Origin of the sequence: Streptomyces phaeochromogenes, assembly GCF_001418655.1 — a bacterium.
In the GTDB taxonomy this organism is placed as follows: Bacteria; Actinomycetota; Actinomycetes; order Streptomycetales; family Streptomycetaceae; genus Streptomyces; species Streptomyces phaeochromogenes.
Genome location: NZ_LIQZ01000162.1, coordinates 1 through 47,463, shown reverse-complemented (window position 1 = coordinate 47,463; position 47,463 = coordinate 1). Strand labels below are relative to the sequence as shown.

Sequence of the window (47,463 nt, the reverse complement as noted above, 5' to 3'; positions counted from 1 at the left end):
CCTCGCGATCAACCGGCCCCGCAGTCCCCGCCGGAGCGGGACGTACGGGGCCGGTTGATCGCGAGGGTCGGTCGAACGCGAAGGTCGGTTACTCGGTGTCTCCGCGCTGCGGCTTGACGGTATCGACGGCCACGGCCTCCTCGCCGCGTCCGAGACGGCTGTGGGAGCGGCCGTACAGGAAGTACACGAGGAAGCCGATCGCCATCCAGATGCCGAACCGCAGCCAGGTCTCGGCGGGCAGGTTGAGCATCAGCCACAGCGAGGCGAGGACGGAGACGATCGGCAGGAACGGCACCAGCGGGGTGCGGAAGGAGCGGGGCAGTTCGGGGCGGGTGCGGCGGAGGATGATCACGCCGATCGCGACGACGACGAACGCGAACAGCGTGCCGATGTTGACCAGTTCGGCGAGCTCGCTGAGGCTGGTGAAGCCCGCGAGGACGGCGATGATCACGCCGAGCAGGATGGTCGGCCGGTGCGGGGTCTTGAAGCGCGGGTGGACGTGCGAGAAGAAGCGCGGCAGCAGTCCGTCGCGGCTCATCGCGAAGAAGACCCGGGTCTGGCCGAGGAGCAGGATCATGCAGACCGTCGTGAGGCCGACGGCGGCGCCGAAGCTGATGAAGCCCGCGAACCAGGGGTGCCCGGTGGCCTTGAACGCGTCGGCCAGCGGGGCGTCCACGGAGAGCTCGGTGTAGTGCTGCATACCGGTCACGACGATCGCCACCGCGACGTACAGCGTGGTGCAGATGATCAGTGAGCCGAGGATGCCGCGCGGCATGTCCCGCTGTGGGTTACGGGTCTCCTCGGCGGCCGTGGCCACGACGTCGAAGCCGATGAAGGCGAAGAAGACGACGGAGGCGGCGGTGAAGATGCCCATCACGCCGAAGTTGGAGGGGGCCCAGCCGAACATCAGCTGGATGAGCGGAGACTGGAGATCGCCGCCCGCCGGCACCTCCTGCGCCTTCGGGATGAACGGGTCGTAGTTGTCGCCGACGATGAAGAAGGCACCGGCGATGATCACGACCATGACGACGGTGACCTTGATGGCGACGACGACCGCGGTGATCCGGGCGGAGAGCTTCATGCCGATCACGAGGATGCCGGTGAGGACCAGCACGAGGGCGGCGGCGAGGATGTCGAAGCCGAAGCCGTCGGCCCCCTCTCTCCCGCTGAGGGAAGCCGGCAGGTGCCAGCCCGCGTTGTCCAGCAGCGAGGCGATGTAGCCCGACCAGCCGACGGCCACCACCGCCGTGCCGAGCGCGAACTCCAGCACGAGGTCCCAGCCGATGATCCAGGCGGGCAGTTCTCCGAGCGAGGCGTACGAGAACGTGTAGGCCGAGCCGGCCACCGGGACGGTGGAGGCGAACTCGGCGTAGCAGAGCGCGGCGAGCGCGCAGACGACCCCGGCGACGACGAAGGCCAGGGCTACGGCGGGACCGGCGTTGTTCTTGGCGACCGTGCCGGTCAGGACGAAGATGCCGGTGCCGATGATGACACCGACGCCGAAGACGGTCAGATCCAGCGCGGACAAGGATTTCTTGAGCGCGTGCTCTGGCTCCTCGGTATCGAGGATGGACTGTTCGACCTTCTTCGTCCTGAAGAGGGTGCTGCTCACGGCGTACCTCCCACGCTTGTCGTCCTCGACATGATCGAGAGGGGGCGTGGTCCGTATGCCCCGGCGCGGCAGGTTTCACGCTAATGGGCCGGTTTCACCACCGTAAAGGGTGTGGAAACCGGCCCACTCGGCCGTGTCGGTCGCGGGCGACCGGGCGTGTCAGTCGCGGGCGGACTCCACCGTGGCGTGGGGCTGCTCGAACCGGCCGTCGAGCTTGGAGACGAGGCCGGTGACCTGCCGGGCGATGTCCGGTGCGGTCAGTCCGATCTCGGCCAGCACCTCCTTGCGGGTGGCGTGGTCGAGGAACCGCGGCGGAATGCCGAAGTCACGCAGCGGTACGTCCACGCCCGCGTCGCGCAGGGCCTGGGCGACGGCCGAACCGACGCCGCCGACACGGGAGTTGTCCTCGACGGTGACGACCACACGGTGCTGCTCGGCGAGCGGGGCCATGGCCTCGTCGACGGGCTTGACCCAGCGCGGGTCGACGACGGTCGTGGAGATGCCCTGCTTGTCGAGGAGTCCGGCGATCTCCAGGCACATCGGAGCGAGGGCGCCGACCGAGACGAGGAGGACGTCCGGGGCGTCGGTGCCCGGCTCGCGCAGGACGTCCATGCCGCCGATCCGGCCCACGGCGGGTACGGCGGGACCGACCGCGCCCTTGGAGAAGCGGACCACGGTCGGCGCGTCGGTGACCTCGACGGCCTCGCGGAGCTGGGCGCGGACCTGGTCGGCGTCGCGCGGGGCGGCCAGCCGCAGGCCGGGGACGACCTGGAGGATCGACATGTCCCACATGCCGTTGTGGGAGGCGCCGTCGGTACCGGTGATGCCGGCCCGGTCGAGGACGAAGGTGACCCCGCACTTGTGCAGCGCCACGTCCATCAGGACCTGGTCGAAGGCGCGGTTGAGGAAGGTCGCGTAGACCGCGAAGACGGGGTGCAGGCCGCCGGTGGCGAGGCCGGCCGCCGAGACGGCCGCGTGCTGCTCGGCGATGCCGACGTCGTACACCCGGTCCGGGAAGGCCTTGGCGAACTTGTCGAGGCCGACCGGCTGGAGCATGGCGGCCGTGATGGCGACGACGTCCTCGCGCTCCTTGCCGAGCTTGACCATCTCCTCGCCGAAGACGGACGTCCAGTCGGCGCCGGAGGAGGCGATCGGCAGGCCCGTGTCGGGGTGGATCTTGCCGACGGCGTGGAAACGGTCCGCCTCGTCCTGGAGGGCGGGCTGGTAGCCGCGGCCCTTCTCGGTGAGGCAGTGCACGATGACGGGGCCGCCGAAGCGCTTGGCGCGCACGAGCGCGGACTCCAGGGCCTCGATGTCGTGGCCGTCGATGGGGCCGACGTACTTCAGGCCCAGGTCCTCGAACATGCCCTGCGGGGCGATGAAGTCCTTGAGGCCCTTCTTGGCGCCGTGCAGGGTCTCGTAGAGCGGCTTCCCGACGACGGGCGTGCGCTCCAGGATGTCCTTGCCGCGGGCCAGGAACCGCTCGTAGCCGTCGGTGGTGCGCAGGGTCGCCAGGTGGTTGGCGAGGCCGCCGATCGTCGGGGCGTACGACCGCTCGTTGTCGTTGACGACGATGACGAGGGGGCGGTCCTTGGCGTCGGCGATGTTGTTGAGCGCCTCCCAGGCCATGCCGCCGGTGAGGGCTCCGTCGCCGATGACGGCGACGACGTGGTCCTCTTTTCGGAGGACCTCGTTGGCTTTCGCGAGGCCGTCGGCCCAGCCGAGGACCGTGGAGGCGTGCGAGTTCTCGATGACGTCGTGCTCGGACTCCGCCTGCGAGGGGTAGCCGGACAGGCCGCCCTTCATCTTCAGCTTCGAGAAGTCCTGGCGGCCCGTGAGCAGCTTGTGCACATAGGACTGGTGCCCGGTGTCCCAGAGGATTCTGTCCTTCGGGGACTCGAAGACGCGGTGCAGCGCGATGGTGAGCTCCACGACACCGAGGTTCGGGCCGAGGTGGCCGCCGGTCTTGGAGACCTCTTCGACGAGGAAGGTCCGGATCTCGCCTGCCAGCTGGTCCAGCTGCTCCAGGCTGAGCCGGTCCAGATCGCGCGGTCCCCTGATGCGGGTCAGCAGCGGCACCCGTGCCTCCTTGCAGTAGAGCTGATCGAGCTTTGCCGGGTCTGTCGAGTCTAATGTTCCGCCTTTCACGGCGGCGGCCGGGCTGTGCGTCGTACGTCACGCGTTCGGCCGTAAAACATCTCGCCCACGGCTCCCGCCACCAAACGCACACGGACAGACGAAAGTGCCCGACACCGCCATTGGTGTCGGGCACTTGTCCGAAGGGGGCTTCGCCCCACAACCGTCAGACCATGAACCGCTACGCGCGGCCCGCCGTCTTCTGGGTCTTCCGGGTGATCGAGTCGATGACGACCGTGGCCAGAAGCACACCACCGGTGATCATGTACTGAACCGGCGTGGCGATGCCCTCGAGGGCCAGCCCGTACTGGATCGACGTGATCACCATGACACCGAGCAGCGCGTTCCACGTACGACCGCGCCCGCCGAAGAGGCTGGTGCCACCGATGACCGCCGCCGCGATGACGTTCATCAGAAGGTCACCCGCACCGGCGCTCTGGTTGGCCGCCGCGATCTTCGAGGACCAGAACAGACCGCCCACCGCGGCGAAGAAGCCCGCGATGGCGAAGACCGAGACCCGTACCGCCGTGACGTTGATACCGGCACGACGGGACGCCTCGACGCTGCCGCCGAGCGCGAAGATCTTGCGGCCGTAGGTCGTGCGGCGCAGCACGAAGTCCGTGATCACCAGGACCAGGACGAACAGCAGCAGCGCCAGGGGCAGACCCTTGTACTGGTTGAACATGATCGCCGCGGCGAAGGCGACGACCGCGAGGATCGCCGTGCGCACCACGATGTCGATGAGCGGGCGGGCCGGGATGCCCGCCGCCTCGCGACGGCGGCTGTCCAGGAACGAGGTGACGAAGAAGAGCGCCACCGCGACCACCGCGAGCCCGTAGGCGGCGGCGACGTCCGAGAAGTAGTACGTGGTCAGCTTGCCGACCACGCCGTCGCCGTCGAGGTTGATCGTGCCGTTCTCGCCCAGGATCTGGAGCATGAAGCCGAGCCAGAACAGCAGGCCGGCCAGCGTGACCGCGAACGCGGGCGCGCCGATCCTGGCGAAGAAGAAGCCGTGGATCGCGCCGATGGCCGCACCGCTGGCGAGGGCGATGATGACCGACAGCCACTCGTTGACGCCGTTCGTGACGCTGAGCACGGCGGTGATGGCACCCGCGACACCGCTGACCGAGCCGACCGACAGGTCGATCTCGCCGAGCAGCAGCACGAAGATGATGCCGACGGACATCATGCCGGTGGCGACCATCGCGACGGCGATGTTGTTGAGGTTCTCGGCCGAGAGGAAGGCCGAGTTGAGGCTCTGGAAGATGACGCAGATGACGATCAGACCGACGACGACCGGGATCGAGCCCAGGTCACCGGCACGCATCTTGCGCTTGAACTCGTCGAGGTAGCCCGCGAAGCCCCGCTCGCGCACCAGCAGCCGGGGGTCGACGGCGACATCGGCGCCCGCGGCGGCCTCGGGGTTCTCGACGACGTGGTCGTCGGGCGTGGCGGAGGTCTTGTCGATGCTCACTTCTGAGCCTCCCCGTTGCTGCGCGCCGCACGACGGGTCACGGCGTTGTCCGTGGCACCGGTGATGGCGGAGATGATCTCTTCCTGCGAGGTGGTCTTGACCTCGAACACGCCGTTGTTGCGGCCGAGCCGGAGCACGGCCACCTTGTCGGCGACGGCCTTGACGTCGGCCATGTTGTGGCTGATGAGCAGGACCGCGTGGCCGCGCTCGCGCAGCCGCTCGACCAGGTCGAGGACCTGGGCGGTCTGCTCGACACCGAGGGCCGCGGTGGGCTCGTCGAGGATGACCAGCTTGGGCGCGCCGAGCATGGAGCGGGCGATGGCCACCGTCTGGCGCTGACCGCCGGAGAGCGAGGCGATCGGGATGCGCACGCTGGGGATGCGGATCGACAGCGTCTGGAGCAGCTCGCGGGAGCGGCGCTCCATCTCGACCTCGTCCAGGATGCCGCGCTTCTGCAGCTCACGGCCCAGATAGAGGTTTCCGACGACGTCGATGTTGTCGCACAGCGCGAGGTCCTGGTAGACGGTCGCGATGCCCAGGTTCTGGGCGTCGTGCGGCTTGTTGATCTGGACGGTCCTGCCGTCCCATTCGATGACACCCTCATCGATGGGGTGCACGCCGGCGATCGTCTTCACCAGCGTGGATTTTCCGGCGCCGTTGTCGCCGACCAGGGCGACCACCTCGCCGGCGTGGACCTCGAGCTCTACGTCGGTGAGCGCCTGAACGGCACCGAACCGCTTCGAGATCCCGCGCAACGCCAGGACAGGCGTAGCGGACACGTTAACCATCTCCTTCGCCGCCTGACCCGGCGGGAGGTTGTGCAGAAGAATTGGAGGAGGGAGGAAGGATTCCGTCCGGCGCCCCGCCCTAGCTTGCGGGGCTGGTGGTTGCGGGGCGCCGGAGGAGCTTCTGGTGTGCGAGTCCCGGATTCGATTCCCTGCGGGAATCAAGCCTCGTACGGGAATCCGATGGCGAATTCCCGTACGTGGTAAGGGACTTGCGTTCCGGCTAGTTGAGGCCGACCTTGCCACAGGCGGTCTTGAACTTCGCCGTGCAGATCTCGTCGACCGTGTAGATGCCGTCCTTGATGACGGTGTCGTTGATGTTGTCCTTGGTCAGCGACACGACGGGGACGAGCACCGACGGGACGCCCTTGGTGGTCGGGCTGTCGACCGAGTCCTTGGCGATGGAGTCGAGCTTCTCGCCCTTGGCGAGGGCGACGGCCATCTCCGCGGCGACGTCCGCCTCCTGCGGGTAGGGCTTGTAGACGCTCATGTACTGCTCACCGGAGACGATGCGCTGCACACCCGCGAGCTCGGCGTCCTGGCCGGTGACCGGCGGGAGCGGGGAGACGTTCGCGGCCTTCAGGGCCGTGATGATGCCGCCCGCCATGCCGTCGTTGGCGGAGTAGACGCCGACGATGTTGTTCTTGCCGACCGCGGAGATCGCCGCGTCCATGTTGGCGTTGGCGTTCTCCGGCTTCCACTCCTTGGTGTCGTACGACTTCGCGATGTCGACCTTGCCCTCGAGCTCGGACAGCGCGCCCTTCTTGAAGAGGGCGGCGTTCGGGTCGGTGACCGCGCCGTTCATCATGACGATCTTCGCGGAGGGCTTCGCCTTGTCGCCCAGGGCCGTCAGAAGCGCCTTGCCCTGGACGCGGCCGACCTCTTCGTTGTCGAAGGAGGTGTAGGCGTCGATCGGGCCCTCGGCCAGACGGTCGTACGCGACGACGGGGATGCCGGCTTCCTTGGCCTTCTTCACGCCGTTGGCGATGGCCTTGGAGTCCACCGCGTCCACGATCAGCACGTCCACCTTGTTGGTGATCATGGTGTCGACCTGCTGGGACTGCGTGGTGGCGTCCTGCTTGGCGTTGGCGTAGACGATCTCGCCCTTGTTGTTCGTGAGCTCCTTGACCTTCTTCTCGATCAGGGGCTTGTCGAACTTCTCGTACCGAGCGGTCTGGTTCTCCGGAAGGAGGAGGCCGACCTTGATGGCGTCGCCCTTGGCCGCGGACTTCGTGCTGTCACTGTCGCCGGCCTCGTCGGCACTGCCACAGGCAGCCAGCGAGACAGCCATCGCACCTGCGGCAACAGCAAAGGCGGCGCGACGCATACGCGTATTCACTTCAGAAACCTCCCTGACGAGGCCGCGACGTTGCGGCCGAGGTGGCTGGAAGTCAACTCGGCCACAAGTGCGACGTCAAGAAGTAAATCCTTAACGAGATGGCAACGGTGCCATCCGTTCTCTAAGTGAAGGCAGGCGTGGCGGTGGTGAGCGAACCGTCCAAAAGGGTTGAATCGCCCATCTCGCTGAGTGCGAGAGCGAGTGCCCCGAGGACTTCCGCCCGGCCGCCAAGTGCCCCTGGCAGAACGGATAGTTGACGTGCCGCACTGGGGATCGCATAGCGGCCGACGGACTCCCTTATGGGTCCGAGCACGAGCTCTCCGGCCTCGGCGAGATCACCGCCGAGAACCACCCGGCTCGGGTTGAGCAAGTTGCAGAGATTGGCGACTCCACTGCCGATGTGTCGGCCGACGTCGGCGATCACCCGACGGCAGCCAGGGTCTCCGTCCCTCGCCAGTCGTACGACACCTTCCATGGTCAGGTCCGTGCCGTGGCTGGACTGGAGGAGCGGCAGCACATAGCGCGCCGCCGCAAAGGTCTCCAGGCAGCCTCGGTTGCCGCAGCGACAGACCGGGCCGGACTCGTCAAGAGTAATATGCCCGATTTCTCCCGCTGTGCCACCCGGGCCGCGGTAGATCTTGCCGCTGATCACCAGTCCGGCGCCGACACCGCTCGCGACCTTGATGTACGCCAGGTCCCGTACGCCCCTGCCGCTGCCCCAGACGAGTTCGCCGAGGGCTCCCAGGTTGGCGTCGTTGTCGACGTGCACGGGCACGCCCAGGCGTCCGCCCAGCTCCTCGGCGGGTTTGGTGCCGGTCCAGCCCGGCAGGATCGCGGTGGAGCCGAGCGTCCCGGACTCCACGTCGATCGGCCCCGGCACGCCGAGCCCGACGCCCGCGATCTTCGTACGGTCCACGCCGGTGGCCGCGATCAGGCGGTTGACCAGCTGTTCCGCCCGATCGAAGCCCTGTGCGGCGGAGGCGTCCACATCGAGTGGCTCGGACTCCTCGGCGAGGACCTGATGGGCGAGGTTGCCGACCGCGACGCGCAGATGCGTGTGCCCGAAGTCGACGCCGATCACGATGCCGGCATCGCCGCTGAGACTGACGCTGCGGGCCCTTCGGCCGCCCGCCGAGGTCGGGGTGACCTCGACCGTCCCGCCGTCCTTCAGCTCCCGAACAATATTGGAGACCGTGGCCGCGGACAGGCCCGTCGTCCTCGCGATCTCGGCCTGCGTGAGCGACCCGGCCAGGCGCACCGCACGTACGACCCGTTCGAGATTGGCTCGGTGCAGCGACGACTGCGACCCCGGAGTCTCCACGACGACCTCCTGCGTACGGGGTCGCCTCAGTGAGACCCCGTCTATGTCCAACTAGTGAACTCTAAGCTGAGCCGTTGGGGTCACCTCCCGTCAAGAGGTTGAGCAAGAGAGGGGCGCGCCCGCGCCCGCACACACCAGGGTGGCCCCGGCTCCATTCCGGGACCACCCTCACAAACCGAACCGACGGCCGAACCGTTACTTGAGCGCGCCCGCGGTGAGTCCTTGGACGACCTGGCGCTGGAAGACGATGTACGCGGCGAGCACCGGCAGCATCGCCATCACGAGACCGGCGAAGAGGCCGGACCAGTCACCCTTGTAGCCCTGGCTGACGGCCAGCTGGACGAGGCCCTGGGTGAGCACCTTCCGGTCCGGTTCGGTGTTGAGCACCGTCGGCAGCATGTACTGGTTCCACTGCCCCAGGAAGTTGAAGATGCCGACGCTGATCAGACCGGGCTTGGCCATCGGCAGCATCACCTGGAAGAACGTCCTGGTGTGCGAGGCACCGTCCACGAAGGCCGCCTCGGCCACCGAGCTCGGCAGCGTACGGAAGAAGGCCGTCATGAAGAACACGGTGAACGGCAGCGAGTACGCGATGTAGACCAGGATCAGTCCGGGCAGCGTGTTCAGCAGCGACAGGTTCTGCATGACGTAGAACAGCGGGACGAGCGCCAGGATGATCGGGAAGCTCATTCCTCCGATGAAGAGGAAGTAGATGAAGCGGTTCCCGGGGAAGTCGAAGCGCGCGAGGACGTAGGCCGCCATGGAGCCCAGCAGCATGGTGCCGAGGAGCGAGAAGCCCACCACGATCACGGTGTTGAGGAAGTAGTCGCTCATGTTCGCCGACGTCCAGGCGCGCGACCAGTTCTCGAAGTGCAGCCGGTCGGGCAGCGCCCAGGGCGAGCTGAAGATGTCCCGGTCCGTCTTGAACGAGGTCATCACCGCCCACAGCAGCGGCATGACGACCATGAACGCCCAGAGAACGAGCATGCCGTGCGAGAAGAAGTTGAGGACCCTGCCCTCGGTGGCCTTCGCCGGCGGCGTACGTGCGACCGTCACCTCGGTGACGGGCGGTCGCTCCTCGGCGGTGTCGACGGGAGGCGTCTCGGTCGTCTTCACTCGTGTCCTCCTCGCGGCTCGGTCAGCTCGGTCCGCATCAGTACTCCAGCCGCTCACGTCGGCCGAGCCTCATCACGACGGCCACGAAGAGCAGCGTCAGGACGAGCAGGGCGACACCGATCGTCGTCGCGTAGGCGGCCTGGCCGTCACGGAACGCCTTCTGGTAGACGTACAGCGGCAGGACGGTCGTCGAATAGTCGGGGCCTCCGCCGTTCGGCCCCACGGTCATGATCTGCACGACCGCGAAGGACTCGGCGCCGAGCGCCAGAATGCCCATATAGGCCCAGCCGGACTGCACGGTGTCCCAGAGCAGCGGCAGGGTGATCTTGAAGAATGTCGTGATGCGGTTCGCGCCGTCCAGCAGTGCGGCTTCGTAGTAGTCCTTGGGAATTGAGGCCATTCCGGCGGAGAACAGCACCACGAAGAAGCCGACGGTGGACCAGACGAGAACGGCGAAAACGCACCACAGGGCGAGGTCCGGATCGCCGAGCCAGTCGGGCTGGACGCTGTCCAGGCCCACCGCCTTCAAAGCGGAATTGAGTGCGCCGCTGTTGGGGTTGTAGGCGAACTGGAACAGCAGGGCGACGATCGCGATCGACAGCACCTGCGGAAAGAAATAGACGATCTTGTAGAACGAGGACCCACGGACGCCCGCGATCGCCGCGTTCTTCCGGCGCCGTCCGCCGACATTGAGCATGAAGGCGAAGAACAACGCCAGGGTGAGCGTCACCAACGGCAGCAGCAGGACGAACGTCACGCTGTGCTGGAAGGACTTCCAGAAGACCTCGTCGTCGAGAATTCTGCTGTAGTTCTTGAAGCCCACCATCTTGAATTCCGGACTCAGACCGCTCCAGTCCGTGAACGAATAGTAGATGGACTGGATGAAGGGCCAGATCACGAACAGGGCGTAGATGCCCAGGGGGGTCGCCAAGAACCCCACGATGAAACGGTATTTACCGTGTTGCATTTCCTACCGACCCGATCTTCCCGCGGGAACCGCCGCCGATGCCGCGCATCGAGAGCCGGGGACCCCGGTCACCGCCCGGGGTCCCCGGCTGAGCTCACTGGTGCTTGTAGTGCTGGATGGAGTCGTCCTTGGCCGCTTCGTCGGCATAGCCCTGGATCTTCTTGATGGCCTCGGCCGGGGTGAGCCGTCCCGCCATCATCTCGCCGAGGCCGCCGACACCGATCTTCTCCTTCTGCAGCGCCACGTACCAGTCCTGGATGCGCGGGTTGACCACGTTGTCGCCGGCCTTCTCCAGGGCCGCGACACCGGACTTGAGGCCCGGGGTCAGGTCGATGCCGTCGGTGCCGCCGTTGAACGCGGTCAGCGACTTGACGGACTCGGTGAAGTTCTTCGACGAGGCCTCGCTGAGCATGATGCGCAGCTGCTCCATGCCGCCGTCGGTGTTCTTGGCCTTGGCGGGGACGATGAAGGGCTCGCCGCCGGACGCCCAGATGGTGCCGAAGGGCATCTTGTCCGAGCTGTCGATGCCGGTGGGCGCGGACACCGCGAGGTTGAAGTCCTTCGGCATCGTCTTCGCCGCCTCGTTCTCCACCCAGGAGCCGTTCGGGATGAAGAGCGCCTTGCCCTCGGTCCAGGCGGTCTGGGACTGGATGTGGTCCAGGCCCGGCGTGCCCTTGAGGATGTAGCCCTTCTTGTACAGCTCGTAGTACGCCTCGAAACAGGTCTTGACCGCCGGGTTCTTCCAGGCGTTCGGCTCGAGGTTGTCGATGGCGTCGAGGACCTCGGTGCCGCCGACCTTGGCGATCATCGGGTAGAGCGAGAAGGGGAGGTAGTACGGGTGCTTGCCCGCGTACGTCCAGCCCGCAATGTCCTTCTTCTTCGCCTTCTCGCAGACCGCGAGCATCTCGTCCCAGGTCTCCGGGTACGTGGCGTCGAGGGAGTCCAGCGCCTTCTGGGAGTACCACACGCCGTAGACGGTGTACGCGTAGTACATGATCCAGACCGGGTCGCCGTCGAACTGGCCCATCTCGACGATGCCGGGGCGCAGCGTGTCGCGGACCTTCTTGCTCGGGTCGTCGACGGAGGGCGCGTCCAGCAGGGGCGTGAGGTCCGCGAGCTGCTTCTTGCCCACGAGGACGCCCATGTCCATCTGCTCGGCGCCCGAGTTGTCGATCAGGTCCGGCGGGGTTCCCTGGTTGAAGCGCGGCTGCAGGACCGACTGGATCTTCTGGGTCGAGGAGAACTTGACCTTCGCCTTCGGGAAGTTCTTCTCGTAGACCGCCTTGGCGTCCTCGGCGTATTTCGTGCCGAAACCGCCGTCGAAGATGACGATCTCCAACGGTGCGGTCTCATTGACGGCGAGCGGATTCTCCTTGGTCTTCTTGCCCTTGTCGACCTTTTCGTCGCTACCACTGTCACTGCTGGCACACGCCGACAGGAAACTCATCGTGGGTACGGAAATCAGGCCGAGTGCAGCGGACCGCTTGATCAGATCGCGGCGGCCGATACCCTCACGGTTGTTGGCGGAAGTGGATCCCATGCTCAAGTCCTCGCCTTCATCAGGACTCAGGCGGTGAACCGGACCCTCCCCGGCACCGCGGGTTGTTGAAGCTGGGGTCGTGCGCTTGTCAAGCACCGGGATCAGCGGGAATACACGACGCCCGGCATGCGCCGCGCCCCCTCTTCCCCGTGGCCATTCATCTGTCCGCGGCCCGTCGAACGACTGGGCGGACGCCGACAGGTATAGTCCACTTCCCGCCAGCTGAGCAAGATCGAATGCACGGTTGGCCGACACTCTTTCCCGAAGTGAGACCTCGCGGAAATATCAGCTGCCCGCAGGTCCGCCGCCACAGCGAGCGATCAGGGGACGATCAGCCGCCGAACAGGAAGCCGACAGGTGAGCCCCCCGGCGGACCATTGGGTCAGGCATGACCAATACCCCCATACGCCACGCCCAACACCCTTGACATCCCTGACCACTTGACTCCCTACTGGACCTGCGCAGCAAATATGACAACGTTGTCCAGGCGCACGTGACAGGGAGGGTGCTGGCGCATGCACCACAGATCTCGGCAAGGATCTCCGCACAGATCTCGGATCAGGGCACGGCAGGGATGGGGTTCCACGGCGGTCCTCGGAGCGACCGCCTTCGCGCTGGTGGTGGCCTCACAGGGCGCCGCCGTCGCCCGTCCGGCCGAAGCCGCCGCCGCGGACCGCGAGTTCGGTTCCTCCTTCGAGGCGGGTGAACCCGCACCCGACTGGCTGAATACGGTCGACACCGCCGCCGATGGTTCGAAGCGTTCGTCGGGTGTCGACGGCGGCTTCAGCACCGGCATTCCCGGCAATGTGACCGAGCACGTCACGGACGTCGCCGCGAGCGGCGAGAACTCGGGCTCGGGCGAGGTGAAGGAGAACCTCGTCGACGTCGAGCCCGGCACCAAATGGCTGACCTTCGCGCCCACCGGCTGGGTGGAGTTCGAGCTGGACGCCCCGGTCAAGCTGGTGACGTACGCCCTCACGTCGGCCAACGACCACGACGAGCGCGACCCGGTCGACTGGACCTTCCAGGGGTCCACGGACGGCAAGGACTGGAAGACCCTCGACACCCGCACGGGCGAGTCCTTCGGCGAGCGCTTCCAGACGAAGTCGTACGACCTCGCGGAGCCCGCGGAGTACCAGCACTTCCGGCTCGACATCACCAAGAACAAGGGTGCTTCGGACGCCCTGCAACTCGCCGACGTGCAGTTCTCCACGGGCGGCGGCGAGGAGCCGACGCCCAAGGACATGCTCTCGCTGGTGGACCGCGGCCCGAGCGGCTCCCCGACCGCGAAGTCCGGCGCGGGCTTCACGGGCAAGAAGGCCCTCCGGTACGCGGGCACCCACAAGGCGGACGGCCGCGCCTACTCGTACAACAAGGTCTTCGACGTGAACGTGGCCGTGGGCCGCGACACCGAGCTGGCGTACCGGGTCTTCCCGTCGATGGCGGACGGTGACCGGGACTACGACGCCACGAACGTCTCGGTGGACCTGGCGTTCACGGACGGCACCTATCTGAGCGACCTGCGCGCCCAGGACCAGCACGGGTTCCCGCTGACTCCGCAGGGCCAGGGCGCGTCGAAGGTGCTGTACGTCAACCAGTGGAACAACGTCGTCTCGCGGATCGGCTCGGTCGCGGCCGGCCGGACGGTCGACCGGATCCTGGTCGCGTACGACTCCCCGAAGGGGCCCGCGAAGTTCCGCGGCTGGCTGGACGACGTGAAGCTGAGCGTGCAGAAGCCCGAGAAGCCGAAGGCGCATCTGTCGGACTACGCGTCCACCACGCGGGGCACCAACTCCAGCGGCGGCTTCTCGCGCGGCAACAACTTCCCGGCGACGGCCGTGCCGCACGGCTTCAACTTCTGGACGCCGGTGACGAACGCGGGTTCGCTCAGCTGGCTCTACGACTACGCCCGCGCGAACAACGCTGACAATCTGCCGACCATACAGGCGTTCAGCGCGAGTCATGAGCCGAGCCCGTGGATGGGTGACCGGCAGACCTTCCAGGTGATGCCGTCGGCCGCGTCCGGCACCCCGGAGACGGGCCGCACCGCCCGCGCGCTGCCCTTCAAGCACGAGAACGAGACGGCACGCCCCTACTACTACGGGGTGCGGTTCGAGAACGGGCTGAAGACGGAGATGGCGCCGACGGACCACGCGGCGGCCATGCGCTTCACCTACCCCGGCGACGACGCCAGCGTCGTCTTCGACAACGTCACCGACCAGGCGGGCCTCACCCTCGACAAGGAGAACGGGACCTTCACGGGCTACTCGGACGTGAAGTCCGGCCTGTCGACGGGCGCGACCCGCCTCTTCGTGTACGGGGTCTTCGACTCGGAGGTCGCCGAGGGCAGCTCGGCCGGTGTGAAGGGCTATCTGAAGTTCAAGGCGGGCGAGGACCGCACGGTCACGCTCCGCCTGGCCACCTCCCTGATCAGCATCGACCAGGCCAAGGACAACCTCCGTCAGGAGATTCCGGACGGCACGTCCTTCGACGCGGTCAAGTCGCGCGCCCAGAAGCAGTGGGACAAGATCCTCGGCAAGGTCGAGGTCGAGGGCGCGACACCGGACCAGCTGACGACCCTGTACTCCAGCCTCTACCGGCTGTACCTGTACCCCAACTCCGGCTTCGAGAAGGTCGGTGGGAAGTACCAGTACGCCTCGCCGTTCTCGCCGATGCCAGGACCGGACACCCCGACGCACACCGGCGCGAAGATCGTCGACGGCAAGGTGTACGTCAACAACGGCTTCTGGGACACGTATCGGACGACCTGGCCGGCCTACTCGCTCCTGACGCCCGGTCAGGCGGGTGAGATGGTCGACGGGTTCGTGCAGCAGTACAAGGACGGCGGCTGGACCTCGCGCTGGTCCTCGCCCGGCTACGCGGACCTGATGACCGGCACCTCCTCGGACGTGGCGTTCGCGGACGCGTACGTGAAGGGGGTCGACTTCGACGCGAAGTCGGCGTACGACGCGGCGGTCAAGAACGCCACCGTCGTGCCGCCCTCCTCGGGCGTGGGCCGCAAGGGCATGGCGACCTCGCCGTTCCTCGGCTACACGAGCACCGACACGCACGAGGGCCTCTCGTGGGCGCTTGAGGGCTACCTCAACGACTACGGCATCTCGAAGATGGGCCGGGCCCTCTACGAGAAGACGGGCGAGAAGCGCTACAAGGAGGAGGCCGAGTACTTCCTCAACCGCGCCCAGGACTACGTCAACCTCTTCGACGACAAGGCCGGCTTCTTCCAGGGCCGTGACGACAAGGGCGACTGGCGGGTCGAGTCGTCCAAGTTCGACCCGAGGGTGTGGGGTTACGACTACACCGAGACGAACGGCTGGGGCTACGCCTTCACCGCGCCCCAGGACTCCCGCGGCCTCGCCAACCTGTACGGCGGCCGTTCCGGGCTCGCGGAGAAGCTCGACACGTACTTCGCGACCCCCGAAACCGCCTCGCCCGAGTTCGTCGGCTCGTACGGGGGCGTCATCCACGAGATGACCGAGGCGCGTGACGTACGGATGGGCATGTACGGGCACTCCAACCAGGTCGCCCACCATGTCAACTACATGTACAACGCGGCGAGTCAGCCCTGGAAGACGCAGAAGAACGTCCGCGAGGTGCTGTCCCGCCTCTACACCGGCAGCGAGATCGGGCAGGGCTACCACGGCGACGAGGACAACGGCGAGCAGTCGGCCTGGTTCCTCTTCTCCTCGCTCGGCTTCTACCCGCTGGTGATGGGCAGTGGCGAATACGCCGTCGGCTCACCGCTGTTCACCAAGGCGACCGTGCACCTGGAGAACGGCAAGAAGCTGGTCGTGAAGGCCCCGAAGAACAGCGCGAAGAACGTCTACGTGCAGGGCCTGAAGGTCAACGGCAAGGCGTGGACGAAGACTTCGCTCCCCCACTCGATCATCTCCCGTGGTGGCGTGCTGGAGTTCGACATGGGGTCGAAGCCGTCCTCGTGGGGTACCGGGAAGAACGCGGCGCCCGTCTCGATCACCGAGGACGACAAGGTGCCGTCACCCCGGAGCGACGTCATCAAGGGCGAGGGCGAGTTGTTCGACAACACCTCGGCGACGAACGCGACCGTCGAGTCGGTGGATCTGCCGACCGCCGACCGGGCCAAGGCCGTTCAGTACACGCTGACGTCGGCCGAGCGCTCCAAGGCTCCGCAGGGCTGGGTCCTCCAGGGCTCGTCCGACGGGACCACGTGGAAGGACCTCGACAAGCGGTCCGGCCAGTCCTTCACCTGGGACCGGCAGACACGGGCGTTCTCGGTCTCGGCGCCCGGGTCGTACACCAAGTACCGGCTGGTCCTCGACGGTGAGGCCACCCTGTCGGAGGTGGAACTGCTGAGCTGACGCACGGCACGGCCCGACAGCCCGCGCACGGCGTACACGGCACCGGTTACGGCAGGACGGTAACCGGTGCCGTGTCGTTGGCGGGGTCGGGGTCCCGGCGGTCGGAATCGCGGGCGTCCGTCACCCGCACGCTGCCCTCGCCCGGTCCGCCGAGCCGGAGCTCGAAGTCGAAGGTGCGCGTCCTGCCCGCTTCGAGCCCGCTTCCCACGGAGCAGGAGTACGTGCCCTGGTCGAGGTCGCAGTAGGGCTCGTACACGTCCTCGTCGATGGCCTCCATGGGCTGCTTCACCACGGTGGCGCTCTCCGGCGGGGTGAACAGCAGTGTCGTGCTCCCGGGGTTGGCGGGCCCGTTGTTGCGGACCTTCAGCCGCACGGTGTGCTCGCTGCCGCGCTCGCCGCTCACCTCGACGGCGAAGACCTCGAAGTCGGCGTACGTGTCCACCTGCACCTCGCTCCACACGTCGCCGCCGGCGAACGTCCCCTTCAGGTCGGAGCCGTTCGCGTTCGCGGTCGTGAGCCGGGGGCCGTCACCGTGGTCGCCGCCCTCGGGCACGACGCTGTTCTTCGCGGGGCCCATGTCCAGGGCCCACGCCTGCTGGCGGAACGAGGAGTACATCTCCGTCGTGGCGACGTCCAGTGCCAGGGCCGGACGGAGGGTGACCGCCTGGCCGGGCGGTATGCGCACGCCGGGGAACTCGCACACCGCGAGGGAGCCCTTCTGCGCCCCCGGGTAACGGCAGTTGCCGTACTGCTGCTTGAAGCGCAGGCCCGTGCCGACGGAGAGTTGCAGGCCGACGCCGCGCACGGGCACCTCCCCGGTGTTGCGGACCACGACGGGTGTGCTGAGGACTGAGCCGGGCCCGACGTCCTTGAACACCTTCGTCGTCCGCACCTTCACCACGGGCTCGCCGACGATCACCCGGGTGCGGGCGCTGAGCTTCTTCCCCTTCTCGGTGGTGAAGCTGAAGCGGACCGTTCCGCTGTCGCCCGGCTTGCTGCCCGGGGCGGCGTAGGGATAGACGCGGTCGATGTCGGACCAGCTGTTGTAGGCGCCGCTCACCTTGCAGACGACCCGGGTGTCGGTCCCGGCGCACCTGGGGTTCTTCCTGCGGATGTCCGAGATCTTGAGCCGTACGGCCCGCTCGGAGCCGGTGACGTCCACCGTGAGCCGATGGTCCTGCGTTCCGACGCGGCTCCTGGCCTTCACGTCCTCGGCCTGGACGTGGAAGGGAACCTTGTTCGTCGGACCCGACTTGTCCCCCGGCGGCCGGAGATAGAACTGTTCCGGCACCGCGATCCACGACTTCTTCGCGGCGCCGACGCCTGAGCCGCACCCGGCGAGGACGCCCAGCGACATCACCAGTGCCAGGCCGACGGCCGCGGGCCGCAGCACTGTCCCTCGCGCGCGCATGACTCGTCCCCCAGGGAGATCGTCGGAATCGCACACGCTACCGCCTCCGCCGGTTGGAGCGCCGACGGAGGCGGATTGCCCTGCTGGGGAGCGGATTACCTTGCTGGGAAAGGGAGTTCAGTTCACTGGAGTTCAGTTCACCGCGACGGTGAACACATGCAGGTCCGCGTTGTCCGGCAGCTTCACGCTCTTGATCGTCCTGCCCGCCGGCGCCTCGAACGGCTTCGTGGCGAAGACGTATGTGGCGACCGGGTCCTTGTCGGCGCCCGCGACGTTCCGGTACGCGGCCCGGGCGACGACCTCGTTGCCGTACTGGACGGTGCCGCCTCCGCCGCCGACGGTCCAGTCGGTGAAGGAGAGATCGATGGAGTCGGTGCTGCCGTCGTCGTACGTAACGGTCGCCCGCGTCTGCTGGTTGCCGTTGACCGCGCTGCCGAGGAAGCTCAACTTGGCGGCCTGTGTGGGGAGTTCGATGGTCTGGCCGGTCGCCGAGGCGTTGTCCGGGCGGCCCGCCGGGGAGCCCGGCCAGGTGTAGGCGAGTCCGTTCACCGACCCCTGCCCGCCGGGGGTGAGACCGGCGGCGGCGAGGGCCTGACGGGAGTAGCTCCAGCCGCCACCGTCGTAGTCGCCCTCGGCGTGGTCACCCTCGTCGTCCGTGGTCCCGGTGTTGTTGTACGCGGCGAGCAGGGAGCCTGGTGCCGCGACGGTGAGGGCGACGGGCTGGTCGTACGAGGTGTCACTGTCGCCGGACGTCACGCTGACCTTGACGTCGTAGAAGCCCTGCTCGGCGTCCTCGTCCGCGGCCAGCGTGATCTCCTGGGCCCCGTCCGTGACCGTGCCCTCGGCGGGAGTCGCCCGGACGCCCTCGGGGGTCTCGACACGGAAGCGCACCTCGGGCCCGGTGCCGCCGCTCAGTGCGAGCGCGCGGATGTCGAGCTTCGTGCTGCCGCCGGGGGCGACCGTCGCCGTGGTCGGGCCGACACCGATCTGGTACGGCTGCTCCCCGTCGCGGAAGGACGGCGGGGCATCCTCGGCGCCGCTCCCCCAGGCGCGGTTCGGGGTGCCGGCGAGGGTGTAGTCGAGCGTGCCGCCGTCACGCACGAAGGAGGCGGGCAGCCAGGCCCGGTCACTGGAACGGCCGTTGACCTTCAGCGACTGGACGTACGGCGAGTCCGCCGCCGCGCCCGCCGCCCGGATGTCGATGTCGTTGCCGTTCGGGCGGGAGATGTGGGCCCTCGGGAACACCGGGGAGCCCAGGACGAGTTCGGCCCGCGACGGCACCTGCGGATACATGCCGAGCGCGGAGAAGACGTACCAGGACGACATCGCGCCGAGGTCGTCGTTGCCGGGGATCCCGGCGGGCTCGGTGGACCACAGCTTGCCCATCGCGGCCCGCACGGTCTCCTGGGTCTTGTAGGGCGCGCCCGCATAGGCGTACAGGTAGGGGACGTTGATGGACGGCTCGTTGTCCAGTTCGGACTTGTCGCCGCCGCTGCCGGTGAAGGCCCAGCTGCCGTCGGCGTTGTGGAAGAAGGAGTCAAGGCGCTCAACCGCCTTGTCCTGCCCGCCCATTGCGGCGAAGAGGCCCGCCGGGTTGTGCTGGACCATCCAGGTGTACTGGGCGGCCGTGCCCTCGACGAATCCGTTGCCGGTGGCCGGGGTGAAGCCGGTGACCCAGCTGCCGTCGGCCTTGCGGTTGGCGATGTAGCCGCCGGTCGGGTCGGCCGCGATGTTGAAGTTGTTCTGCCACCACTGGGAGCGCCGGGTGAAGGTCTCGGCGGTCTTCTTCTCCCCCGCCGCGGTGGCGAGTTGACCGAGGGCGAAGTCGGCGCCCGACATCTCCAGGGTCTCGGCCGCGCCGCCCCAGGCGTTGGACACGGACGGCATGTAGTGCTTCGCCAAGTACTTGTCGAGGGACGGGCGTTGGCCGACGGACATGATGGGCTTCCCGGCCGGGCTCAGGTCGAGGTCGGTCGGTACGGTGGCCGCCTTCACCAGTGAGTCGAGCGCGCCGCGCAGGTCGAAGTCCCGGCCGCCGAAGGCCCTGATGCCCGCCAGGGTGGCCGGTGCCGGGTCGCCGTTCATGACGTGGGTGCCGCTCGCTCCGTGCAGCCAGCGGTCCCAGACACCGCCGTTCTGGCGGGCCAGTTCGAGCAGCGACTGCGCGATGTCGGAACCGGTGCGCGGGTCGAGCAGGGTGAGCAGCTGGACCTGGGAGCGGTAGACGTCCCAGCCGGAGTAGGTGCCGTACTGGGCCCGGTGGCCCGCGCCGACCCGGTGCACCTTGCCGTCGGCGCCTCTGTATCTGCGGTCGGCGTCACTGATGACGTTCGGGTGCAGGAGGGCGTGGTAGAGCGCGGTGTAGAAGGTGGTGCGCTCGGCGTCCGTGCCGCCGCCGACCTTGACTGCGGAGAGGCGGTCGCGCCAGGCCTTGCGTGCGGCGTCCTGGACGTCGTCGAAGGAGCGGCGGGGCGGGTTCTCGGCGGCGAGGTTGGCCTCGGCACCGGCCCGGCTGACGTACGAGATGCCGACCTTGACGTTCACCGGGCCGGTGCCGGGCTCGAACTCCACGTATCCGCCCGCGCCCTTGCCCGCGACCGGCCGTCCGCTCGTGCCGAACCCGCCGGTGCCGCCGCTCGCCTCGGTGGCGCCGGGGCTCAGCTTGTCGTCCTGCCAGGTTCCGGTGGCCTTGAAGGCGCGGTCGAAGCGGGCGGTGAAGTGGAGGGTGTAGTAGTCGCGTTGGCCCTCCGGGTCGAGGTAGCCGCAGAAGTTGCCGGACGTGACGGAACCGGAGACCGTACGGGTCTTCGGGTCGATGCGAACGTCCGAAGTCGTGGACCCCACCTCGGAGTTGGCGGTACGGATCAGCAGCGAGGCCGGCTTGTCGGCGGGGTAGGTGAAGCGGCCGGAGCCCGTACGGGCGGTCGCCGTGAGGTCCGCGGTGACGCCGGAGGAGAGGCCGACCTTGTAGTGGCCCGGTGCGGCGGTCTCGTCGGCGTGCTTGAAGTCCGCCGCGTACACCGCGTCCTTGGTGTCGCTCGCCGGGGACGAGGTCACCTCGCCCGCGTACGGGAAGAACGGGATGTCGCCGCTGCCGCCCGCGCAGCCCGTGCCGGACATGTGCGTGAGGCTGAAGCCGCGGATACGGGTCGCGTCGTACTGGTAGCCGCCGGGCGCGGCTGTGCGGGTGGCGTCGCCGCGGGTGTTCTCGGGGCTCCAGGAGAGCATGCCGAAGGGGACGACGGCGCCCGGGAAGACATTGCCGCCGTTCCTGGTGCCGATGAGCGGGTCGACGTACTGGGTGGGGTCCTGGACGAGTGCCGGTCCCGGTGCGGGTGCACTCAAGGCGGGGGTGGCTCCGGCGCCGACGGCCATGGCGGCGGCAAGAGCAACGGCGAGAAGCACGGATGACGGACGGAAACGCATGACGCGGCCCCTCCTCCTTCGGACGGGTCGCGCACCACAGGTCGCACAAGCCGCAGGGACAGTAGCGTGCCGCACCTGTACCACGGAAGAGCGCCCGCCCTCCGAGGGGCGCGCGTGGCCGACACTCGGACGGCTCAAGGCCCAACAGGTTTGACAGCGTTGTCCGTTGGAGGAGTAGAGTCTCGGCCAGACCATTCGACAACGTTGTCGCGTCCACTGGTCCACACAAGCCACGTTCCATCCGGGCAGACCTTCCCCCGAACCTGCCCGGCTCGCGGACCCGGTGGATTACGGCCACCGGGTCCGCCCTGAGCAGGTGGAGTCACAAATTCACCGGCCCGGACCGGCTCAGCCCGGCCGACAGGCGAGGGCGGTCGCCGCATCACCCCCGGACCCCTGGACGACGTACCCGAACGAGGCGCTCTCGCCCGGATCGAGCGACCCGTTCCAGTCGGCGTTGTGGACCATCACGTTCTGGCCGCTGTACGTGGCGCTGCCGCTCCAGAGGCTGGCGACGGACTGGCCGCCCGGCAGCGTCCAGTCGACCATCCAGCCGAGCATCGGCACCTCGCCGGTGTTGGTGACGGTGACCTCGGACTGGTAGCCGCCGGACCAACTGCCCGTCGTGCGGCGGGTGGCGGAGCAGGCGCCGGGCGGGGGCTCGGTCGGGTTGCCCGGGTCGTGAATGCCCGTCACCTCTCCGTTGCCGCCGTCGAAGACGACGTCGGAGCAGGAGTAGAAGGTCTCCGCGCTGTCCGAGCGCTGCCAGACCATGTAGATCAGATGACGGCCCGACTTGCCCGAGGGGAGCCGGCCGGACCAGGAGTAGTTCGCCTCGACCGTGCCCGGGGAGCCGTTGAGCTGTGGGTGGTCGACGCTCAGGAACGGCTGTTCCTCCATGTCGTTCCAGGTGAGCGACCTGGTCGGGTCGAAGCCGTCCTTGGAGATGTAGACGTAGAACCAACCCGGGTGCGCGGCCCAGGCGTTGTAGGAGAAGTCGACGGTCGCGCCCGAGGTCAGATGGGTCAACGGCCAGTCGGCGCTGGGTGAGTTGAAGCCCGTGAAGTTGGCGTTGCCGCCGCTGCACAGCTCGCCGTCGGGCACGAAGCCGCGGGTGCGGCCCGCGCCGTCGGAGCGGAGCACCGAGAACCAGTTGTAGAACGGGGTTGTGCCGCTGACCTGCTGTGCCTTCTTGCAGGCCGGGTTGATCGGCTTGATCTCACCGGTGTCGGTGAGCCCGTCCTGCCAGCACAGGAAGGTGCGGCTGCCGGGCTTCATGGGGGTGCCGTGGGCCTTCGCCTCGCCACCGGCCGAGACGACCAGACCGAGCGCCGGGATCGTGACGACCAGGGCCAGCAGGATGAGGAGGAAGGCTCTGCCACGGGCGGGGAGCGGTAATCGGCGTGGGAGTCGTGGGGTTGGCACGGGCGATGGGGTTGTCAGGATCATGACAGATCTGACCGTCCCTTCGTTCAGGGGGCGTGGGGTGTCCGTTGGTGTCCGTGTGCGGTTGGCGTCCGCGCGCGGTGGACGTCCATGTGCCGTGGACGTCCGTGCGTCCGTGTGCGGATGCGCGAGATGGGAGCGAACCCTGGGCGGGTTCCGGTCCACCGGATGTGGGAGCGCTCCCATCCCACGTGGTTCTGAAGCTAGCGCGGACCTGTACACCTGTAAACGGCTGGCGCAAGGGGGTTGTACCTGGGTGGGTGCGACCTTCGCGACGGTTGGGAAACCGGTCGCCGTCAGCTGATGGACGAGGAGGCGATGTCCGGGGCTCGGGTCGGGGCCGGGGTGGGGTGCGGTGATGTGGGTGGCGGTGATGTGGGCGTCGGCGTCGAGGGAGCCGAGACCGTGTCCACGGGCAGCAGTCGGGGCATCCCGATGGCGGGCAACTCGATGGTGAACTCCGTGCGTCCCGGCTCGCTCTCGACTCCGATCCGGCCCCCGTGCGCCTGCGTGATCGCCGCCGCGATGGCCAGGCCCAGACCGGAGCCGCCGGACCTGGCGTCCGGGCGGGAGCGCGAGGCGTCGGCGCGGGTGAAGCGTTCGAAGACCCTGGGGAGCAGACTGGGCGGGATGCCGGGGCCGTTGTCGCGTACGCGGATGACGCGGCGCTCGTCCGTGGCCTCGACCGAGGTGACGACGGTCGTGCCCACAGGTGTGTGCATACGCGCGTTGGCCAACAGGTTGGCCACCACCTGATGCAGTCGGGCCTCGTCGCCGGCGACCAGCGCCGGGGTGTCGAGGAGCAGCCCCAGTTGCCAGTCGTGGTCGTCCCCGGTGGCCCGTGCGTCCCACACCGCGTCGGCGACCAGGGCCGCGAGGTCCGCCTCGGCGGAGTGCGGCAGCCGTCCCTCGTCGAGCCGGGCGAGCAGCAGCAGGTCCTCCACGAGGCCGGTCATGCGCGCCGACTCGGCGGAGACCCTCCGCCAGGCCAGCGTGGGCTCGATCATCCCTGCGTCGCGGTTCATCAGTTCCGCGTATCCGGCGATGGCCGCGAGTGGCGTACGGAGTTCATGGCTGGCGTCGGCGAGGAGGCGGCGTGTGCGTTCCTCGCTGCGGCGGATCTCCTCCTCGCCGCGCTGCCGCTCCGCGAGCGAGGACTCCACGTGGTCGATCATGCGGTTGAGCGCGGCGCCGACCTGGCCTGCCTCGCTGCCGGGGTCGGTGTCCCGTTCGGAGACGCGGACGAGGCCGGGTACGGGGGTGGGTCCGGATGCTGGGGTGGGTCCGGTGGCCTCGGCCCGGTCCAGGGCCGAGCGGGAGACCTCGGCGGCGGCTGCGGCGACCCGTCCCAGCGGGCGCAGCTGACGCCGGATGACGACGGCGCAGACGCACCCCGCGGCGGCGAGACCGACGACGGCGACCACGGCCTCGACCACGACCAGGTCCCGGATCATGTCCCGTACGCCGTCCATCGGCAGGCCGGTGAGCACGGCGTGCCCGCTGTTTGCGAGGGCGGTGACCCGGTAGGTGCCGAGGCCGGGCACGGTCCGGGTATGCAGGGAGCCGTCGGCCTCGATGCCGTCGAGGGCGGCGCGTTGGGCGGCGTTGAGACTTCGCGGGTCGCCGTCCTGGGGGACGACCCGGGCGGCGGACACGTACCCGTCGACATCGAGCGTGCCCCCGATCGTGCCGACGGCCTGACCCCGCTGGTCGAGGAACGCCAGGTCCTTGTCGGCGTCCGGACCGGCCTCGGTCGTGCCCCGGGTGCCGCCCTGAACGCGCTCGGCGGTGCTGGTGACGCGCTGGTCCAGGTCGCCGAGCAGATAGGCGCGTTGGACGAGGAAGACGGTGAGCGCCGTCACCGCGCACACGGCGACGAGGGTGACTCCGACGAGCAGCGGGAGGCGGGACCGCAGCGAGCGTGCGTGCGGGGTCCGTGACCGGTCCCGCGGCGAGCGTCCATGAGGCCGGAGCCGAAGCCGCAGCCGCGAACTCATCTCCCGGCCTCCGTCGATCTGCCGTCGTCCTCGGCACCTCGCCCGGAGCGGGTCGTCGGCGCCGGCGCCGAAGTGAGTCCGTCCGGGCGGGGTTCCTGCCCGGCCGTGCGGTGCTCCGGCCCAGGTGTGTCGTGTCGCGTTCCGTCGAGGACGTCGGCATGCGGGACGCCGCCGCGGGCGATGCGGCTGTGCGCGACGCCGATGTGCACGACGCCGATGTGCACGACGCGCGGCAGGAGCGCACCGTCCGCCACCCGGCACGACCGCCCACCGGTCGCGGTGACGGAACCCGTGCCGGCCGCGGAGCGCGGTCCCAAGTGGCCGGTTTCGTCGTCGACGTTCAGCACGCGGATGTGCTCCCTTCGGATGCCAGACATGTCTTGATCCTGTCCCGGTTGGCTGGCAGAACCCTGTGTTCCGCCTGAGCCTCAGCCGTGCGACCCGGTGGGCCCGGGCAGACGGCGACCCGTCCCCGGTCGTAGCGCACCCGCCAACTCCCCTGGCCAAAAGGGGCATTGGCATTCCTCGGCCACGCGAATCCCTTGAGCCCCCTGCCGCACGGCGCCCACTCTGATCACTGGCTTCCGCCCACCAGGCCGGAAGCGTTTGTCAGCGTTCAGGGGAGGACGCCCACCCATGCGAAGACTCCACGCCCTCTGGGCCGTGGCCGGAGCGGCCGGACTGCTCGCGGGGGCAGTCACGCCCGCGACGGCCGGTCCCGGCGGCCCGGCCACCAAGTCCGACCCGACCACGAGGCCCGGCGCGGAAACCCGCGCCGGGACCACGCAGACCGTCACCCTCCTCACCGGCGACACGGTGTCGCTCACCGCAGGACCGGACGGCAAGTACGCCGTCGACGTCCGGCGCGGCAAGGGCCGTGAGGCCGCCACCTTCCTGTCCACCGAACGCGACGGCGAGATCAGCGTGCTGCCGGCGGACGCGCTCCCGCTGGTACAGGCGGGCCGCCTCGACCCGGCCCTGTTCAACATCACCCAGCTGGTGAAGCAGGGGTACACCGACTCCACGACCGGCACCACCCCGCTCATCGCCACCTACACCAAGGGCAGCGCGACGCCCGACGGAGCGCGCCGGACGCTCGCGCTGCCCGGGATCGACGGCGCCGCGCTGAGCGCGAGGAAGTCCACCGCCTTCTGGGCGGACATCGCCCCCGCGCTCGGCACCGGACCCACCACGAAGGCCGCGCGGCAACTCGGCGACGGCATCAAGAAGATCTGGCTCGACGCCAAGGTGAAGGTGTCCCTCGACACGAGCGTCCCGCAGATCGGCGCGCCCGAGGTGTGGCAGTCGGGCTACGACGGCAAGGGCGTCAAGGTCGCCGTCCTGGACACGGGCGTGGACACCGGCCACCCGGATCTGGCGGGGAAGCTCGCGGAGACGAAGAGCTTCGTGCCGACCGAGGCCGTGCAGGACGGTCACGGCCACGGCACCCATGTGGCGTCCACGATCGCCGGCTCGGGCGCGGCTTCGGACGGCAGGCTCAAGGGCGTGGCACCCGGTGCGGAGCTGCTGGTCGGCAAGGTGCTGGCGAACGACGGCCGCGGTCAGACCTCCTGGATCCTCGACGGCATGGACTGGGCCGCGCGCTCCGGTGCGAAGATCGTCTCGATGTCGCTGGGCGGTGACGCGACCGGCCCCTCCGACGTGCTGAGTGAGACCGTGGACGAGCTGTCCGCGTCCACCGGTGCTCTCTTCGTGATCGCGGCCGGTAACTCCGGCCCGTCCGAGCAGACCCTCGGCACCCCGGGTATCGCGGACTCCGCGCTGACCGTGGGCGCGGTCGACAAGTCCGACAAGCTGGCCTCGTTCTCCAGCCGCGGGCCACGGCTCGGCGACTCCGCCATCAAGCCGGAGATCACCGCGCCGGGCGTGGGAATCGCGGCGGCCCGTGCCTCGGGAACCAACATGCCCGGCAGCACGCCTGTCGGCGACAGTTACACGAGGGTGAGCGGCACGTCGATGGCGACCCCGCATGTCTCGGGCACCGCGGCGCTGGTCGCGCAGGCGCACCCCGACTGGACGGGGCAGCAGATCAAGCAGGCCCTCGCCACCACGGCCAAGACCAGCCCCGACGCCTCTGTGTTCGAGCAGGGCGACGGCCGCGTCGACGCCGTACGGGCCGTCGGTCAGGGCGTCTTCGCCACCCCGGCGCTCAGTTTCGGCCAGTACGAGGCCGACGGAGCCGAGGCCACGAGCAAGGACATCACTTTCACCAACACCACCGACAAGGCGGTGGAGTTGAAGCTGGCGTCGTCGCTCGCCGAGGCCGCGCTGGGCGCGGACGTCGTGACCGTCCCTGCGAAGGGCACCGCCACCGTCGCGGTCACGGTCGACCCGGCCGAGGAGGCCGAGGGCCGGTACACGGGCCATGTCACCGCGAGCGCCGACGGCATCCGGGTCACCACGGCCGTCGGCTTCGAGAAACTGCCGAAGACCTACGACCTGAAGGTCTCGCTGGTGAACCGGAGCGGCAAGCCGTCCACCTCGGCGTCGATCTTCGTGCTGCAGGAGCTGAACGGCGCATACCCGGACACGCACGGGTTCCTCGGCAGCGGCTACACGTTCAAGGTGCCGGCCGGTACGTACTCCATGGCGACCTGGATCCCGGAGCGGGACGCGGCCGGGCTGGAGGTCGCCACCTCCGTCGTCGGTGATCCGGAGATCAAGGTCGACAAGGACACCGAGGTCGTCTTCGACGCCCGCAAGGCCGTCGAGATCAAGCCGAGGACGAAGGAGAAGTCCGAGTTCCAGGGCTTCAGCACCAACTGGCACCGGGAAGGGCCCGGGACCGCCTTCGGGGTGACCTACGCCCAGAACTGGTGGACCGACCGCATCTATGTCGCCCCGACCGAGAAGGTCACCGAGGGCATGTTCGAGTTCACCCCCAAGTTCCGGCTGTACGAGAAGGAGCTGACCGCGAGCGTCAGCAGCCCGGAGAAGTACGCGCTGCCTCTGGACTACTCGCAGGTGAGCGACACCCTTCCGGTGAAGTTCAGCGGAAAGCGCACGGTGCGGGCGGTGGACGCCGGAAGTGGCACCGCGGCCGACTTCCAGGGGCTCGACGTCAAGGGCAAGGTAGCGGTGGTCCGGGTGGCCGCCGGGAAGACGGCGGACGAGGCGCTGGCCAACGCGACCAGGGCCGGGGCCGGTTACGTCATCGCGTACCAGGAGAAGCCGGGGTACTGGATCTCGTGGGTGGACAGCACGACGATCCCGCTGATGGTCGCCACCGGCGAGGACGGCGCGAAGCTCGGCGCGCTGCTGAAGAGCGGGAAGAAGGTCACGCTGAAGCTGGACGGCACCGCGGTCAGCCCGTACGTCTACAACGTGATGTTCCCGCAGACCGGCGCCGTCTCGAAGAACCAGACGTACTCGCTGAACAGCTCCAACACCGTGCGGCAGAAGGTCCGTTACCACGGGAGCCGGGCCGGTGACGTCGGCAAGGACGCCGTCTACCGGTACCGCCCGTGGCAGGGCGCAGCCATCGAGACCAGCCAGTACGTCCCCCTGGGCACGACACGCACCGAGTACTACAACGTGGATGCCGACACCCGCATCTGGAACACCGTCACCCCGAACTGGCAGACCGGCAGGGGCCAGTGGAACGGCCTGCGGACCTTCGACAAGGCGGGCAAGGTGCCCACTGAGGAGTGGCTGCGGCAGGTCGTCCGCCCGGCGACCAGCGAGCGGTACGGTCTCTCCCAGCGCACCGGTGACAAACTCGCCCTCAGGGTTCCGGAGCTGAGCGACGCGACACCGGGTCACTACGCAAGCGTGGACGGCGCCCAGGACACCGCGAAGGGCACGCTGTACGCGGACGGGAAGCCGGTCGGCAACAGCGCGCTCGGCGGCAACGGCACCTTCGACGTCCCGGCGGCGAAGGCCTCGTACCGCTTCGTGCTCGACGCGCAGCGCACGGCCGGCTGGGCCACGTACTCCACCAGCACCCACACCGAATGGTCCTTCGCGTCGGCGCACACGAACCAGCAGACCGCGCTGCCGCTGCTCTCCGTCGACTACGACCTCGACGGGCTCGACCTCCTCAACCGGGCGGAGTCCAAGCGGAAGTCGACGCTCGAACTCTCCGTCCGGGACCAGAAGTCGAGCATCACGGCCCGTGAGCTGAAGACCTGGGTGTCGTACGACGACGGCGCGTCCTGGAAGGAGGTCAAGGTCCGGGGCGGCAAGGCGGAACTCAAGCACCCGAAGGGCGCCGAGTTCGTGTCCCTGCGCGTACGGGCTGCCGACCGGGAGGGCAACGCGGTCGACCAGACCGTGGTACGAGCCTTCGGCCTGAAGTAGACGGCGGCCCGGACCGATACGACACCAGCCTTAACAAAGATCGCCTACCGTGCCGAGCCATGGTGAACACGGCATATGGCACGGCGGGACAGAACACGGCAGGACGCGCCCCTGCCGCGAGCCCTTGGGCCGCGGTGGGGGTGTCCGCCTTCGAGGAGCGGGTGTACCAGGCGATCCTCCATCAGCCCGACGCCGGTGCGGCCGGCTGGGCCCTGCTGACCGGCGCCTCCCCGGCCCAGGTGCGCGAGGCCTGCAACCAACTGCTCGGGCTCGGGCTGCTCCAGCCGCCGGACTCCATGGGCGGGTTACGGGCGGTCGATCCACGGGTCGCGGTGCGCGGGCTGATCCGGCGGCGCGAGACGGAGTCCGAACTGCTCGCCGCCACCGCCGAGGAGATGGGCACCGCGTACGAGGCCGGGCTGCTGCGGGAGGAACCGTCCCGGCTGATCGAGGTCGCCTCCGGCGAGGGCGCCATCGCGGCACGTCTGGAGGAGATGTACGCACGCGCCGAGCGTGAGGTGTGCCTCTTCGACACGCCGCCGTATCTCGCCCCGCCCGCACCGCAGGCGGCTCTCCAGGCCGATCTGCTGCGCCGCGGGATCGTCTCTCGCGGGGTGTACGCGGCGACGGCCCTGGAGGACCCGAAAATACTGTCCCGCACCTGGAAGATGGTGGAACTCGGTGAGCAGGCCCGGGTGTTGCCGTCCGTGCCGCTCAAGCTGCTGGTGGTCGACGGGTGCCGGGCGATGCTGCCGCTGACCGCCTCGGCGGCGGGCGGTTACTGCGCCGTCGTGGTGTGGCACTCGGCGGTCACCGAGGCCCTGCAGAAACTCTTCGACCTTGCCTGGCAGCAGGCGACTCCGCTCGGCCAGACGGCGGGGAACGGTGAACTCCCCGAGGGCGAGCGGGTGTTGATCCGGCTGCTGGCGGCCGGTATGAAGGACGAGGCGGTGGCCCGCCATCTGGGCGTGAGCCTCAGAACCCTGCGACGCCGGGTGAGCGAACTCCAGGAACGGCTGGGCGCGGCGAGCAGATTCCAGCTGGGCGTACGGGCCGCCCAGCGGGGCTGGGTGTAGCGGCCGCGCACCCGAGCCGCCCACCGCACGCGCCGTCCACGGCCCACCCCGGCCGCCCTCCGCACGGCAGAGGGCCGCACCCCCGTCTCCGGGAGTGCGGCCCTCAACTGCCGTACTGGACCGCGTACTTGCGGTGACCGGCCGGCTGCTTGCCCGCCTACTTGCGGATCAGGCTGCGCAGCACGTACTGCAGGATGCCGCCGTTGCGGTAGTAGTCGGCCTCGCCGGGGGTGTCGATGCGGACGACCGCGTCGAACTCCACACCGGTGTCGGTGGTGACCTTGACCGTACGGGGGGTGGTGCCGTCGTTCAGCTCGGTGATGCCGGCGATGGAGAAGGCCTCCTCGCCGGTCAGGCCGAGGCTCTCGGCGGACTGGCCCTCCGGGTACTGCAGCGGGATGACGCCCATGCCGATGAGGTTGGAGCGGTGGATGCGCTCGTAGGACTCGGCGACGACGGCCTTGACGCCGAGGAGCGCGGTGCCCTTGGCGGCCCAGTCGCGGGACGAGCCGGAGCCGTACTCCTTGCCGGCCAGGATGACCAGCGGGGTGCCCTGCTCGATGTAGTTGCGCGAGGCGTCGTAGATGAAGGAGACCGGGCCTCCGTCGACGGTGAAGTCGCGGGTGTAGCCGCCCTCGGTGCCCGGCGCGATCTGGTTGCGCAGGCGGATGTTGGCGAAGGTGCCGCGGATCATGACCTCGTGGTTGCCACGGCGCGAGCCGTAGGAGTTGAAGTCACGCCGCTCGATGCCGTGCTCGGTGAGGTACTTGCCGGCCGGGGTGTCGGCCTTGATGGCACCGGCGGGCGAGATGTGGTCGGTGGTGACCGAGTCGCCCAGCTTCGCCAGCACGCGCGCGCCGGAGATGTCGGAGACCGGGGTGGTCTCCATCGTCATGCCCTCGAAGTACGGGGGCTTGCGCACGTAGGTGGACTGCGGGTCCCACTCGAAGGTGTTGCCGGTCGGGATCGGCAGCGCCTGCCACTGGGCGTCGCCCGCGAAGACGTCCTGGTAGGACTTGTTGAACATGTCCTCGCCGATGGCGTTCGCCACGACGTCGTTGACCTCGGCCTCGGTGGGCCAGATGTCGGTCAGGAAGACCGGCTTGCCCTCCTGGTCGACACCGAGCGCGTCGCGCGTGATGTCCACCTTCATGGAGCCCGCGAGTGCGTACGCGACGACCAGCGGCGGGGAGGCCAGGTAGTTCATCTTGACGTCGGGGTTGATCCGGCCCTCGAAGTTACGGTTGCCGGAGAGCACCGAGGTAACGGCCAGGTCGTGGTCGTTGACGGCCTTGGAGACCTCCTCCGGCAGCGGGCCGGAGTTGCCGATGCAGGTGGTGCAGCCGTAGCCGACGAGGTTGAAGCCGACCTTGTCGAGGTAGGGGGTGAGCCCCGCCTTGTCGAAGTAGTCGGTGACGACCTTGGAGCCGGGCGCGAGGGTGGTCTTCACCCAGGGCTTGCGCGTGAGCCCCTTCTCCACGGCCTTCTTCGCGACGAGCGCGGCGGCGACCATGACGTACGGGTTCGAGGTGTTGGTGCAGGAGGTGATGGCCGCGACCGTCACCGCACCGTGGTCGATCTCGTACGTGGAGCCGTCGGCGGCGGTCACGGTGACCGGGTTGGACGGGGCGCCGTTGGGGTGGTTGGCCGGGGCGTCGGAGGCCGGGAAGGACTCCTTGCCCGCCTCGTCCGCGGTGTCCACGTAGTTGCGGACGTCGCTCTTGAACTGCTCGGCGGCGTTCGCGAGGACGATCCGGTCCTGCGGGCGCTTCGGACCGGCGATCGACGGGACGACCGTCGACAGGTCCAGCTCCAGCTTCTCGGAGAAGTCGGGCTCGGCGGCCGGGTCGAGCCAGAGGCCCTGCTCCTTGGCGTACGCCTCGACGAGGGCGACCTGCTGCTCGCTGCGGCCGGTCAGCTTCAGGTACTTCAGCGTCTCGCCGTCGATCGGGAAGATCGCGGCGGTGGAGCCGAACTCCGGCGACATGTTGCCGATGGTGGCGCGGTTGGCGAGGCTCGTGGCCGCCACACCCTCGCCGTAGAACTCGACGAACTTGCCGACGACTCCGTGCTTGCGGAGCATCTCGGTGATGGTCAGCACGAGGTCGGTGGCGGTGGTGCCGGGGGTCAGCTCACCGGTGAGCTTGAAGCCGACGACGCGCGGGATGAGCATCGAGACCGGCTGGCCGAGCATCGCGGCCTCGGCCTCGATACCGCCGACGCCCCAGCCCAGTACACCGAGGCCGTTGACCATGGTGGTGTGCGAGTCCGTACCGACGAGGGTGTCGGGGTACGCCTGGCCGTTGCGGACCATGACGGTCCGGGCCAGGTGCTCGATGTTGACCTGGTGGACGATGCCGGTGCCCGGCGGGACGACCTTGAACTCGTCGAAGGCGGTCTGGCCCCAGCGCAGGAACTGGTAGCGCTCGCGGTTGCGGCCGTACTCCAGCTCGACGTTCTGGGCGAACGCCTCGTTGGTGCCGAACTTGTCGGCGATGACGGAGTGGTCGATGACCAGCTCGGCGGGGGCCAGCGGGTTGATCTTCGCCGCGTCGCCGCCCAGCTCCTTCACGGCCTCACGCATGGTGGCGAGGTCCACGACACAGGGCACACCGGTGAAGTCCTGCATGATCACGCGGGCCGGCGTGAACTGGATCTCCTGGCTGGGCTGGGCCTGCGAGTCCCAGGTGCCAAGAGCACGGATGTGGTCGGCGGTGATGTTCGCGCCGTCCTCGGTACGGAGCAGGTTCTCCAGCAGGACCTTGAGGCTGTACGGAAGGCGGGCCGAGCCTTCCACCTTGTCCAGCCGGAAGATCTCGTACGACTCGTCGCCCACGCTGAGCGTGCTACGGGCGTCGAAGCTGTTCGCCGACACGACAGTCTCCTTCATTCATGTGCGCGTACCACCGCATCCTGCCGCCACGCCCTCTTGGCCGATCCGCTAAGGTAAGGCTAAGTTAGGTAACCCTTACCGGTCCGGGCGGCTGCGGCACGCCTCGGCAGATATCTCGATGTCGAGATAACTCTAGTACATGACCGCTGGCCGGTCATGCCCGGAGGGTGTGTCCTGTTGCACGGACACGCCCGCCGACCTACTCCGGGAGCCATCTCAAGACGGCCGAAACCGTGCCGCGGGGCAGTCGCGGATCAGGGCCCGGCAGCCGCCCCCGACACGAGCGCGGACCCGAACCGGGCCCGGAGGCAAGCGCGTTCGGCGTATCGACCGGCATCCGGGGTACCCGGCGACGGACGCCAAGGAGGCACCCATGCCGCTCACATTCCGCAAGAGCTTCCGGATCCTGCCGGGAGTACGGCTGAACATCAACCGCCGCTCGTGGTCCATCACCAGCGGCGGCAAGAACGGGCCGCGGCGCACACACAGCAGCACGGGCCGCCGGACCACCTCGATGGATCTGCCGGGCCCCTTCGGCTGGCGGCGCACCACGACCAAGCGCCCCAAGCGCGGCTGAGGGACCGTCACCCACTCGGACCCCCCGAGATGCCACATCTCATATGTGAGATAGCCTGCCGCCATGGCAGACGACTACCTCGTACGCATCGGCAAGCTCATCCGTGACGCCCGGCAGCACCGGGGCTGGACACAGACGCAGCTGGCCGAGGCGCTCGGCACCAGTCAGAGTGCGGTGAACCGCATCGAACGCGGCAACCAAAACATCAGCCTTGAGATGATCGCCCGAATCGGTGAAGCGCTGGACAGCGAGATCGTCTCGCTCGGCTACGCGGGTCCGATGCATCTGCGGGTGGTCGGCGGCCGTCGGCTCTCCGGCTCCATCGACGTGAAGACCAGCAAGAACGCGTGCGTGGCGCTGCTCTGCGCGACGCTCCTGAACCGGGGCCGCACAGTGCTGCGCCGCGTCGCGCGCATCGAGGAGGTGTACCGCCTTCTGGAGGTGCTCGGCTCCATCGGCGTACGCACCCGGTGGATCAACGGTGGCGTCGACCTGGAGATCGTGCCGCCGGCCGAGCTGGACATGGAGGCGATGGACGCGGCGGCGGCCCGTCGCACCCGCTCGATCATCATGTTCCTCGGCCCGCTGCTGCACCGCATGGACAGCTTCACGCTGCCGTACGCGGGCGGCTGCGACCTGGGCACGCGGACGATCGAGCCGCACATGATCGCGCTGCGCCGGTTCGGCCTGGACATCGCGGCCACCGAGGGCCTCTACCACGCACAGGTGGACCGCAAGGTGACCCCGGGCCGCCCCATCGTGCTGACCGAGCGCGGCGACACGGTGACCGAGAACGCGCTGCTCGCAGCCGCGCGCCACGACGGCACGACCGTCATCCGCAACGCCTCGTCCAACTACATGGTCCAGGACCTGTGCTTCTTCCTGGAGGCGCTGGGCGTACGCGTCGAGGGCATCGGCACCACGACGCTCACCGTGCACGGCGTGCCGACGATCGACGTGGACGTCGACTACTCCCCCTCCGAAGACCCGGTCGAGGCGATGAGCCTGCTGGCCGCGGCGGTCGTCACGGAGTCCGAGCTGACCGTGCGCCGGGTGCCGATCGAGTTCCTGGAGATCGAGCTCGCGGTCCTGGAGGAGATGGGCCTCGATCACGACCGTACGCCGGAGTACTTCGCGGACAACGGCCGTACGCGCCTGGTGGACCTGACCGTCCGGCCCTCGAAGCTGGAGGCGCCGATCGACAAGATCCACCCGATGCCGTTCCCGGGCCTGAACATCGACAACGTGCCGTTCTTCGCGGCCATCGCGGCCTCCGCGCAGGGCAAGACGCTGATCCACGACTGGGTCTACGACAACCGCGCGATCTACCTCACGGACCTGAACCGCCTCGGTGGCCGCCTCCAGCTCCTCGACCCGCACCGGGTGCTCGTCGAGGGCCCGACCCGCTGGCGCGCCGCCGAGATGATGTGCCCGCCCGCCCTGCGCCCCGCCGTCGTCGTCCTGCTGGCGATGATGGCGGCCGAGGGCACGTCGGTCCTGCGGAACGTGTACGTCATCAACCGCGGTTACGAGGACCTGGCCGAGCGGCTCAACTCGGTGGGTGCGCAGATCGAGACCTTCCGGGACATTTGATACGCGGATGCCGTCGCACCCCGCCCGACCCGCGATGAAGCGGGTCACGAGGGGGTGCGACGGCATCCGTGGGACTTCTCTACCGCGCAGGGGTTGCCTCAGCGGCGCGGTGCCGGTGGGCGGCGGGTCGTGGACGGGGGCAGGAGCGGGCCTCCTGATTCGGTGCGTTTGTGGGCTGCCTCCGTGATCGCCGGGTCGGCCGCCGCCGACGTGAAGCCGTGCCGATGGGCCTCGGCCGCCGTTTCGTAGAGTTCGTCCGCCGCGCGCAGCCGCGCCTCCACCCCGCGGCGGCGCTGCTCGGCGCGGTCGCCCGCCGAGTCGACCCAGGCGCGTGCCGCCGCCAGCCGGGTATGCGCGGAGGCGAGTTCGTGTCCGCGGTCCTGGCGGCGTTCGAGCGCCGAGCGGAAACTGTCGACGTACGGGTGCTCGCGCAGCAGCCCTGCCAGGAAGCCGATGCCGCCGGAGAGCAGCAGGAGCGAGATGAACATCCAGTAGACCGTTTCCGACTGGAGGTCCAGGCGGTCCACCAGGGACGGAACCGCGCCCGTGTCCGCGCCCTCGAACGTGCCGGCCGCACCCGTGGCCGCCTCGACCGGCGGCTCGGCCAGGATCGACTTCGCGCGCAGGATGCCCAGGGCGACCGTGCAGGCCGCCCAGAAGCCGAGGAACAGCAGGGCCGCGGGTCCGGCCGGGCGGCTGGCGCCCGTCGCTCCGCGCTCCCGCATCGCGCGGCCGACGAGATGTGGCACCGCGAGCATGAGTATGCCCACGGAGATCGCCAGGGTCGCGTTGAGCGCACGGGAACTGGACGTGCCCACACCGTGGAGCGGCTCGAACGCCACCCAGTAGATGGGCACTTCGACCGCGAAGACCAGGGCGAGCATGAACAGGACCAGCTTGTCCGGCATCGCGGCCCTGGCCCGCAGCCCCTCCCAGCCCTCGACGGACGCGGCGACCGCGCCCTGCGCGGGCGCGGGTATCGCGGTCCGGTGCGGGTCGGCCGGTACGGGGTTGAGGGACTGGTATCCGTCGTCGGGGTCGGCCGGCGTCGGCGGCGGATCGAGGTCGCCCGCCGGGGCGGTGCGGTCCGGGGTGTCCGGCCGCGCTCCGCCGCCCGGCCCCGCTCCCGCTCCCGCCCGTTCGAAGCGTTCGCGTACCGCGTCGCGCAGCCGCTGCCAGCGCATCGACCGGTGGGCGAGCAGGTCGAGCTGCTCGCGGGCACGGCGTACGTCGTGCTCGGCCTCGACGAGCCGGGTCTGGGCCAGGGTGACCCCCGCCTCCTCCCGCACGATCCGGTTGCGGGCCTCGGCGTCCTCCCGCGAGGCCCGGGTCTCCTGGTCGGCGGCCTCCTCCTCGGTCAGTTCCCGCACGAGGCCGCGGCGGGCGGCCAGTTCGGCCGCGTACGGCGGCAGGATGCCGCTGGACAGGACGACGACGTCGAGCGCCCTGCCGCCACCGTCCGCCCTGCCCTGCTCTCCCGCCTTCTTCACGAGCCGTCGCTGCGCGCGGTCGCTCAGGACCAGGGGTGTGCGCCGCGCGTCGGTCCGGGGCTGTCGGCCGAACGCCGCGAAGACCCGGCGCCGCGAGCCGTCCTCGCGACGCCGTGCGCGGTCGGCCAGGGAACGCCGCGGGGCGGGCTCGTCGGGTCGGTTACTCGTCGTCGTGATGGACATGTGCCTTCGCCCGTGTCGTGAGGATGTCGGTCCAGAACTGGTCGAAGCCCTCGTAGGTGGAGGGCTTGCGGGTCGGGTTCTTGCCGTAGCCGACCGTGTAGAGATCCATCCCCTTCAGCGCGGGGAGTTTCCGGCCGGCCAGGAGCTTGTTGACCGCCTTCGTGCGCTCGGCCTTGGTCGACAGGGGTTCCTTGGAGATCCGGAACTCCGGGTCGGTCTGTTCGAAGTCGCTGACCGCGAGGATGGCCGGGTCGCCGCCCGTGTCGTCCTCTGTCTCGCGCAGCGTCTGGGCGATGCGGCCGAGCGCGCCGAGCACGTCCGAACCGTTCTGCTCCCGGGCGCAGTTGAGCATCTCGATCGACGCGCCGGCCGCGTTGTTGCGGGCGCGCTGCCGCAGTACCTCCCGGTCTTCGGTGCTCGTCCGCGGCTCCGGATCGAGGTCGACCGGTGAGTGACGGCACGACGAGTTCCAGGAGGAGGCCGTCACGGGAGCGTAGGCGAGTGAGGAGCAGTGCTGCTCGTCCAGGAACGGGATGAGCGTCTCCTGGAGCTTCTTCTTGACGTCGACGCCGGTGTCGTCGCTGGTCCCGGAACCGGAGCCGTCCACGACGAGACCGCAGGACACCTTCTCGGTGCCCTTGTCGTCGGGACTCCAGGGCATACCGGAGCAGCCCGCGAGGCTCAGTGTCAGCGCGGCGACCAGCGCTGCGGAGGTGCGCACCGGAGCACGGTGCCCGCGCACCGGGCCGGCGGCCCGAGGTCTGCGCACGGGAGGGAGTGCGTTCATGTGACTCGCTTTCACAGCAGTGGTGGAGCAGTGATGGGGTGAATCGACGACCCGTGCCCCGCGACGGACGGGCAGGTGCCCGAGCACGCCTGATGGATCAATGGACCGATGGGCAGTGGGCCATTGGGTCAATGGGCAATGGGTTCAATGGGTCGACGGATCGACGGGGCGACGGACTAGGCCGCAGGCCGTCCCGCCCGAGCGTGGCCCCCGTCCAGCACCCGCAGCGCCGTGGTCAGCACCGACGGGGCCCCGGGGGCCGCGGTGAGCCATGAGTCGGGCTCGTTCCAGTCGGCGTCGAGGGTGATCCTGCCCGGCAGCCAGTCCTGCGGGCGCGTCCGCGGGTCATCGTCCACGGCGGACTGCCGCTGCCACACGGCGTCCCAGTAGTGCGCCAGCCGCAGGTTCGCCCCGCCGGCGATCGACTCCGCGCGGGTGCGGCACAGCGCCGCGGCCGTGCGCCATTCGGCGACCGAGCGGCCCCATCGGTCGAGCAGTGCGGGCGAGTCGCTGCGGCGCTCCTCGTACTGGACCACCACCGGGACGGCGCCCGAGTGGATGGCCGCCACGAGGGTGTGCCGGTCCTCGATCAGCCGACCGCGCAGCTCGATGGTCGCGCGCTCCGCGATCAGCCGTACCTCCTGGACGTACGGCGTGATCAGTTCGGACGAATCCGGGTCGTACGCGGAGGCCGTCATCCGCAGCCGGGCGGCGTCGAGCCGTCCGCGCCGGCGGCTGCGCACCGCGCTGCGGAGATCGAGCCCGCACTCACGCAGGCAGCGCGTGACGCTGTGTCTGGTGTCCATCAGTGGTCCCCCTATGTGCGTGTGCCTTCCCCATGGCACGGAAGCTCGGCTTTCCCTACGGTCCGCAGCTCGGCGGCGTGGAATGAGAAAGCCGGGACGAATGAGAGTAGCGGAATATGTGATGAGAAACATATATGCGGAGCGAAAAAATCCGTACCCGGATCGGAACCGGATACTGACCGTTTCCGGTCCGAATTCCGTACGGTTCCGATCCGGAACGGAACCGCATCGGGATTGCCGCGCGCACGGGCAGGGGCGAATACTTTTCTCCCCGTACACAAGAGAGGGAACGCCTTGGGAACCACGGCACGGCTGGACATCAGCGGCACTCACCTGCCACTGCTGACCCTTGGGCCGGGAGCGCGGCTCGGGGTCTGGGTGCAGGGCTGCGGACTGGCCTGCCCGGGCTGTATGTCGCGGCACACCTGGGATCCCGCGGGCGGCACCCGGGTTCCGGTGGCCGACCTGCTCGGACTGTGGAGACGGGCCTTGGAGCAGGGCGCGTCGGGTCTGACCGTCAGCGGTGGGGAGCCGTGCGACCAGCCGGCCGGACTCGGCGCGTTCCTCAAGGGCGCGCACGACCTGCGCCGCGCCCCGTCCGTACGGCCGATGCCCGACGGCGGGGCGCCCGACCTGCTCGTCTACACCGGGTACGAGGAGGACGAGCTCACCGCCGAGCAGCGGGCGGCGCTCGGACCGGCGGACGCGGTGGTCACCGGCCGGTTCCGCGTCACCGAACCGACGGACCTCGTCTGGCGCGGCTCGGCCAACCAACGGATGGACCCACGAACGGAGTTGGGCCGCCTTCGCTACGGCCCCCACCTCACGCGCACCCGGGACCCGCGGGACGTCGGACTCCAGGTCGTCGTGGACCGGCGGACCCGGGACGGGTCGTGGCCGGTGCGCTGGTACGGCATTCCGCGCCCCGGCGACCTGACCGCCATGGAGAGGGAGGGGGCCCGCCGTGGACTGCCGCTCTCGGCGCCCAGCTGGCGCCCCTGACCTCCTGTCAGCCCTGCTCGGCGCCCCGCAGCACGGGGATCAGGGCAGGGGTACGGGTGACCAGGTGGACCGTCCAGCGGGGATCCGCACGCAGTTCCTCCTCCACGGCCCAGCGCAGCCAGCGGGCGGCCCGCTCCGGCTGCAGACCGCCGCGTCCGGCACCGAGCACGGGGAAGCACAGGGACGACAACGGGGGTTCGTGCGCGTCCCGTTCGCCGGCGGCCACCCGGAAGGCGGCGGACACGGCTTCGACCACCGTGCTCTCGCACGCCTCGTAGCCGTTGCCGGTGCGCCGGGGCACCGCGACCGCCGCGTGCAGGACTCGGCGGACCCCGCGCCGCGCCAGCGCTCCCGGGCCGGTGGGGACGACCGTGCCGGGCGGCACCTGGAGGCCGCTGCGGCCGTGCCTGGCCATCCAGTCGCGCAGCTCACGGGCGAGGGGGTCGTCGATGACCGCGTTGGTCTCGTCCCGTGCGGCCGCCGCGCGGCGCAGCGCCCCGGAGACGGTGTTGCGGAAGATCTTCGACATCTCCAGATACGTGTTCTCGGACGAGACCAGGACGTCGATGTCGCGCAGCAGCTCGATGGGAGACAGGTGCACCTGGATGTCCGGGTGGGCGGGAACCGCACCGGGGGCCGTGTCGTAGTGCACCGGTGGACCGGTCATCCGGGCCACGGCGTGCGGGACGTCCGGGGGCGTGGCCTGCGGGAGAGGGTTCCCCTCCGGCGGAGCGCCCGCGCCGGCCAGGCCCAGCACCGCGTCGGCCAGGCGGTCGATGACCTGGCGCTCCTGGCGGTGCCGGAAGCTCTCCGTGGTGACGCCGAACACCGCGGCAGCCGCCTTGCGCCGCTCGCCGGCTATCTGGGAGGCCGCGCCGACGAGCCCGAACGAATGGGCCGCCGCGCGCGCGAGTTCACCGACAGGACCGGCGGCGGGAGGGTCCGGGGCCAGGTGGCTCCCGGGTGGCGGCACGGACCCGTCGAGCCAGTGGACGGCCGCCCGCAACAGGCGTTCGATCCCCGCGGCGGGCTCCTCCGGCCCGGTCGGCAGGCCGGCGGCGGACGCCGCCGCGGCGAGACCGGGGTGCGATATCTGCCGCACGCGGGAGAGGCCGACCTTGCGCAGGGCACGCAGTTCGACGACGAGTTGGTGGTGCGGGGGAAGTTCCGAAGGTTCTGCGGGGCCGTGTACCAGACGCATGCCAGCACGATAGGACCGCGTTCCCGGGGGTGGGGAGGGTTCCGCGTGATCGGGCACGGTGCGGGCGAAAACGTGCCCAGTTTCGACGCAGTCGATTCTCTTTCGACTTTTTCTATTATTTTTTCACACCCGATCATGAGGGTTGATTTTCTTTGATCGAGAAAAACCGGAAAGTGACAGATAATCGACGGGCACAGCGGGGGTCATATTTTCGCGTAGTATCCGTCCACCTCCGGCCGAGGGATATTCCGGAGGCCGTACTTCAGCACCGGGCGGGGGTATTCACATGAGCACCGCGGAACCACTGGGGGGCGACCCGGATACGGCGGGGAACGCTGTTCCGCCGACCGACCATTTCCCGGACGTCGAGTCCGACCCGGCGCGAGGCCGCGAGGCCCGGCCGCAACTGCACGACCTGCCCGAGGAACTGCGCGGGCGCTTCGAGCGGCTCGCCGAACTCGGCGCCGGACGCACCGGCGAGCCACGCCCTCAGCAGGCCGTGGTGCTGCGCGTCGTGGAACGCGAACCCAAGCTCCGGCCGGCGGGTGTCCCTCTCGTCTGGAAGGGCTACCACCACTTCTACGCACCCGACCGCCGGGTCCACGAGATCCTCGGCGACCCCGTCGACCAGCACGTGGTCCAGGTCCTCGACCACGGAATCGCGACCGGAATGGTGTGGGAGGTCTGCCCCTCGGCGGGCGAGGTCACCCTCGCCGAGTACCGCACTCGCCACCAGGCACGGGAGGGCGCTCCACTGCCGACCGAGCACGTCCGGCGTGTGATCGAGCAGCTCCACCGGGCGCTGACCGCGCTGCACGGGCGCGGGATCGTGCACCGCGACGTCGCTCCGGACAACATCGTCGTCCGCGAAGGCCCGCACGAGGAGCCCGAGTTGGTACTCGTCGACTTCGGCGCCGCCGTGCAGTCGTCGCCGTCGTCGTCCCGCCCGGTGCGGCACTGGGCGGGCAAGCCGCTCTACCTTGCACCGGAGGCCGGCACCGTCGACCAGCACGTCGCCCCGTCCGTCGACTGGTGGTCCATGGGCATGGTCGTCGCCGAACTCGCCCTCGGCACCCACCCGATCCGGTTGCGGCAGCGCGGTCTGGTCCTGAGACGGATCAGCACCGAGGACGTGGACCTCAGCAACATCGCCGACACCCGGCTGCGTGCCCTGTGCGAGGGACTGCTCACCCGGTCCCTGAAACACCGCTGGGGTGCCACGGAGGTCGGCCGGTGGATCGATCCGGACCAGGCGGACCCCGTACCACTCACACGGGGCACCGCGCCCTCCCCCGGAACCGCCCCCGCGCCCGCCACGCGCGTGCGGCCCTTCTCCTTCATGGGGCAGGACTACAGCGACCTGGAGGAACTCGCCGAGGCACTCGACCGCCGCCATCCGGGCGCCGCGCGGCTGCTGTCCTCCGCGCCCCGGCGCGAGGAACTGGTCAAGTGGCTCGGTCAGTTCGTGTCGACCGGCCCCGCCGTCGACCGCACCGCCCCCGCCGATCCAGCCGACCCGCTGGAGGACCTGCGCACTCGGCTGGCCGACGAGCCCGGCCCCGTCACCCTCGCCGAACTGCTGAACCGGCTCGGCCCCCATCTGCCCGTCACCTGGCACGGCATCAGCCTCGAAGGCGACCAGCTGCCGGTCCCGCTCGAAAGAGCGGTGGCCGGAGACCGGGACGCCCGCGACCTCGTCGAGGCGCTCCGCCACCCCGGACTCCTCACCGCCCTCGCCGTCCGACCGGGCGGCGAACAGCTCGCCGCCACCGAGGAGCAGTGGCGGCGGCTGCGTGACGCCTGGGACGCGCAGACCGACGAACTCGCCCTGCGGCACCCCCGGTTGCGCAGGCGGGCCGTACGAGCGGCGCTCGCCCGGGACACCGCCGTCGACGCCCGGCTGCTGCACCTGGCCCGGTTGCCCCAGACCGCCGGCGTCTGGAGCCGGCGGGCCGGCGCGGAGGCACGGCGGCTCGCCGTCCCCGTCCCCTGGTTCGAGCGGCTGCTCGACGAGGCCGACGAGCCGCTGCGCGCACTGGCCGCGGTGCGGCTCGCGCGCCTGGCCCAGCACGACGCGGGGCGGGCGTACGCGCATCTGGAGGAGCGCGGCCGGCAGGAGGCCGCCGCCGCCCTGGCCGCCGCGCGGGACGGACTCGACGTCGCGATGCGCCGCCTCGACATGCTGCCGAACCTCGGCTGGGCGGTCCTGGGGGCCGTCCTGGTCTGCGCCCCGTGGGGCTTCGTCATCTCGCTCTCCGACGCCGCGAATCTGGCTCCCCAGTCCGCCGTCGTCACCGGCTGGCTGCTGGCGATGCCCGCCGCCTTCGTCGTACACGCCCTCGAACTGTGGATCGCGGTCCGCATCGGGCCGCCGGGCTACCACCCCTCGCAGTCGCTGGCCGGACTCGTCATCGGCACCGCCGAACGGCCGAGCCGGTTCACTCTCGGCAGCCGCTGGGCACGGGTGGTCTCCGCGCTGCTGTTGCTGGTCCTGTTCCTCGGCGTCCTGCCGTACGTCCTGCTGTGGGCGCCATGGCTGTGGCCCGTGGGAACCGTCGTCGCGCTCGCCGTGTGGACCGTGCGACGCGACCGGTCCTGGCGCCGGGAGCTGCGTCGGCAGCGGGCCGTCCAGGCCGCTGTCCGCGCCGGAGGCCCCCTTCCCGCCGTGGCCGGAGGGAGGACCGTATGAGCTCCGCGAACGGGCTCGCCGGCGTGCAGGACGTATGGCCGACCTACGGGTACGACACTCCTCCTGTCTCCACGCCCGTCTCCACGCCCGACGTCACGAGTCAGCTCCCGCAGATGTCCGTCATCGACGTCTCCGACACCGTGGACCACTTCACGCAGAGCCTGGTCCACGTACTTCACGAACTGGTGGAACCGGCGGCCATCGCGCTCGGCGCCATGAGCGGCGCGCTGCTGGCCGGGCGGGCCGCCATGGCGGCCACCGGGATGCTGGCGCACGCGGCGGTCCGCGCCGCCGAGGAGCAACGCTGTCTGCTGCGGCAGCAGGACGTCTCCCGCAACGCCGCCCAGCAGTGGGAGAGCGCGGCGTTCGCCGCCACCCGTGTCAACGCCCGCCGCGCCGTCCTCGCGGGACGGCTCGCCCGGGCGGCACGTGGCACCCCGCCGGGCTCACCGCCACCGCCCGCCCCTGTGCTGCCGCCGCCCGTCCGGCCGGAGGGCTGCCGTCTGGACGCCACCCGGGAAGCGGTGGCCGAGGCGGAACGGGCCATCGAGCGGGCTCAGGCCGAGCTGGCGGCGTGGGAGTGCGCGACCGCCGTGGCCGATGTCGCGGACCCGCAGGACACCGCGTGGCAGGAGGTCCTCGCCCAGCGGCGGCGGACCGTGCGCCGCCGGACCGCCGGATCCGCCTCGTCCACCTCGTCCGCCCCGTCCACCGGGTCTGCGCAGAGGCCCGCGCGGCCCGCCCCCGTCGCCGGGGCCAGGGGACCCGGCGCGGACGAGGTGATCGCCGTCTCCACCGAGCTGCTGGCCGGCCTGCCCGCGGAGGCGACGGCCGAGGACACCGAACCCGTCGTCACCGCCCTGCACTATGCGCTGATGTGCGCGCGGGCGGGTGACGGCAGCGGCGCCTCGGAGCACGTGGAGGAGGCGCGCATCTTCGCCGACGAGGCCGGCCGGCGCGTCCGGCTGCGCGTCGAGGCACTGACCCAGGCGGCGGCCCAGCTCGACTTCCTCACCACCGAAGTGCCCTCGGACGTCGAGCCGAAGCCGCCCTCGGAGGACGTCGTCGCGTTGCTGCGCAGGTCCGTCGAGGAGGGGCGTCCCCTCGGGGCGGCCGATCGGGACCAGGTGCGCGCGGCCGTGGACGAACGGCTCGAACACCTCGAACACCGCTGCCTCCAGCGCGGCACGGAGCAGCTGCTCGGCGCCCTGAGCGGCGGGGCGGGCGGCCGGCACGAGAGCGGGGCCGGCGCCCGGTACACCGACCATGTGCCGCCGGGCTGGGAACCGGATCACTGGATCAGGGTCACCGTCCGCAGGGACGGCATCGACCTCGCGACGCACCGGGCCGGGCCGCCCTCGCCCCTGGACGCGGAACGCTGTGCGGAGGCGAAGCGGTGGGCGGCCGACTTCGAGCACGCCCTCGTGGAACTGGGGCTGGACTGCGACTTCCGCTTCACCTCGGAGGTCGTCGCACCGGGCACACCGGACGAAGGGGCCGCGGCCGATTCAGGACCGTTCGAGCGTGAGCACCCGCGTTCCGGGCGGCGTGCCCAGGACGACCCGCGGCGCCGGCACGACGGGCCACGACACCGGCGGGTCGACCCGCGGGACGACCGCTGGGGCCGCGAAGACCGGCGATGAGCCGGACGCCGGTGCGCACTGCCCACTGCCCCTTGCCCCTGCCCCCGGTTCCGGTTCCGGTTCCGGTTCCGGTTCCGGTTCCGGCTGCCCACGGTTGCGGCTGCCGCCGACCGGTGCCCACTCCACCGTCCAGAGAGGAACACGCAGTGAGTCTGTCCAGCGGATCGACGGAGACCCGTCTCACCAAGCACGACGGGCCTCGCCACGCCGCCGTGAGCCCCCAGCGGCCGACACCCCCCTTCGTCGACGAGATCCTCGGCACGCTCTCGGTGCACAGCCAGTTCGTGCTGCACGGCAACATCCGCGACCGGTACCTGGCACAGCGCCGACACGGCGGAAAGCTGGTCGAGACCGATCGCAGCCTGCCCGAGTCGCTGTGGGCCGGGCTGCGCCATCTCGGCTACGGCGCACTGCTGAGCTACGACCAGATCACCGGCTTCGTCGCCTTGGGCGGACCCGACCGGGACACCGTGGTCGAGTTGCTCAACGACGCGCTGCGCAGCCCGCGCAGGGGACAGACCGGCGGGCGCACCCCCCAACTCCTGGAGGCGGAACCGCTGCTGCGGGAGATCGTCACCGGGTTCCAGGACCGCCGTACCGGGCAGCGCCGGGACGGACGGGAGGCCGAACCGCTGCGGCTGGCGCTCCTGATCGACTACTCCTCCCGGCTGAGCACCGACGTCACCCGGCTCAGCGACACCGAGAAGGACTTCTTTCTGGCCTGCGTCCAACTCGCCCAGGAGGCGAAGCCGTTGGCTCCCGGCGCCCACCTGCCCCCGCGCGATCCCGCGGGCGGCGGGGAACTGTTCAACCCGGTCATCTGGCTCGCGGACAGCGACCGCGACCTGCCGCACTGGCTGGTGAGCGGCTCCGAGCGCATCCGCGCGGTCGCGGTCCCCGGGCCGGACGCCGACGAGCGCGAGCGCATGGCCGAGCTGCTGGCCTCCGAGCACCCGCCCGGCCCGGACGCCGTCGAATCCGTACCTCAGGACGGCACCGGAATCGAACAGGAAGGGCCGTACGGACGGTCGCGGCTGGACCCGGTCACCGCGTTCGCCAAGGCGGCGGCCGGTCTGTCCCTGGACGCGATGCGGCAGAGCCACCGGCTCGCCCTGTCGCGGGGCATGCCGTTCGAGGCGATGCCGGACGCGGTACGCATCTACCGGCTCGGCGTGGAGAAGGACCCCTGGCGTTCCTGGGCGATCCGCGAGCGGATCGCCCGCGGTCACGACGCCCTCACCCACCGGGTGCGCGGCCAGGAGCCCGCGGTCACCATGACGCTCGACATCCTCAAGCGCGCGGCCCTCGGGCTGTCCGGCGCGCAGGCCACGTCCGCCGGGCACCGGCCGCGCGGGGTGCTCTTCTTCGCCGGTCCGACGGGAACGGGGAAGACCGAAATGGCCAAGACCGTCGCACAGTTGCTGTTCGACAGCGAGGAGGCCTATCTGAGGTTCGACATGAGCGAGTTCTCCGCCGCGCACGCCGCCGACCGGCTGGTGGGGGCGCCGCCCGGATACGTGGGCTACGAGGCGGGCGGTGAACTCACCCGTGCCGTACGCGCGGACCCCTTCCGGGTCATCCTCTTCGACGAGATCGAGAAGGCGCACCAAGGGGTGATGGACAAGTTCCTCCAGCTCCTGGAGGACGGCCGGCTCACCGACGGACAGGGCGTCACCACCTACTTCAGCGAATGCGTACTCATCTTCACCTCCAACCTCGGGGTGCAGCACACGGACCCGAAGACCGAGCAGCGCGTGTGGGACGTACATCCCAAGGACGACTACTCCGACCTCGCGAAGAGGGTGAAGCAGAACATCCGCCATCACTTCGAGGCCGAGGTGGGACGTCCGGAGCTGATGAACCGCTTCGGCGGCAACGTGGTCGTGTTCGGCTTCATCACCGGCCCGCCCGCGGAAGAGGTCCTCGACCTGTCGATCGACAACATCGCCGCCGCCCTGTGGGAGAGCCAGGACATCCGGCTGGAGATCAGCCCACGGGCCCGGGGGCAGCTCGGCACGTACTGTCTGCGGGACCCGTACGCCGGAGGGCGGGGCATCGGCATGGCCCTGGAGACGCACCTGATCAATCCCCTGGCCCGCTCGATCTTCGAGATCCGCCCGGAGTCACTGCGCGGCACGCTCCGGGTGACGGACGTGACGGAGGATCCGGAGGACGGTTCCGTCGACCTGCGGGTCGAACACGACAGGGACCGTGGATGACCGACGAGGAGGACGACGACCCCTGGGAGGAACTGACCCCCCGCCGCCCTGGCACGCCC

The 47,463-nt window shown here is 69.7% G+C and carries 28 protein-coding genes; 9 read left to right on the top strand and 19 right to left on the bottom strand.

Translation table 11 applies throughout. The features are described from left to right. Nucleotides 1-88: 88 nt before the first annotated feature. From AOK17_RS22535 to ngcE, 9 genes are all read right to left on the bottom strand, one after another. Entirely contained in the window at nt 89-1,612 is a 1,524-nt protein-coding gene (locus AOK17_RS22535) for an amino acid permease (protein WP_055614342.1), read from the bottom strand. A gap of 159 nt (nt 1,613-1,771) precedes the next feature. Next, nucleotides 1,772-3,691 carry a 1-deoxy-D-xylulose-5-phosphate synthase gene (gene dxs / locus AOK17_RS22530; protein WP_055614341.1) on the bottom strand — a complete coding sequence of 640 codons (1,920 nt, stop codon included), beginning with the start codon at nt 3,689-3,691 and terminating at the stop codon, nt 1,772-1,774. A gap of 238 nt (nt 3,692-3,929) precedes the next feature. After that, entirely contained in the window at nt 3,930-5,222 is a 1,293-nt protein-coding gene (locus tag AOK17_RS22525) for a sugar ABC transporter permease (protein ID WP_055614340.1), read from the bottom strand. Beyond that, nucleotides 5,219-6,010 carry an ATP-binding cassette domain-containing protein gene (locus tag AOK17_RS22520; RefSeq protein WP_055614339.1) on the bottom strand — a complete coding sequence of 264 codons (792 nt, stop codon included), beginning with the start codon at nt 6,008-6,010 and terminating at the stop codon, nt 5,219-5,221. Before AOK17_RS22520 ends, AOK17_RS22525 begins: the two co-directional genes overlap by 4 nt. A gap of 220 nt (nt 6,011-6,230) precedes the next feature. Continuing rightward, nucleotides 6,231-7,298 carry a substrate-binding domain-containing protein gene (locus AOK17_RS22515; protein WP_055614338.1) on the bottom strand — a complete coding sequence of 356 codons (1,068 nt, stop codon included), beginning with the start codon at nt 7,296-7,298 and terminating at the stop codon, nt 6,231-6,233. 169 nt (nt 7,299-7,467) lie between these two features. Next, nucleotides 7,468-8,667, bottom strand: a complete 1,200-nt coding sequence (locus tag AOK17_RS22510; protein ID WP_055614337.1) for an ROK family transcriptional regulator — start codon at nt 8,665-8,667, stop codon at nt 7,468-7,470. Between the two features lie 195 nt (nt 8,668-8,862). Next, a complete protein-coding gene (locus AOK17_RS22505; RefSeq protein WP_055614336.1) occupies nt 8,863-9,783 on the bottom strand; it encodes a carbohydrate ABC transporter permease in 921 nt (306 codons plus the stop codon). A gap of 37 nt (nt 9,784-9,820) precedes the next feature. Next, nucleotides 9,821-10,750: a carbohydrate ABC transporter permease gene (locus AOK17_RS22500; protein ID WP_055614335.1), complete on the bottom strand. Its 930-nt coding sequence runs from the start codon at nt 10,748-10,750 to the stop codon at nt 9,821-9,823. Nucleotides 10,751-10,844: 94 nt separating this feature from the next. Further along, nucleotides 10,845-12,290, bottom strand: a complete 1,446-nt coding sequence (gene ngcE / locus AOK17_RS22495) for an N-acetylglucosamine/diacetylchitobiose ABC transporter substrate-binding protein (protein WP_055614334.1) — start codon at nt 12,288-12,290, stop codon at nt 10,845-10,847. 515 nt (nt 12,291-12,805) lie between these two features. On the opposite strand from ngcE, the gene AOK17_RS22490 reads away from it, so the two are divergent. Beyond that, the gene (locus tag AOK17_RS22490) at nt 12,806-16,645 is read left to right on the top strand and encodes a GH92 family glycosyl hydrolase (protein ID WP_206190806.1); all 3,840 of its coding nucleotides are present in this window, start codon (nt 12,806-12,808) and stop codon (nt 16,643-16,645) included. Nucleotides 16,646-16,691: 46 nt separating this feature from the next. Here the strand turns inward: AOK17_RS22490 and AOK17_RS22485 are convergent, their stop codons facing one another. From AOK17_RS22485 to AOK17_RS22465, 5 genes are all read right to left on the bottom strand, one after another. Further along, nucleotides 16,692-18,056 carry a DUF11 domain-containing protein gene (locus tag AOK17_RS22485; RefSeq protein ID WP_245697288.1) on the bottom strand — a complete coding sequence of 455 codons (1,365 nt, stop codon included), beginning with the start codon at nt 18,054-18,056 and terminating at the stop codon, nt 16,692-16,694. 132 nt (nt 18,057-18,188) lie between these two features. After that, nucleotides 18,189-21,482 (bottom strand): GH92 family glycosyl hydrolase, encoded by a 3,294-nt coding sequence (locus AOK17_RS22480; RefSeq protein ID WP_055614333.1) that lies wholly within the window; start codon nt 21,480-21,482, stop codon nt 18,189-18,191. Nucleotides 21,483-21,830: 348 nt separating this feature from the next. Then, nucleotides 21,831-22,931 carry a lytic polysaccharide monooxygenase gene (locus AOK17_RS22475; protein ID WP_079053214.1) on the bottom strand — a complete coding sequence of 367 codons (1,101 nt, stop codon included), beginning with the start codon at nt 22,929-22,931 and terminating at the stop codon, nt 21,831-21,833. A gap of 293 nt (nt 22,932-23,224) precedes the next feature. Next, on the bottom strand, nt 23,225-24,925 hold the full coding sequence (locus AOK17_RS22470; RefSeq protein WP_079053213.1) for an ATP-binding protein: 1,701 nt from the start codon (nt 24,923-24,925) through the stop codon (nt 23,225-23,227). Next, the gene (locus tag AOK17_RS22465) at nt 24,922-25,302 is read right to left on the bottom strand and encodes a hypothetical protein (RefSeq protein WP_157881375.1); all 381 of its coding nucleotides are present in this window, start codon (nt 25,300-25,302) and stop codon (nt 24,922-24,924) included. The genes AOK17_RS22470 and AOK17_RS22465 overlap by 4 nt, the downstream gene beginning before the upstream one ends. 259 nt (nt 25,303-25,561) lie before the next feature. On the opposite strand from AOK17_RS22465, the gene AOK17_RS22460 reads away from it, so the two are divergent. Both AOK17_RS22460 and AOK17_RS22455 read left to right on the top strand, forming a co-directional pair. Further along, nucleotides 25,562-29,245, top strand: a complete 3,684-nt coding sequence (locus tag AOK17_RS22460; protein ID WP_055614331.1) for a S8 family peptidase — start codon at nt 25,562-25,564, stop codon at nt 29,243-29,245. 59 nt (nt 29,246-29,304) lie between these two features. Beyond that, nucleotides 29,305-30,321: a response regulator transcription factor gene (locus tag AOK17_RS22455; RefSeq protein WP_055614330.1), complete on the top strand. Its 1,017-nt coding sequence runs from the start codon at nt 29,305-29,307 to the stop codon at nt 30,319-30,321. Nucleotides 30,322-30,478: 157 nt separating this feature from the next. Here the strand turns inward: AOK17_RS22455 and acnA are convergent, their stop codons facing one another. Beyond that, entirely contained in the window at nt 30,479-33,196 is a 2,718-nt protein-coding gene (gene acnA / locus AOK17_RS22450) for an aconitate hydratase AcnA (protein WP_055614329.1), read from the bottom strand. Nucleotides 33,197-33,587: 391 nt separating this feature from the next. On the opposite strand from acnA, the gene AOK17_RS22445 reads away from it, so the two are divergent. After that, the gene (locus tag AOK17_RS22445) at nt 33,588-33,791 is read left to right on the top strand and encodes a DUF4236 domain-containing protein (RefSeq protein ID WP_055614328.1); all 204 of its coding nucleotides are present in this window, start codon (nt 33,588-33,590) and stop codon (nt 33,789-33,791) included. A gap of 63 nt (nt 33,792-33,854) precedes the next feature. Next, complete coding sequence (locus AOK17_RS22440) at nt 33,855-35,384, top strand: helix-turn-helix domain-containing protein (RefSeq protein ID WP_055614327.1); 1,530 nt, start codon at nt 33,855-33,857, stop codon at nt 35,382-35,384. Nucleotides 35,385-35,482: 98 nt separating this feature from the next. Here the strand turns inward: AOK17_RS22440 and AOK17_RS22435 are convergent, their stop codons facing one another. The 3 genes from AOK17_RS22435 to AOK17_RS22425 all read right to left on the bottom strand — a co-directional run bounded on the left by AOK17_RS22435 (nt 35,483) and on the right by AOK17_RS22425 (nt 38,650). Continuing rightward, complete coding sequence (locus AOK17_RS22435; RefSeq protein WP_055614326.1) at nt 35,483-37,057, bottom strand: hypothetical protein; 1,575 nt, start codon at nt 37,055-37,057, stop codon at nt 35,483-35,485. Then, on the bottom strand, nt 37,035-37,778 hold the full coding sequence (locus AOK17_RS22430; protein WP_055614325.1) for a hypothetical protein: 744 nt from the start codon (nt 37,776-37,778) through the stop codon (nt 37,035-37,037). Before AOK17_RS22430 ends, AOK17_RS22435 begins: the two co-directional genes overlap by 23 nt. 242 nt (nt 37,779-38,020) lie before the next feature. Beyond that, nucleotides 38,021-38,650 carry a hypothetical protein gene (locus AOK17_RS22425; RefSeq protein ID WP_055614324.1) on the bottom strand — a complete coding sequence of 210 codons (630 nt, stop codon included), beginning with the start codon at nt 38,648-38,650 and terminating at the stop codon, nt 38,021-38,023. Nucleotides 38,651-38,944: 294 nt separating this feature from the next. Here AOK17_RS22425 and AOK17_RS22420 point away from each other — a divergent pair, with 294 nt between their 5' ends. Next, a complete protein-coding gene (locus AOK17_RS22420) occupies nt 38,945-39,652 on the top strand; it encodes a 4Fe-4S single cluster domain-containing protein (RefSeq protein WP_055614323.1) in 708 nt (235 codons plus the stop codon). A gap of 7 nt (nt 39,653-39,659) precedes the next feature. Here the strand turns inward: AOK17_RS22420 and AOK17_RS22415 are convergent, their stop codons facing one another. Beyond that, nucleotides 39,660-40,853, bottom strand: a complete 1,194-nt coding sequence (locus tag AOK17_RS22415) for a macro domain-containing protein (protein WP_055614322.1) — start codon at nt 40,851-40,853, stop codon at nt 39,660-39,662. A gap of 286 nt (nt 40,854-41,139) precedes the next feature. Here AOK17_RS22415 and AOK17_RS22410 point away from each other — a divergent pair, with 286 nt between their 5' ends. The 3 genes from AOK17_RS22410 to AOK17_RS53600 all read left to right on the top strand — a co-directional run bounded on the left by AOK17_RS22410 (nt 41,140) and on the right by AOK17_RS53600 (nt 47,404). Then, entirely contained in the window at nt 41,140-43,542 is a 2,403-nt protein-coding gene (locus tag AOK17_RS22410) for a serine/threonine protein kinase (RefSeq protein ID WP_055614321.1), read from the top strand. Beyond that, nucleotides 43,539-45,185, top strand: a complete 1,647-nt coding sequence (locus AOK17_RS22405; protein WP_055614320.1) for a hypothetical protein — start codon at nt 43,539-43,541, stop codon at nt 45,183-45,185. The genes AOK17_RS22410 and AOK17_RS22405 overlap by 4 nt, the downstream gene beginning before the upstream one ends. 146 nt (nt 45,186-45,331) lie before the next feature. Further along, on the top strand, nt 45,332-47,404 hold the full coding sequence (locus tag AOK17_RS53600; protein WP_281198621.1) for an AAA family ATPase: 2,073 nt from the start codon (nt 45,332-45,334) through the stop codon (nt 47,402-47,404). The last annotated feature ends 59 nt before the right edge of the window (nt 47,405-47,463 follow it).

Bases quoted from the DNA above. Each gene is read 5' to 3' on its own strand.
- AOK17_RS22460 (WP_055614331.1), top strand. From the start codon at position 25,562: ATGCGAAGACTCCACGCCCTCTGGGCCGTGGCCGGAGCGGCCGGACTG.
- AOK17_RS22520 (WP_055614339.1), bottom strand. From the start codon at position 6,010: ATGGTTAACGTGTCCGCTACGCCTGTCCTGGCGTTGCGCGGGATCTCG.
- AOK17_RS22475 (WP_079053214.1), bottom strand. From the start codon at position 22,931: ATGATCCTGACAACCCCATCGCCCGTGCCAACCCCACGACTCCCACGC.
- AOK17_RS22425 (WP_055614324.1), bottom strand. From the start codon at position 38,650: ATGGACACCAGACACAGCGTCACGCGCTGCCTGCGTGAGTGCGGGCTC.
- AOK17_RS22415 (WP_055614322.1), bottom strand. From the start codon at position 40,853: ATGCGTCTGGTACACGGCCCCGCAGAACCTTCGGAACTTCCCCCGCAC.
- AOK17_RS22405 (WP_055614320.1), top strand. From the start codon at position 43,539: ATGAGCTCCGCGAACGGGCTCGCCGGCGTGCAGGACGTATGGCCGACC.
- AOK17_RS22485 (WP_245697288.1), bottom strand. From the start codon at position 18,056: ATGCGCGCGCGAGGGACAGTGCTGCGGCCCGCGGCCGTCGGCCTGGCA.
- AOK17_RS22410 (WP_055614321.1), top strand. From the start codon at position 41,140: ATGAGCACCGCGGAACCACTGGGGGGCGACCCGGATACGGCGGGGAAC.
- AOK17_RS22500 (WP_055614335.1), bottom strand. From the start codon at position 10,750: ATGCAACACGGTAAATACCGTTTCATCGTGGGGTTCTTGGCGACCCCC.
- AOK17_RS22445 (WP_055614328.1), top strand. From the start codon at position 33,588: ATGCCGCTCACATTCCGCAAGAGCTTCCGGATCCTGCCGGGAGTACGG.
- AOK17_RS22435 (WP_055614326.1), bottom strand. From the start codon at position 37,057: ATGTCCATCACGACGACGAGTAACCGACCCGACGAGCCCGCCCCGCGG.
- AOK17_RS22455 (WP_055614330.1), top strand. From the start codon at position 29,305: ATGGTGAACACGGCATATGGCACGGCGGGACAGAACACGGCAGGACGC.
- AOK17_RS22515 (WP_055614338.1), bottom strand. From the start codon at position 7,298: ATGGCTGTCTCGCTGGCTGCCTGTGGCAGTGCCGACGAGGCCGGCGAC.
- AOK17_RS22465 (WP_157881375.1), bottom strand. From the start codon at position 25,302: ATGTCTGGCATCCGAAGGGAGCACATCCGCGTGCTGAACGTCGACGAC.
- AOK17_RS22440 (WP_055614327.1), top strand. From the start codon at position 33,855: ATGGCAGACGACTACCTCGTACGCATCGGCAAGCTCATCCGTGACGCC.
- AOK17_RS22490 (WP_206190806.1), top strand. From the start codon at position 12,806: ATGCACCACAGATCTCGGCAAGGATCTCCGCACAGATCTCGGATCAGG.
- AOK17_RS22470 (WP_079053213.1), bottom strand. From the start codon at position 24,925: ATGAGTTCGCGGCTGCGGCTTCGGCTCCGGCCTCATGGACGCTCGCCG.
- AOK17_RS22480 (WP_055614333.1), bottom strand. From the start codon at position 21,482: ATGCGTTTCCGTCCGTCATCCGTGCTTCTCGCCGTTGCTCTTGCCGCC.
- ngcE (WP_055614334.1), bottom strand. From the start codon at position 12,290: ATGGGATCCACTTCCGCCAACAACCGTGAGGGTATCGGCCGCCGCGAT.